We start from the raw sequence: 47875 nt of genomic DNA on the forward strand, positions 1-47875 counted from the left end.
CGGAGGCGGAGGCTGTTGGCCACCACGCTGACCGACGAGAACGCCATGGCGGCGCCGGCGAGGACCGGGCTCAGGAAGCCCAGGGCGGCGAGGGGGATCGCCGCGGTGTTGTAGCCGAACGCCCAGAACAGGTTCTGGATGATCGTGCGGTGCGTGCGTCGGGCCAGGGTGATGGCCGTGGCGATGCCCTCGAGGTCGCCGCGCATCAAGGTGAGGTCGCTCGACTCGATGGCCACGTCGGTGCCGGTGCCGATGGCGATGCCGAGGTCGGCCTGCACCAGGGCGGGGGCATCGTTGACGCCGTCGCCGACCATGGCCACCACCGTCCCCTCGGCCTGGAGGCGGGCGACCTCCGACTGCTTGTCCTCGGGGAGCACCTCGGCCAGCACCCGGTCGATCCCGACAGCGGCAGCGATGGCCTCAGCGGTGCGGGCGTTGTCGCCGGTGATCATGGCAACCGTCAGGCCGAGGCCGTGCAGGCGGGCCACGGCGTCGGCGGCGCCGTCCTTGAGGGTGTCGGCCACCGCCACCATCCCCCGCACCTCACCGTCCCAGCCGGCGAAGACCGCCGTGCGCCCCTGGCCCTCGAGGGCGACCGCGACGTCGTCCAGCGTGCCGGGGAGCACGAGGCCGTGGTCGGCCATGAGGCTGCGTCGGCCCACCCACGTGGTCGACCCCTCGACCTCGGCGCGGATGCCGTGGCCGGCGAGCGCCTCCACGCCGGTGGCCGGCGGCAGGTCGTGGCCGGCGGCCCGGGCCCCGGCCACCACGGCCTGGCCGATGGGGTGCTCGCTGTCGGCCTCGACCGCGCCGACCCGGCGCAACAGGTCGTCGCCGTCGACGCCCGGGGCGGGGACCACGTCGGTCAGGGACATCTCGCCGCGAGTGAGGGTGCCGGTCTTGTCGAGCAGCACGGTGTCGATCCCGCGGGTGCGCTCGAGGACCTCGACCGACTTGATGAGGATCCCGAGCTGGGCCCCCCTGCCGGTGCCGACCATGATCGCCATGGGGGTGGCGAGGCCGAGGGCGCACGGGCAGGCGATGATCAGGACGGCGACGGCGGCGAGGACCCCGGCGGTCACGTCGCCGCCAACCACGCCCCAACCGAGGAACGTGACCAGGGCGATGACCATCACCGCCGGGACGAAGACCGACGAGACCCGGTCGGCCAGGCGCTGGGCGCCCGACTTGCCGGTCTGGGCCTCCTCGACCATCCGCACGATCTGGGCCAGGGCGGTCTCGGCGCCCACCGCGGTGGCGGAGACGGTGAGGACGCCCGAGGTGTTGACGGTGGCACCGGTGACCCGGTCGCCCGCCGCCTTCTCCACCGGCAGCGACTCGCCGGTCAGCATCGACTCGTCGACCGCCGACGCCCCCTCGACCACCGTGGCGTCCACCGGGACCTTCTCCCCCGGGCGCACGCGCACCACATCGCCGACCACGACCTGGTCGACGGGCACCATGACCTCGGTCCCGTCACGGATCACCCGGGCCTCCTTGGCACCGAGCTCGAGCAGCGAGCGGATGGCCCGCCCGGCCCGGCCTTTGGCCCGCGCCTCGAGGTACCGGCCGAGCACGATGAAGGCGATGATGAGGACGGCGGCCTCGTAGTAGAGCTCGTGGCCGTCGATGGCCAGCTGGTAGGTGCTGTAGCCGTAGGCCGACGACGTCCCCATGGCGATGAGGGTGTCCATGTTGGCGGTGAGGTGGCGGGCCCGGCGGGCGGCCTCGGCGAGGAACGGCAGCCCGATCCAGAGCTGCACCGGTGTGGCCACCAGGAACATGGCCCAGCGCAGCGTGGTGCTGTGCATGGCGGTGTCGTGGTACGCCATCGTCGAGAGCATGAACAGCGCCGCCGGGGCCACCGCCACGAGGCGCCAGCGCCACATCCGCTGGGCAGCCTCCTCGGCGTCGTCGGCCGCCTGCGCCCGCCCCGCGGCGTCGCCGCCGGCGCGCCCGGCCGTCCCCTCGGTGGCCGGGACCTCCAGGCGATAGCCGATCTTGTCCACCGCCGCCTGGAGGGCAGCCACGTCGACGGTGCCGTCGGTGGCGATGTGGGCCTTGCCCGTCCCGTAGTTGACCGCCGCCTCCACAACCCCGGGCTGGCGGCCGAGTACCCGCTGCACCCGGGCCGCGCACGACCCGCACGTCATCCCCTCCACGGGGAGGTCGAGGGTGCGCTCCTCGGTCGGGACGGTCACGACCGCACCAGCCGCTCGATCGCCCGGCTGGCCTCGGCCACCTTCTCGGTCGCCTCCGGCCCGCCGGCGGCCACGGCCTCGCTGACGCAGTGCTGGAGGTGCTCGTCGAGCAAGCCGATGGCCACGCTCTGGAGGGCACGGGTGGCGGCCGACACCTGGGTGAGGACGTCGATGCAGTAGGTGTCCTCGTCGATCATGCGCTGCAGGCCGCGCACCTGCCCTTCGATGCGCCGGAGGCGCTTGAGGTGCTCGTCCTTGGTGCCGGAGTAGCCAGCCATGTGACGATCATACCCCGAGGGGGTATAATCGCCACCCATGGAGACCACCACCATCAACGCACCGGAGATCCACTGCGGGCACTGCAAGAGCTCGATCGAAGGGGCGGTCGGCCCCCTCGACGGCGTGACGTCGGCCGAGGTCGACATCGACGCCCGCTCCGTCACCGTCACCTTCGACCCCGCGGTGGTGACCAGGGACGCCATCGTGGCCACCATCGAGGAGCAGGGCTTCGAGGTCGCACCCGGCTGACCGCCAAACGCTCAGATCGGCATCCGGTCGTCGCGGGGTAGGCCCAGCGCGCGCACCAGAAAGCTGCGGAGCATCGCCGCGGTGGCGCCCCACACCGTGTCGCCGTGCAGCTCGAAGAAGTGGATCGGGCGCTCGTGCTCGTCTCCCCACCGCCACAGCTCCTCCCGATAGACGCCGTCGAGGAGCAGCTCGGCAAAGGGCACGACCAGGACCCGGTCGACCTCGGCCGGGTCGGGCTCGAGGCGGGCGGGGGGCGCCGGCAGGGCACCCACGAACGGCACGATGAACGCCCGACTGGTGACGGTGGACAGGTGGTCGAGCTCGCCCACCGGCTCCACGGCCCTGGGGTCGAGCGACACCTCCTCCCACGCCTCGCGCAGCGCCGTCGCCCACAGCGACTCGTCGCCCTCCCGGCCGCCCCCGGGGAACGCCACCTCGCCGCGGTGCGACCGCAGGTGCCGGGCCCGGCGGGTCAGCACGACCGACGCCCCGTCGCCCTCGTCGAAGCAGGCGGCGAGCACCGCCGAGGCACGCGCCCCGGCCGCCTCCGCCGGTGATCGCACCGGGGGCGGGCCGGTGGCGAAGGCCTCCCGGATCCGCTCGACGTCGATAGACCGCTCGGCCGGCGACAGCCCGGCCCACGGGGCGGGACGGCCCGGTCGGGCGCCCGGGGGCGTGGGGATGATCTGGTCGCCGCCCCGGGCGGTCACCGCCTGCGCGCTCACGCCTCGGCCGGGCCCTCGGCCGCCGCTGCCTCCTGCGCCTGGGCGAGGGAGGACAGCAGCTCCTTCATGCCCCCGGTCTTGAGGTTGGCCATCACCCGGCCCGGCGTCTCGTCGCCCTTCTCCCACTCCATCCACTGGTCGAGCAGCTTGACGGGGTCGGGGAGGGGCCGAGGATCCATGCTCCGAGGCTACCGGCACACGCGGGCGAGCCCGCCCCGGAGGGACGGGCTCGCAGCACTCGTACAGGGTGGTGACGGGTCCCGCTAGAACCCCATGCCGCCCATGCCACCCATGCCGCCCATGCCGCCGCCGCCGGGCATGGCGGGCGCAGCGCCCTCCTCTTCCGGCTTGTCGGTGATGAGGGCCTCGGTGGTGAGGAGCAGTCCGGCGATCGACGCCGCGTTCTGCAGGGCCGCACGGGTGACCTTGGCGGGGTCGATGACCCCTGCCTTGAGCAGGTCCTCGTACTGGCCGGTGGCGGCGTTGAGACCGATGGTTCCGGTCTCACGCTCGATCTCCTGGACGGCGATCGAGCCCTCGATGCCGGCGTTGTTGGCGATCCAGAACGCCGGAGCGACCAGGGCCTTGTGCACGGCCTTGGCGCCGGTGGCCTCGTCGCCCTCGAGCTTGAGCTTCGAGACGGCAGCGCGGGCCCGGATGAGGGCGGTGCCCCCACCGGGGACGATGCCCTCCTCGATGGCGGCCCGGGTGGCGGAGAGGGCGTCCTCGATGCGGTGCTTCTTCTCCTTGAGCTCCACCTCGGTTGCGGCACCCACGCGCACGATGGCGACGCCACCGGCGAGCTTGGCCAGGCGCTCCTGGAGCTTCTCGCGGTCCCAGTCCGAGTCGGTGTTCTCGATCTCGGCCCGGATCTGGGCGATGCGGCCCTTGACCTCGTCCTCGGTGCCGCCACCGTCGACGATCGTGGTGTCGTCCTTGGTGATGACCACCTTGCGGGCGGTGCCGAGCAGGTCGAGCGTGGTGTTGTCGAGCTTGAGGCCGACCTCCTCGGCGATGACCTGGCCACCGGTGAGGATGGCCATGTCCTGGAGCATCGCCTTGCGACGCTCGCCGAAGCCGGGGGCCTTGACGGCCACCGAGGCGAAGGTGCCGCGGATCTTGTTGACCACGAGGGTGGCGAGGGCCTCGCCCTCGACGTCCTCGGCGACGATCAGCATCTGCTTGCCGGACTGCATGACCTTCTCGAGGACGGGCACGAGGTCGTGCACCGACGAGATCTTGCCGTTCACCAGCAGGATGTACGGCTGGTCGAGGACCGCCTCCTGGCGCTCGGGGTCGGTCACGAAGTAGGGCGAGAGGTAGCCCTTGTCGAACTGCATGCCCTCGGTGAAGTCGAGCTCCATGCCGAAGGTCTGCGACTCCTCGACGGTGACGACGCCGTCCTTGCCGACCTTGTCGATGGCGTCGGCGAGCACCTTGCCGATGGTGGCGTCGTTGTTGGCCGAGATGGTGGCGACCTGGGCGATCTCGGTCGGGTCCTCGATGTCGCGGGCCTGCTTGGCGATGGACTTGACGGCGGCCTCGACGGCCTTGTCGATGCCCTTCTTGAGCCCCATGGGGCTGGCGCCTGCGGCGACGTTGCGGAGGCCCTCGTGCACCAGGGCCTGGGCCAGCACGGTGGCGGTGGTGGTGCCGTCACCAGCGATGTCGTTGGTCTTGGTGGCCACCTCCTTCACCAGCTGGGCGCCCATGTTCTCGAAGGGGTCTTCGAGCTCGATCTCGCGAGCGATGGACACGCCGTCGTTGGTGATGGTGGGGGCGCCGAACTTCTTCTCGAGGACGACGTTGCGACCGCGGGGGCCGAGCGTGACCTTGACGGCGTTGGCGAGCTTGTCGACGCCGGCCTCGAGGCTGCGGCGTGCGTCCTCGTCGAACTTCAGGATCTTGGACATGTGGAGCTCCTACTTGGTGACGATGGCGAGGACGTCGCGGCTGGTGAGGATCAGGAGGTCCTCACCGTCGACGGTGATCTCGGTGCCGCCGTACTTGGAGTAGACGACGGTGTCGCCGACGCTGACGCCGAGGGGGATGATCTCGCCCGTCTGCTCCGAGTGGCGGCCGGGGCCGGCAGCGAGGACCTCGCCCTGCTGCGGCTTCTCCTTGGCGGTGTCGGGGATGACCAGGCCGGAGGCGGTGGTGGCCTCCGACTCGTTGGCACGCACGACGATGCGGTCCTCGAGGGGCTGGAGCTTCATGTTGTGGCGCCTCCATGGCGTGTGCTTGGTTCTCTGCGGTCGGGTCCACCACGAGGGCGTTAGCACTCGAAGGTGGCGAGTGCTAACGGTACGGCCCGGCGACCCGATTCGCAAGCCGGCTCACGGGTCCTGTCAATCGAGGGTGGTGGTGAGGCGGAGGTTGGGGTTGGCGCCGGCGTCGAGACCGGTGGGCCCGTCGGAGCGGAGCCGGTACCAGCCGGCCGCCGCGACCATGGCGGCGTTGTCGGTGCACATCTCCCGGCTGGGCAGGAAGGCCTGCAGGCCGTCCTCCTCGCAGACGTCGAGGATGCGCTCGCGCAGCGCGGAGTTGGCCGCCACCCCGCCGGCCAGGCTCAGCCCCTTGGCGCCCACCTGGCGCGCCGCCAGGCGGGCCTTGTGGACCAGCACGTCGACCACGGCGGCCTGGAAGCTGGCGGCCACGTCGGGGGTCGACACCTCGGGGTGCTTGCGCACGTGGTTCACCACCGCCGTCTTCAGCCCCGAGAACGAGACATCGAAGCCGCGGTCGAGCATGGGGCGCGGGAAGGCGATGGCCTCGGGGTCACCGTCCATCGCCACTCGGTCGATGGCGGGCCCGCCCGGGTAGCCGAGGCCGAGGTAGCGGGCGACCTTGTCGAACGCCTCGCCGGCGGCGTCGTCGATGGTCGATCCGAGGACGCGATAGGCCCCGTGGCCCTGGAACTCCACGAAGAGGGTGTGGCCGCCCGACACCAGCAGCACCAGCAGCGGCGGCTCGAGCGCGGGCTCCTCGAGGAACGAGGCGTAGAAGTGGGCCTCTAGGTGGTTGACCCCCACGAACGGCACGTCCCACACCAGGGCCAGCGCCTTGGCTGCGGCCACCCCAACCAGGAGCGACCCCACCAGGCCCGGCCCCACGGTGCACGCCACGGCGTCGACGTTGCCGTCGTCGAGGCCGGCCTCCACCAGCGCCTCCGCCAGCACAGGGGTCAGCAGCTCCACATGCGCCCGACTGGCGATCTCGGGCACCACGCCGCCGAAGCGGGCGTGCAGGTCGATCTGGCTGGACACGACCGACGAGAGCACGTCGCGGCCGCCCCGCACCACCGCTGCCGCCGTCTCGTCGCAGCTGGTCTCGATGCCGAGCACCAGGGCGTCGGGGCTGAGATCGACCGTCACGCCTCCCCCTCCTCGACCGTGGTGCCCGGGATCGCCGCCTCGATGCCGGCGAGCCGCTCGACGTAGGCGGGCAGGTCGACGTCGTGGGCCCACATGATCAGCGCGTCCTCATTGGTCTCGGCGTAGTAGTTCTTGCGGACGCCGGCCGGGGCGAAGCCGAACCGGCGGTAGAGCTCCTGGGCCTCGTCGTTGGCCACCCGGACCTCGAGTGTGAGGCTCGAGCAGCCGGCGGCGACACCGGCGCGGGAGATGGCGAGCATCAGCCGGGTGGCGATCCCGCGCCGGCGCCACTCGGGGTCGACGGCGACGGTGGTGATGTGGCCGTCGGAACCGGTGAGCATGAGCCCGGCGTAGCCGACGACCGCCCCGTTGACGCGGGCCACCCGATACACGCGGCTGTCACGCAGTGAGAGCTCGGACATGAACAGCCCGAGCGACCAGGGCCGGGCGTACACCTGCGTCTCGATGCGCATCACGCCGCGGAGGAAGCGACGACGCAACGGGGCCACGCGGACCTCGAGACCGGGGCGTCCCGGGCCGTCGAACACGGCGCTGTCGGCGCCGGCCCGGCGGTTCACGGCCGCTCCCGGGTCGACCAGTTGATCTCGGCATCGGCCTTCCGCAGGTAGATCGGCTCGAGGTCCCACGGGTTGACGAACTGCTCCCGCAGGGCCTGGGCGTGGGCCAGCTGCACCAGGGAGCCGGCGTTCGGGAAGGCCAGGCCAAGCTCGCCGAGCTCCACGTTGACCACGCTGCGCAGCGCCGACGCGTAGCGCAGGGCGCCGTCGCCGACGGCGAGGCAGTCCTCGCCCCGGGCGACGATCTCCGAGGTGACCTCCTCGATCGAGCCGACCCGGTGCGGCGTCAGCCGCTGTACGCCACCGGGGACCTGGCGGTAGAAGCCGTAGAAGACCTCACCCCGGCGGGCGTCGATGACCGAGGCGATGAGGCGGTTCGAGAAGCGGACGGGGAAGGCCAGCAGGTCGAGGCTCGTCACCCCGATGACGGGGACCCGCAGCGCCGAGGCGAGCGCCTTGGCCGTCGCCACGCCGACCCGCAGCCCGGTGAAGAGCCCCGGGCCGACATCGGCGGCCACCGCGCCGATCTCGCCGAGCTCGATGCGGGCCTGGGCGCAGATGAACTCGATGCCCGGGGTCAGGGTCTCGGCGTGGCGCCGGCCCTTGGCGCAGTGGAACGACGCCAGCACCCCCTCGTGGCCCCCGATCGCGCACCCGATCTGCGGCGTTGCCGTCTCGACACCGAGGATCAGCACCCGCCTCCACCTCCCGGCACCCAGGGGACGAGCGACTCGGTCAGCGCCCGGGTGCGGGCGGTCCACCGGGAACCGACCGTCACGAGCTCGAGGGTGCGGTCGTCGTCGCCGTCGCCGTAGGCGATGCGGACCTCGAGGTAGTCGGCCGGCAGCGCGGGGATGACCACGTCCCCCCACTCGATCAAGGTGACGCCGCCGTCGTCGACGATCTCGGGCAGGCCGAGGTCGACTGCCTCCTGGAGGTGGTCGAGTCGGTAGACGTCGAGGTGGTGCAGGCGCAGCCGCCCCTCGTAGCTGCGGGCCAGGGTGAAGGTGGGGCTGGTGACCTGCTCGTCGACACCGAGGGCCCGGGCGAAGCCCTGGGCGAAGGCGGTCTTGCCCGCGCCGAGGTCGCCGGTGAGGAGGATCACGTCGGCGGCGTGCACCAGGCCGGCGACGGCGGCGGCGAGGTCGCGGGTGGCCTCGACGCTGCTCGTGGCGGCGGCGATCACCACGCCTCCGGGGTGGCCGCCACGGCGAGCTTGGCCCGCACCAGGTCGGCGCGGACCTTGGCCATGGGGTCGGCGCCGCCCCGCAGCACGGCGGCCGGGTGGAACGTCGGCACCAGGGTCGACCCCCGCCACGGGTAGCTCCTCCCGCGGAGCTTGGTGATCCCCTCGGTGGTGCCGAGCAGCGCCCGGGTGGCGAAGTTGCCGAGCGTGACCACCACGCGGGGCTCGATGAGGTCGAGCTGGGTGTCGAGCCAGCCGGCGCAGGCAGCCACCTCGGCCGGCTTGGGGTCGCGGTTGCCGGGCGGACGGCACTTCACGGTGTTGGAGATGTAGACGTCGTCGCGCGCCAGGCCCATCTCCTCCGCCAGCAGCCGCTCGAGGAGCTTGCCGGAGCGACCGACGAACGGGAGGCCGCGCGCGTCCTCCTCGGCTCCCGGCGCCTCCCCCACGATCATCACGTCGGCCGCCGGGTCGCCGGACCCGAAGACGACCTGGGTGCGCTCCGCCGCCAGAGGGCAGCGGGTGCAGCCGCTCGCGTCGGCGGCGACGGTGTCGAGGGCGACCGGCACGGGTCTGATGCTACGGCCTCGCCCACCACGGCTCTACAGAACGGCCTGGCGGACGGCGGCGGCGAAGGCGACCACGGCCAGGGCGCGCACCGCGTCGACGCCCGCCTCGACCTCGCCGGTGGCGGCCGCCACCACGGCGTCGCCGTCGGCCGAGGTGTGCGGTGGGTGGACGGCGCGGGCCATCCCGTCGTGGCCGCCCTGGGCCACGGCGTGGCAGCCGGCCTTGTCGAGACGGGCGTTGGTGACGACCACGCCGACGGTCGTGTTCTGGAACGCCCATCCGCCCGAGTCGCCCCGCGGGCCGGGGACGCTTCCGATGGTGGGCTCGCCTCCTGACGGGACGACGTCGCCGAAGGCGTTCACCACCGCCAGGGCGGCCACCACCAGCTCGCCGTCGGCGATGGAGGCCACGCCGAGCCCGCCCGGGCGACGGTGCTCGGGGCCCCGCCACTTGCTTGTCGTGGCCCCGGTGCCGGCGCCCACCGCCCCGGTGGCGGTCGGCCCTCCGCCAGCAGCCACGCAGGCTCGCTCGCCCTCGGCCGGACCCGGTCGCACCGAGCCGTCGCCCACCAGGAGGTCGAAGATCGCCAGGCCGGCCACGATCGGCACCGGGCCGGCGCCGGTCGGGAAGCCCCGGCCCGCCCGCTCGCACCAGGCCATCACCCCGTCGGCGGCACCCAGCCCGAACGCCGAGCCGCCAGTGAGGAGGACGGCGTCGAGGCGGGTCACCAGGCGGCCGGGCGCCAGGGCGTCGAGCTCCCGGCTGGCGGGGGCGCCGCCCCGGACCTCGGCCGAGCCCACGGTCCCCTCGGGGAGGAGGACCACGGTGCAACCGGTGCGGGCCTCGGCGTCGGTCCAGTGGCCGACCGCCACCCCCGGTACCCCGAGGTCGACGGTGCCGCTCACCGCTGGCCCCGGTGTCGGCGGGGGACGCGGGCCGAGATGCCGCAGGTCACCTCGTAGGCGATGGTGTCGAGGCGCTCGGCCCACTCCCAGGCGTCGATCTGCTCTTCGCCCTGGGCACCCAGGAGCACCGCCTCGTCGCCGGCGGCCACCGCCGGGGCGAGGGGGTCGTCGACCGGGCCGCAGTCGACCATGAGCTGGTCCATGGTCACCGTGCCGGCCAGGGGGCACCGGCGGCCGCCGACGAGGACCTCGCCCCCGACGTCGCCGAGCCGGCGGGGCACGCCGTCGGCGTAGCCGAGGGGCAGCGTGGCGACCACCGTGTCGACGACGACGGCGCGCCGCAGTCCGTACGACACGGCGTCGCCGGCCGGCACCACCTGCACGTGGGAGACCTCGGCCCGCAGCGAGAGGGCGGGCCGCAGGGGGAGCCGGTCGGCGAGCGCGGGGCTGGGCGCCAGGCCGTAGACGGCGATGCCGCAACGGACCAGGTCGTACCGGAGGGCGGGATGGTCGATGGTGGCGGCTGAGTTGGCCGCGTGGACCAGGGGCGGGTCGATCCCGGCGGCCCGCAGGTCGGCCAGGACCGCCTCGAAGCGCAGCAGCTGGCGGTCGGTCGCCGGGTGGCCCGGCTCGTCGGCCACCGCGCAGTGGGTCCACACGCCCTCCAGCGCCAAGGTGTCACGGGCAAGGAGGGACCGGGCCCGGTCGAGGGCGGCGCCGGGCGCCACGCCGATGCGGTGCATCCCGGTGTCGACCTTGAGGTGGACGGGCAATGGCTCGGACCGGCCGGCCGCCGTGACGGCGGCGGACGCCGCCTCGATCCCCGCCTCGGTGTGCACCGTGGCCCGCAGCCCGAGGGCGACCAGGTCGGCCCACTCGGGGGCCGAGGGCTCGGACAGCACGAGGATGGGGGCGTCGATGCCGGTGTCCCGCAGCACGGCGCCCTCCGACGCCAGCGCCACCCCGAGCCAGGAGGCGCCGGCCTCGAGGGCGGCCCGGGCCACGGGCACCGCGCCGTGGCCGTAGCCGTCGGCCTTGACCACCGCGCAGAGGGCGGCGCCGTCGGCCACGTCGACCAAGGCAGCCACGTTGTGGCGCACGGCATCGAGGTCGACCTCGGCCCATGCCGGCCGACCAGAGCGTTCTGGCACCAGAAACGCGCCGACGGCCGGCGCGATCCTGGTGCCAGAACCGGGTTGGGCCGGTTCGCGCTCGGTCACCCGGTGGTGCGCCGGCCCGACATCGCCCGCAGGATGTCGCCCCTGGCGATGATGCCGACCAGGCGCCCCTCGGTGGTCACCGGCAGCCGGCTGACGTCGTGGTCGTGCATGAGGGTGGCGGCCTGGGCCAGGTCGTCGTCGGGCGCGCAGGTGACGGGCTCGTCGTTCATGACCTCGGCCACGGTGGCAGCGACGGCCCGGCGCAGGTCCTCCTCGAACTGGCGGTGCGAGGACGGCAGCTCGAGGTAGGCGCCGAAGAGGGAGATCACCGTGGGGTAGTGGAGCTTGGTCTCCTGGACGAGCAGGTCGCCGGTGCTGAGCATGCCCACCACCGCCCCCGACTCGTCGACCACCGGGCCGCCGTCGACCCCACTGGCCATGAGTCGCTCGGTGGCGTCCTGGATGCCCTCGTCGGGCCGGAACGAAACGACGTCGGTGGTCATCACCTCTCGGACGAGGGTGGCACTCGGCATGTGGTCTCCGTGTCAGCGGGGGGACCCGCCGGCGGGTGCCGGTGGGTCGAGGCGGTCGAGGCGGTCGATGGCGGCGGGGAGGAGGTCGACCAGGTCGCCGGCGACCAACCCGCGGCGCCAGCCTAGGGTCCCGGCTCGACCGTGCAGGTGGGCCGCGGCGGCAGCCGCCCGCAACGGGTCCAGGCCGGACGCGAGCAGGGCGGCGATGGCGCCCGCGAGCACGTCGCCGGTGCCGGCGGTGGCCAGGCGGGCGTCGCCCGTCGTCGTCACCAGCACCCGACCGTCGGGGGCGGCGACGACGGTGGTGGAACCCTTCAACAGGACCGTGCACCCAGCCGCTGCCGCCAGGGAGCGCGCCTCGCCCAGCCTGTCGGCCGAGGGGGCGGCGCCGGTGAGGCGGACCAGCTCCCCGTCGTGGGGGGTGAGCACGGTCCGGGCGGTGACGTAGCGGGCGACGTCGGTCCCGAGGGCGGTGAGGGCGTCGCCGTCGGCGACGACCGGCACCGTCGAGCCCGCCAGCAGGCGGCGCACCTCGGTTGCCGTGGCGTCGGCCGTGCCGAGCCCGGGCCCGGCCACGAGGGCGCCGAAGCGGTCCTGGTCGGCCAGCGCCTCGGCGGCCCACCCCTCGGCCGGGAGCTCCGTGCCCACCGCCTCGGTGGGGATCCCCTCCCCCGGCAGGCCGCCCGGCGACGACACCCGCACGTAGCCGGCCCCGGTCCGCTGGGCGCCGCCGGCGGCCAGGGCGGCGGCGCCCGCCATGCCGGGACTGCCGGCCACCACCCACACCGCGCTGCGCCACTTGTGCGACGACGGCGGCCGCTCGGGCAGCCAGGCCGCCACGTCGGCGTCGGTCACCAGGTGGGCGGTGGCCCCCGAGACGTCGAGGCCGATGTCGGCCACCGTCACCTCTCCGGCCAGCTCGGCCCCCCGGTCGAGCAGCAGACCCGGCTTCAGGGCGGCGAAGGTCACAGTCCGCCACGCCTGCAGGGGTTCGGTGCCCTCCCCCACCACCCCCGTGAGGCCGTCGACCCCGCTCGGGATGTCGACGGCCAGGACCGGTGCGCCGTCGGCATCGGGAGCCCGCCAGGCCCCCCGGAAGCCGGTGCCGTAGGCGGCGTCGACCACGAGGTCGCAGGCGGGCAGCACCGCGGGGAGGTCGCCGGCCTCCAGCACCTCCACCCGCACCCCCCGCCGACTGAGCCCGTCGGCCGCCACCCGTCCGTCGGCCCCGTTGTTGCCCGGCCCGGCGATGACCACCACCCGCCGTCCGTACGCACCGCCCAGGAGGTCGAGCGCCGCCCGCGCCACCGCCGCCCCCGCCCGGCCGACCAGCACCTCGAGCGGTTCCGGCGCAGCAGCGTCCACGGAGCCCATCTCGGCGGGCGTGAGGATCGGGATCATCGTGTCTGTGCGGTGGTTGTGGTCGCCGGAGCGACCAGGGGCACCGCCCAGACGCACCCGGGGATCACAGGGCGACCACGGTGGCGGTGGCGACGGCGGTGGTGTGCGAGAGGGTCACCAGCCAGGCGCTCACCCCGCGCTCCTCGGCGAGGGCGGCGGCCGGGCCCGACAGGCGCACGCCGGGCTGCCCGCTCTCGGCCCGCACCACCTCCACGTCTCGCAGGGCGAAGGCGCCGAGGCCCACCCCGAGCGCCTTCATGACCGCCTCCTTGGCGGCGAAGCGCGCTGCCAGTCGCTCGGCGGGGTCGGGGGCGGTCGCCGCGTAGGCCCGCTCCTCGTCGCTGAAGAGCCGGTCCGCCAGGGTGGGGGTGCGGTCGAGGGCGAGGCGGAAGCGCTCGACGTCGACCAGGTCGGTGCCGATCCCCTTCACGATGGCCTCCTCAGGTCCTGTTGCGACGCCAGCGGCCGGCCAGGACGTGGACCGGCTCCACCAGCAGGTCGATGATGTCGATCTCGCCCAGCAGCGAGTCGTCGAAGGTCGGCTCGGTCTCGGTGACGGCGTCGACCAGCGCCGAGTAGCGGCCCCGGTAGCCGGTGAGCACCTGGCGGGCGACGTCGGGCTCGAGGCGGTCGTGGAAGCGGACGTGCAGCAGCGTGATCCCGGTGACCTCGTTGTCCTTCACCTCCGGTGCCATGACGATCGTGCGGCCGTCGCGGGCCCCGCGGGCAACGGTGACCTGGCGCTCGCTCGCCACCCGGTGCTTGGTACCGCGGAGCTGGTCCTCGACGTCGGCCCGCGAGGCGAGGGACGCCGCGCTGCCACCCTTGTCGATCACGCTGATCGTGGCTCGGCGCTGGGCCACGTCGCCGGCGACCCGGTAGCGGGTGTACCCGGTGACCTCGGCCACCGCCGGGTCGACCGCCGCCAGCGTGCGCACCGAGCGGTAGCCCACCCGGTCGCGGGGGACGCCGACGCCGAGCAGCTCGCGCACGAGGGGGACGTCGAGGAAGGTGTCCTCGGCACGCGAGATGCCCACGGTGACCGTCTTGGCCTGGTGCTTGATGGCGTCGATGGGCCGGGTCAGCTCCTCGACGCCGCGGGTGAGGCCGGCCACCAGCTCCTCGACCAGCACGGCGGGCGAGCTGACGAGACCGTGCTCGAGCTCGTAGGCGTCGAGGGGCACCAGGCCGGTCGCGACGCGCAGCAAGGAGGTCACGCGCACCGCGGTGCTGGCTTCGAGGTGACCGTCATAGGCGCCCTCGCGCAGCCCGGCGAAGAACCGCCCGGCCGGATCGACCAGGGAGGGGGCGAGTCGCTCGAGGGGGTGGTCGCCCAGCCCGCCGCCGGCGAGCGCCTCCTCCACCGCCGCCCGTGCCTCTCGCAGCGGCAGGGCCTGGGCGTCGATGGCCAGGGCCGCCTCGTAGCCGAAGAGGTGGCCCACCATCGCCGACAGCACGAACGACAGCGCCGGGTGCACCGACGGGACCTCGATGACCTGCAGGGCGGCGGAGAACACACCTTCGCCCTCGGTGGCGATCACGACCGGCGCCGCCTTGTGGGCCCGGTAGATCGCCACCTCCTTGGCCACGTCGTCGGCGTTGGCCCCCCGGAGGCCGGCGGCGCACACCAGGATGAACGGCTCGGCCGAGAGGTCGATGTGCTTCTTGTCCTCGGTGGCATCGCAGGAGATCGACTTGTAGCAGAGCTCGCTGAGCTTGATCCTCACCTCCTCGGCGGCGATGCGGTCGAGGCCGTTGCCCACGATGGCCCAGTAGCGGCGCGACGGCGTGTAGCGCTGGGCCGCCTCGGCGATCTCCGGCCGCAGCGCCAGCGTGGCCTCCATGGCGTCGGGCAGGCCGCGCAGGGCGTCGAGGAGGCTGGCGTCCCGGCGTCGGTCGCCGAGGCCGGCCGCGCCGGCGATGCCGACGGCGAGGAGCACGCCGGCCGCGATCTGGGCATAGAACGCCTTGGTCGACGGGACGGCCATCTCCACGTCGCGGCCGTCGGAGGTGTAGAGGACGCCGTCGGCCCGCTCCACCAGGTCGCTGTTGCGCCGGTTGACGATGGCCAGCACGGCCGCGCCGCGGGCGCGCACGAGGTCGACGGTCCGGTTGGTGTCGGTGGTGGTCCCCGACTGGCTGATCGCGACCACGAGCGTGTCGGCCATGTCGTCGCGCAGGGCGAAGCCCGAGAGCTCGGTGGCAGGCATGGCCACGACCCGCAGGTCGGCACCGTCGAGCATCCCGGCCAGGACGGCGGCCATGCCCTGGCCGGCCACCGCAGCGGTCCCCTGCCCGGTGACGACGATCCGGCGGATGCCACCGGCCGCCAGGCGGTCCCTGATCTGCGTGGGGAGGACGTCGTCGCCGAGAGCGAGGGTGGCCGTGCCCGAGTCGTCGGTGATGCGGCCCCGCAGGGTCTTGCGGATCGACCTCGGTGCCTCGCCGATCTCCTTCAGCAGGAAGTGCGGGGCGCCGCCGCGGTCGATGTCGCGGGTGGTGATGCCGGCGGTGTGGACGTCGTCGTCGGCGAGCGGCAGCGTCGTGCCGTCGTAGGCGAGGCGTCGGATGCCGTCGAGGTCGCCGGCGAGGCTGCCGTCGAGCACGAGGATCTGACCGCGGCTCCCGTCGACTCCGCTCGGCGTCTCGCCGTCCATGCGGACGTACCGCGAGGTCTCCTCCACCAGGCCGTACGGCTCGCTCGCCACCACGTAGGCGTCCTCGGCCAGGCCGACGTAGAGGGCCTGGCCGCTGCCCCGCAGGGCCAGGTGGAGGGTGCCCGGCGCCTCGGCGGCACTGACGCCGATGGCGACCGACCCGTCGAACGAGGCGACGGTGTGGCGCACCGCCTCGTCGATGCCGTCGCCGCCCTGGCGGGCCCGGGCCACGAGGGCGGGGATCACTTTGGCATCGGTGGTGACCTCCTCGGAGATCGCCAGGCCCTCGCGCTGGCGCAGCTCGACGTGGTTGTCGACGTCACCGTTGAGCGCGGCGGTGACGTAGCTGGCGGCACCGGCGCCGGCTCCGCCCTCCTCCTCGGAGTTCAGCGGGTGGGCGTTGGCCTCGGAGATGATCCCGACGCTGGCCCACCGGGTGTGGCCGAGGAGGGTCAGTCGGGCGTCGTCGCCGGCGAGGGCCCGGCGGAGGAGCTCGTCATCGCGGATCTGGGCTCGGAGGGCGGCGGTGTTGTCGCCGAGCTCACCGATCTCGGCAGCCGCCTTGTACACGATGCTCAGGTGGCCGAGCGGCGTGCGCACCGCTGTTGAGCGGAAGAGCGGATCGTCGCGCTCGGTGAGGCGCGCCTTGACCTCGCCGTCCTCGAGGTCGAGGCCGTGGCCGTCGACGAGGACGTGGATCCCGGCAGAGTCGCGCCCGCGCACCTCGAGGCGGTCGATCGCCGAGAGGGCGAGCTGCATCGAGGTGTACCCCTCGATCGCCGCCGGCCCGGCACCGGGGCCGGCGAGGTCGGCCACCGCCGCGGCGGTGCGGAGCCGGTCGTGGCGAAGCGCCCACGCCGCGTCCTTGGCGCGCAGCAGGCCGGCGTTGACGTGCTCGAGGCGCTGGCCCTCGATGGCGTGGTCACCGGCGTCGAGGGTGACGTCGAGCTCGGCGACCGCCCGGTCGACCTGGGCCGCCAGCTCGGCGATCCGCTCGGCCCCACTGGCGTCACCGAGCAGCGCCACCACGCCCGCCGCGCCCCGCATGCTGCAGTCGACCGCCTCGAGCTCGTCGGCGGCGGCAGCCAGGGTGGTGCCGGGGTCGTCGGCGGTGAGGGCGGATTCGAGGTGCTCGAGGGCGGTGCCCAGGGTCTCGCAGAGCGACGGCAGGCCCGGGGGCTGGCGGCGGCTGGGGCGCCGGATCACCGCAACGATTCCGCACATTCGCCAGCTCCACTCTCGGTCTCGCAGGGGCCGTCCGAGTGTACGGGGGCCACGTGGCGGTCAGTGCTCGCAGGCCGCCTCCACGGCGGTGGCCAGGCGTCGGGCGCCGTCCTCGGCGGCGGCCGCGGTGGGTGCCTCCACCATCACCCGCACCACCGGCTCGGTGCCGCTCGGGCGAATGAGCACCCGGCCGGGCTCGCCGAGCGCGGCCTCCACCGCTGCGATCTCACCGGCCACCGCCTCGGCCACGTCGGGCCGCCGGCGCGCGACGGCCACGTTCACGAGCACCTGGGGCAGGCGGGTCATGGCCCCGGCGGCGAGGTCGGCGAGCGTGCGCCCCGACCGCCGGACCAGGTCGAGGATCTGGAGGCCGGTGAGGGTCCCGTCGCCGGTGGTGGCGAGGTCCCGGAAGATGACGTGGCCCGACTGCTCGCCGCCGAGCGACCAGCCGCCCTCCTCGAGCGCCTCGAGCACGTGGCGGTCGCCCACCGCCGTCTCCACCACCTCGATGCCGGCGCGGGCCATGGCGAGGCGGAACCCCAGGTTGGTCATGACGGTGACGACGACCGTGCGACCGGCGAGCCGATCGCGCGCCGCGAGGTCGACGGCGCACATGGCGATCAGGTGGTCGCCGTCGACGAGGGCGCCGGTGTGGTCGACGGCGACCACGCGGTCGGCGTCTCCATCGAAGGCGAGGCCGAGGTCGGCGCCGGCCGCCACCACGGCGGCCTGGAGCGCCTCGGGGTGGTTCGAGCCACACCCCTCGTTGATGTTGACGCCGTCGGGCTCGGCGGCGATCACCTCGACGCGCGCGCCGAGTTGGCCCACGGCCCGGGGCGCCACCGACGACGCCGCCCCGTTGGCGCAGTCGAGCACCACGTGGAGGCCGGCGAGGTCGCGCCCCTCGAGGCTGGCCACCAGCGACTCGAGGTAGCGGGCGGCCGCCGCCTCGCCCCCGTCGGTGACGGCGCCCACCTCCGCTCCCCGCCGCTCGCCGGTCGGGCCGGTCGGGCCGCCCTGGTCGAGGAAGCGGTCGAGCGCGGCCTCGAGCGCGGTCTGGGTGGCATCGTCGACCTTGCGGCCCCCGGGGACGAAGAGCTTCACGCCGTTGTCGGCGAAGGGGTTGTGCGACGCCGAGATCATCGCGCCCGCCACGCCCTCGGTGGCGGCCATCCAGGCCACGCCGGGGGTGGGCAGGACCCCGAGGCGCTCAACGTCGCAGCCCTCGGCGGTGAGCCCCGCCACCAGCGCGGCCTCGAGAAGCGGCCCCGAGCGGCGGGTGTCGCGCGCCACGAGGACGCGTCCTCCGCCCAGCACCGTGGCAGTGGCGCGGCCGAGCGCCAGGACGAGCTCAGGGGTGAGCTCGACGTTGGCGACGCCACGGATGCCGTCGGTGCCGAAGCGCAGCGTCATGCCGGTGGCACCGGGGAGCGGACTAGCGCTTGGAGTACTGCGGTGCCTTGCGGGCCTTCTTGAGCCCGTACTTCTTGGACTCCTTCTCACGGGAGTCGCGCGTGAGGAAGCCGGCTCGCTTGAGGGTGGTCCGCAGCTCGGGGTCGAGCTCGATCAGCGCTCGGGCGATGCCGAGGCGCAGGGCGCCTGCCTGGCCGGAGATGCCGCCACCGATGATCTTGCAGTCGACGTTGTACATCTCGTCGGTGGTGGTGAGGCGCAGCGGCTCGGTGATGATCATCTGGTGCGTCTCGGACGGGAAGTACTCCGCCAGCGACCGCTTGTTCACGGTGATGGTGCCCTCGCCGCCGTGGAGGCGGACTCGGGCGATGGCCTGCTTGCGGCGGCCGGTGGTCTGGGTGAGCGGCTTCAACGCTTCCTCACTTCTCCGAGAGCTGGCGACGGGCGCCGGGCAGGTCGAGGGCGACGGGGCCCTGGGCCGCGTGCGGGTGGTCGGGGCCGGCGTAGACCTTGAGCTTGCTGATCATGGCCCGGCCGAGGCGGTTCTTCGGCAGCATGCCCTTGACGGCCTTGTGCACGGCGACCTGGGGCTTCTCGGCCATCATCCGGGTGTAGCTGGTCCGGCGGAGCCCGCCCGGGTAGCCGGAGTGGTGGTAAGCGAACTTCTTCGACGCCTTGTCGGAGGAGAGCACGACCTTGTCGGCGTTGACGATGATCACGTGGTCGCCGGTGTCGACGTGGGGGGCGAAGATCGGCTTGTGCTTGCCCCGGAGGATGCGGGCGACCTCGGTGGCCAGCCGGCCGAGGACCATGCCGTCGGCATCGACGACGTGCCACGCACGGGTGATGTCGGCTGGGGTGGGGGTGAACGTGCTCACGAGACCTTCCTCACTGCACCGGTGCTGCGGCCCGACGGGGCGCGCCCGGCTGACGGGACGGTCGGTCATCCTACGGGCCGGGTCCCCGCCCCACAAACCGGGCGCGACGGGCCCTCCCGCCGACCCGGCGGAGGAGCCGCCGGTAGCCTCGCACACGACGTGATCACCTTCGAGGACCTTCGCGACGCCCACCAGCGGGTGCGGTCGGTGATCCGGCCGACACCCGTGGTGCGCGCCCACTCGCTGTCCAGGGTGGCCGGGCGCGAGCTCCTGCTCAAGCCCGAGCACCTGCAGCGAACCGGGTCCTACAAGGTGCGCGGCGCTCACAACCTGGTGTCGCGCCTCGACCCGGCCACCGTGCCCGGGGTGGTCGCTGCGTCCGCCGGCAACCACGGCCAGGGCGTGGCGCTCGCCGCGTCCGTGAGCGGGATCCCGGCCACGATCTTCATGCCCACCGGGGCCGCCCTGCCGAAGGTCGACGCCGTCCGCGGCTACGGCGCCGAGGTGCGATTCGCCGGGCACACCGTCGACGACGCCCTCGAGGCGGCGCTCGCCCACGCCTCCGAGACCGGCGCCACCCTCGTGCCCCCCTTCGACCACCCCCTGGTGATCGCCGGCCAGGGCACCGTCGGCATGGAGGTCGCCGAAGAAGCCCCCAACGCCGAGGTGGTGGTGGTCCCCGTCGGCGGGGGCGGGCTGATCTCGGGGATGGCGGTCGCCCTCGCCCACCTCCGACCGGGGGTGCGGGTGATCGGCGTGGAGGCCGTCGGCGCGGCGTCGATGCGCGCCTCGCTCGACGCCGGCCGCTGCGTCACCCTGCCCGCGGTGCGCACCATGGCCGACGGCATCGCCCTCCGTTGCCCGAGCCCGCTGACGTTTGCCCACGTGCGTGCCTACGTCGACGACGTGGTCACGGTCACCGAGGAGCAGATCAGCCAGGCGCTGGTCCTGCTGCTCGAGCGGGCCAAGGCCGTGGTGGAGCCGGCCGGCGCCGTCTCCCTCGCCGCCGTCCTCGCCGGGCTCGTTCCCGGCACCGGTCCGGTCGTGGCCGTCCTCTCGGGTGGCAACGTCGACCCGCTGCTCCTCGTGAAGCTCATCGACCACGGGCTCTCGTCGGCCGGGCGCTACCTCATGTTGCGCATCGTCCTCGGCGACCGCCCGGGCTCCCTCGCCGCCCTCACACAGCGGGTGGCCGACCTCGAGCTCAACGTGCTCTCGGTGGAGCACCACCGCACCGGGGCAGACCTCGGTGTCGACGAGGTGGAGGTCCTCCTGACCCTCGAGACCCGTGGGCCGGTCCACCGCGACGACGTGGTGGCCGCCCTCGTCGCCGACGGCCTCCGGGTCGACGTGGTCGGCTGAGCGAGGCGAGGCGGAGCGAGGCGAGGCGGAGCGGCATCCTCAACCGCTACTGACCCCCTCGCGGTCGCGCCGCTCCCTCGCCCACACCGGCCTCGACGGGAATCTGTTCGCCCCGTTCCACGTTGCACCGAACGGCCTGAGCGAGACAGGGCAGTGGATCCGCCATGTTCCACGTTGCACCGAAAGGGCTCGACCGGGCACCACGCCAGACGGCAGGTTCCCCCTTGTGCGACGATGACGAGCGGCGCACAATCCCCTGACGGGCCCGCGCGGGCCCGTCAGAGGGGGGTTTCACGTGTCCAACATCGACACCGTCCAAGCCGGCTTCAAGGAGATCGCCGACCGCGGCATGGGAGCCATGCTCGACATGCCGCACACCGACGACTTCGCTGTCCACGTGCCGACGCTCGCCATCGATGCGCAGGGCGAGGACGAGGTCCGCACCAAGTTCATCGACCTCGTCGAACAGGTCCACATGCGCTCCGAGCTGATCGACGCGCTCGCCGAGGGACCCTTCGTGACCTGCACGCTCCGGGTGGAGTCCGACCTTCGACCCGAGCCCACCACGGCCGTCCAGGTGATCCGCTTCGACGAGGAGGGCCGGGCGGCCGAGCTCTGGGCCATCAGCCCCCCGCTCCCCGCCTGAGGCCGCCCAGGACCCGTCGGCGACAACAGCGCGGTCCGCTCCGGCACCACCTTTCGGTGCAACGTGGAACGGGATGGACCCAACGCCTGATCAGCGCATCGCGGTGGACGCCACGGCTACGACCCGGGACGCCCGCGGGTCAGGTCACGGGAGGCCCCTGGGCGTCGCCCTGCAACCGGCGGGCGCCCCAGGCGGTCGCCGCCACCGCCACGACGAGGGCGGCGAGGTCGTAGACGACGGCCGCGGCCCGGGTCCCCACGCCGCCGCCGGCGGCGATGAAGAGCTCCTCGCCGACGAGGTTGGCCACCAGCCGCAGTGCCACGAGGAAGGCGAAGGCGGCGGCGATCACCGTGGCCACCGTGATCACCATCCTCGGGAGGCCATCGTCGGTGGGGTCACGCCCGGGGTCGCCGGGCGTGCACGCGAGGTGGATGGCCAGCGGCACCAGCAGCAGCAGCGGAACGGACAGGCCCCTCGTGCCGAGCTGGACACGCTCGAAGAAGCCGAACTCGAAGGGGAACCCGCCCCCGCGGACCCCGAGGACGCCACCGGCGTTGCTGGCCATGGCGAGGAGCACCGCCACCAGGGCGAGGCCCCCGGCGACCACGAGGGCGGCCGAGACCAGGTGAGCCGGCGGCGTCGCCGCCAGCCTCGAGAAGCCGCGTGGCGATGAGGCTCCTCCAGTCGGCGCGGCCGGCGCGCCCGGCGGGGGCCAGGCCCCGTGCCCGGCGACGGCGGATCCCCCGGCCGGGGAGGGAGGCCAGCCGGCGTCGGGAGGCCGACCAACACCTGGAGGCGGGCCAGCTGGGGGAGGCGACCCGGCGCCGGGAGGCGAGCCGGCGCCGGGAGGCGGGACCTGCCCGTAGCCCGGGTACTCGGACGGGTCACCCGGTGACGCGGGAGGCTGGTCGCTCATGACGAACAGCCTCGCACGCCGCTCCCGCCAGGGGAACGAACGCCTCAGATCGCCGGCCCGTCCGGGTAGGAGACGTGCCAGAGGCACAGGCCGTGCGGCGGCGCCAGCTCGCCGGCCCGACTGCGGTCCCGAGCATCGAGGATGCCGCGCACGTCGCCCGCCCGCTTCCGACCGAAACCGACCTCCACGAGGGTGCCGACCACGGCGCGGACCATCTGCTGGCAGAACGACGAGGCCGAGATCTCGAAGCGGAGGACCCCCTCGCCGAGGTCCAGCCAGCGGGCGTCGGTGACCCGGCGCACCAGCGACGGCGGCTCGACCTCGGCCCCTACCCTCGGACGCCGGCAGAACGAAGCGAAGTCGTGCTCACCGATGAGGGGATCGCAACCGAGCCGCATCGAGGCGAGGTCGAGCGGGGCGGCGACGTGCCAGGCGGTGCCGACCAGGAAGGGATCGGGCACCGGTCGGTTCACGACGGTGTACCGGTAGTGGCGCGCCGTGGCCGAGTGGCGGGCGTCGAAGCCGGCTGGAGCCACGTCCGCTTCGCGCACCACGATCCGGGGGGCGCACAGCTTGTTCACGGACCGCTGGAGGGCGACGAGGTCGAGGCCCTCGGCGGAGGCGTCGAAGGTGACGACCTGGCCCCACCCGTGGACACCGGCATCGGTGCGACCGGCGCAGGTGATGGTGACGGGGTGGCGCAGCACCCGCTCGATGGCCGCCACCAGCGTGCCGCCGACGGTGGTGACCCCGGGGTTGACGGCAAAGCCGGAGAAGCCCCGCCCGTCGTAGGCCACCAGCAGCCGGACGCGGACCGACGGGCCCGTGGGGCCCGTCGGTGCGGTTCCTTCGTCCTCGAAGAGGGTCAACGGTCGTCCGTCGGCGGGCCTCGGCCGAAGCCGGGCCGCGGCCGGGTCGATCAGACGAACTCGATGCGAGCCATCGGCGCGTTGTCGCCGTGGCGCGGGCCGAGCTTGAGGATGCGGGTGTAGCCGCCGTTGCGGTGCTCGTAGCGCGGCGCGATCTCCTCGAAGAGCTTGGTGGTCATCTCCTTGTCACCCAGGAACGAGACGACCTGGCGGTGCTGGTGCAACCCGCCCTTCTTGGCCTTGGTCACCAGCTTCTCGGCCACCGGGCGCAGCGCCTTGGCCTTGGCCTCCGTGGTGACGATGCCCTCGGCCGCGATCAACGACGCGGTGAGGTTGGCGAACATCGACCTCTGGTGGGCAGCGGAGCCGCCGAAGCGGCGGCCCTTGGTCGGGGTACCGGGCTTGCCAGCCATTGCTACTCCTTGGTGCGCAGCGACAGGCCGCGCTCGTCGAGCTTCTGGACGACCTCGTCCAGCGACTTCTGGCCGAAGTTGGTGATGGCGAGCAGGTCGTCCTCGGTCTTGTCGAGCAGCTCGCCAACGGTGTTGACCTGGGCCCGCTTGAGGCAGTTGCGGGGACGCTCCGACAGGTCGAGGTCCTCGATCGGGAGCTCGAGGTCGGGCGAGCCCGAGACGGCGGTGCCGACCTCGCCGAGCTCGAGGCCCTGGGGGTCATCGCTCATGTTGGCGACCAGCTCCACCAGCGAGGTGAGGGTGGCGCCGGCAGAGGCGAGAGCCTCGCGGGGCGTGATGGAGCCATCGGTCTCGATGTCGAGCTTGAGGCGGTCGAAGTTGGTGGCCTGCTCGACGCGGGTGGGCTCCACGTCGAAGGTGACCCGGCGGACCGGGGAGAAGATCGAGTCGATTGGGATGACGCCGATCGTCTCGCTCTTCTTGTTCCGCTCGGCCGAGGTGTAGCCCCGGCCGCGCTCGACGGTGATGTCGACCGCCAGGCGGGCCTTGTCGTTGAGCGACGCCAGGTGGAGGTCGCCGTTGAGGATCTCGACGTCGGCGGTCGTGGCGATGTCGGCGGCGGTGACCTCGGCAGGTCCCTTCACGTCGAGGCGCAGGGTCACGGGCTCGTCGCTCTCACACGTGATGACGAGGTCCTTGAGGTTCAAGATGATGTCGGTGACATCCTCGGTGACGCCGGCGATGGTGGCGAACTCGTGGAGCGAATCGTCGAAGCGGACCTGGGTCACGGCGGCGCCGGGGATCGAGGACAGCAGCGTGCGGCGGAGCGAGTTGCCCAGCGTGTGGCCGAAGCCGGGCTCGAGCGGGCTGATGGCGAACCGCTGGCGGTTCCCCTCGGCCTCGCTCAGCGGCTCGACGGTCGGGCGCTGGATGACGAGCATGTGCGGCTTCCTTCGCGGTTCTCGGCGGGTGCTGCGGTCGGGAGGGCCGAGCGCTACTTGGAGTAGAGCTCGACGATGAGCTGTTCACGCACGGGCACGTCGATGTGCTCGCGCATCGGGAGGTCACGCACCGTCACCTGGGCACCTTCGCCACCGGTCTCGAGCCACGGCGGGGTGGACCGGTCGATGGTCTCGATGTTGTGACGGATCACGATCATGGCCTTTGCCTTGTCGGCGAGCTCGATGACCTCGCCCTTGCGGACCTGGTAGCTCGGGATGGTGACCCGACGACCGTTGACCTTGATGTGACCGTGGCGGACGAGCTGACGGGCCTGCGAGCGGCTGGAGCCCCAGCCGGCGCGGTAGGCGACGTTGTCGAGGCGGAGCTCGAGCATGCGCAGCAGGTTCTCGCCGGTGACGCCCTTCTGGCGGTTCGCCTCCTGGTACAGGTTGCGGAACTGCTTCTCCATGAGGCCGTAGATGCGACGGGCCTTCTGCTTCTCACGGAGCTGGACGAGGTACTCGGAGTCCTTGCGGCGGAGCTGCGTCCGGCCGTGGTCGCCGGGCGGGTACGGGCGCCGCTCGATCGGGCACTTCATGGTGTCGCACTTGGCGCCCTTGAGGAACAGCTTCATCTTCTCCCGCCGGCAGAGACGGCAGACGGGACCGGTGTATCGCGCCATGTCAGACCCTCCGACGCTTCGGCGGGCGGCAACCGTTGTGCGGCACGGGCGTGACGTCCTTGATCCCCGAGACCTCGATGCCGGCGTTCATGATGGACCGGATGGCCGTCTCACGGCCGGAGCCGGGGCCCTTGACCAGGACGTCGACCTTGCGGACACCGTGCTCCATGGCCCGGCGGGCACACTGCTCGGCGGCCATCTGGGCAGCGAAGGGCGTCGACTTGCGCGAGCCCTTGAAGCCCACGTTGCCGGCAGAGGCCCACGCCACCACGTTGCCCTCCTGGTCGGAGATCGAGATGATCGTGTTGTTGAACGAGCTCTTGATGTGCGCCACCCCGTAGGTGACGTTCTTTCGCTCGCGACGGCGGGGGCGTCGGCCCCCGGGCTTGGGCTTCGCCATTACTTGCGGACCTTCTTCTTGCCGGCGACGGTCTTCTTGGGACCCTTGCGCGTGCGGGCGTTGGTGTGGGTGCGCTGGCCGCGCACCGGGAGGCCGCGACGGTGGCGCAGGCCCTGGTAGCAGGAGATCTCCATCTTCCGCTTGATGTCGGTGGACACCTCGCGGCGCAGGTCACCCTCGACCTTGAGGTTCTGGTCGACCCACTGGCGGATCTTGTTGACCTCCTCGTCGGTGAGGTCGCGAACGCGCGTGCCGGGGTCGATGCCGACCGCCTCGCAGATCTGGGTCGCGGTCGTCGGGCCGATGCCGAAGACATAGGTGAGCGAGACGGTGACGCGCTTCTCGCGCGGGATGTCGACGCCTGAGATTCGTGCCATTGGCTACCCCTGCCGCTGCTTGTGCCGCGGGTTGGTGCAGATGACCCGGACGCTGCCATGGCGGCGGATCACCTTGCACTTCTCGCAGATCTTCTTGACGCTGGGACGAACTTTCATGGTTCCTCGGAACGGTTCTACTTGTACCGGTAGGTGATGCGCCCACGGGTGAGGTCGTACGGCGTGAGCTCCACCTGGACGCGGTCTCCGGGCAGGATCCGGATGTAGTGCATCCGCATCTTCCCCGAGATGTGAGCGAGCACTTCGTGACCGTTGTCGAGCTCGACTCGGAACATCGCGTTGGGGAGCGGCTCGGTGACCTTGCCCTCCAGCACGATCGCGTCTTCCTTGGGCTTTGCCAGTGTTCAGACCTTCCTCGAGGAACGAAGGCGCACGGCGGACCTGCGCACACGCGCTGGAGCCCCCGGGCCGAAGAGCAATGCTAGCGGCCCATCCCCCCACCACCAAAATGCCTGTGCTAGAGGGCCCCGCTCACCGCCGCTGCTCGCGGTGGCGGTCGATGGAGCGGATCAGGCGGGCGGTGACCTCGTCAGGGTCGCCCATCCCATCGACCTCGTTGAGCAGGTCACGCTCCTCGAACCACGCCACCAGGGGGGCGGTCTCTCGCTCGTAGAGGTCGAGGCGGCGGCGGATGGCGTCCTCGGTGTCGTCGCCCCGCTGCACCACGTCGCCTCCGCAGATGTCGCAGGTCCAGGGGTACTTGGGCGGCTGGTCGACGGAGTAGTTGGCGCCGCAGTCGGTGCACACCCGCCGGGCGGCGAGGCGGGCCAGCACGACATCGGTGGGGACCTCGAGGTTCACCGCCAGGTCGATGCCTCGCGGCTGGGTGATCGACAGGAGCGACTCTGCCTGGCTCACGGTGCGGGGGAAGCCGTCGAGGATGAAGCCTCGGGTGCGGGTGTCGTCCTTTTCGAGGCGCTCGTCGATGATCCCCACGATGACGTCGTCGGGGAGCAGGTCGCCGGCGTCCATGAACTCCGTGGCCCGGCGGCCGAGCTCGGTGTCCTCCCGGACGGCGGAGCGGAGCATGTCGCCCGTGGAGATGTGGGGCACCACGTAGTGGCGGGACAGCCGCACGCACTGCGTCCCCTTGCCGGCCCCCTGGCGTCCGAGGACGATCAGGCGGGCGCCGGGGATCATGGCCGGGCCGCCGCGCGCTCGAGCGGGGGCATCAGGAACGTCCGCACTACTTCAGGAAGCTCTCGTAGTTCCGCATCATCAGCTGGCTGTCGATCTGCTTCATCGTCTCGAGGGCCACACCCACCGCGATGAGGAGCGAGATGCCACCGAAGCCGTTGAACGCCTCGATGCCGAACACCGCCAGGGCGATGGACGGGATGAGGGCGATCGAGGCGATGAAGAGGGCACCCGGCAGGGTGATGCGGGACAGGATCTTGGCCAGGTGCCGCTCGGTCTGGGGCCCGGGGCGGATGCCGGGGATGAACCCGCCTTGCTTGCGGATGGTGTCGGCCTGCTTGACGGGGTCGAAGGTGATGGCGGTGTAGAAGTAGGCGAAGAAGATGATCATCAGGCCGAAGATCACGATGTAGGCGATGGCGTCCTGGCGGAGCAGGTTGTTCTCGATCCAGGCGCGCACGCCGTCCCAGCCGCTGCCCGCCGGGAGGATGTTGGTCATCAGCACCGGCAGGTACAGCACCGAGCTGGCGAAGATGATGGGGATCACGCCCGACTGGTTGACCTTGAGCGGGATGTAGCTGCTCTGGCCCCCGTACTGGCGACGGCCCACCACCCGCTTGGCGAACTGGACGGGGATGCGCCGCTGGCCCTCGTTGACGAAGACGATGGAGGCGAGGATGGCGAGCACGACGGCCATGCAGATCGACAGCACGATGGCGCCGTTGACCTGGAAGATCCGGGTGGCCTCGCTGGGCAGGATCGACACCACCGAGGCGAAGATCAGCAGCGACATGCCGTTGCCGATGCCCCGCTGGGTGATGAGCTCGCCCATCCACATGAGCAGGGCGGTGCCGGCGGTCAGCGAGAGGATCACCAGGCTGAGGGTCCCGATGTCGCGGTCGGGGATGAGCACGATCGGGCTGTCTCCGAGGAGGCCGCCGGCGCCGGGGGTGGAGAAGAGGAAGGCGAGGCCGGTGGACTGGAGGATCGCCAGCGCCACGGTGAGGTAGCGGGTCCACTGGGTGATCTTCTTCTGGCCCACCGCGCCCTGCTCGCGCCACTGCTCGAGCTTGGGGATCACCACGGCGAGCACCTGCATGATGATCGACGCCGTGATGTACGGCATGATCCCGAGCCCGAACACGGCGAACCGGGTGAGCGCTCCGCCGGAGAACAGCTGCAGGAATCCCAGCGCGCCGCCCTGGGCCGCCGCTGCCTCGAGGTCCTGCACCGCCTGGAAGTCGATCCCCGGCGTCGGGACGAAGGCCCCGAAGCGATAGAGGCCGATGATGAGCAGGACGAAGAGGATCTTGTTCCGCAGGTCCGGGACCTTGAACATGTTCCGCAGGCTGGAAAGCACCACGCCTCCTGGGCTGTGACTCGGTCGGTGCGGGTCGTGCGACCCCGCGGGGCGTGCGCTACCGGTTGGTGAGGGCGTTGCCCTTCGCCGGCGGCCGACCGTTCCCGAACGGGGGCGGCAGGACCTCTACCGTACCGCCTGCGGCGGTGATGGCTGCCTCGGCCGACGCCGAGAAGGCGTGGGCCTTCACGTTGACGGCACGGGTCAGCTCCCCACGCCCGAGGACCTTGACCATGCCGCGCTTGGGGACGACGCCCTTGGCGCGGAGGGTCTCGGGGGTGATGTCGCTGCCCTCGAACGTCTCGAGGCCGTCGAGGTTCACCACGACGTACTCGACGCGGAACGGGTTGTTGAAGCCCTTGAGCTTCGGGACCCGGCGCTGCAGCGGCATCTGACCGCCCTCGAAGCCCGGGCGGACGGTGTTGCGGGCGCGCTGGCCCTTGGTGCCACGGCCGGCGGTCTTGCCGCCCCTGCCGGCGATGCCGCGCGCCATGCGCTTGCGGCGGGTCTTGGCGCCCTCGGCGGGCTGGAGATCATGGACCTTCACGACTGGTCCTCCTCGACGTTGATCAGGTGGGGGACGCGGGCGATCATGCCGCGGATCTCGGGACGGTCGGGCAGGACGTTGCTCTTGCCGATCCGACCGAGACCGAGAGCACGCAGCGTGCCGCGGTGCTTCGGCTTCGTGCCGATGGCGGAGCGGACCTGGGTCACCTTGATGGCCATCAGGCCACCTCGGTGGGCACGTGGGCACCCCGGTTGGTCTCGTTGTAGGCGTCGAGCAAGCCCTTCGGGGTGACCTCCTCGGGCGTCTTGCCGCGCATGCGGGCGATCACGTCGGGGCGCTTGAGCGACTGCAGGCCCTGGATGGTGGCCCGCGCCACGTTGATGTGGTTGGACGAGCCGAGCGACTTGCAGAGCACGTCGTGGATCCCGGCCTCCTCGAGGATGACACGGGCGGCACCGCCGGCGATCACCCCGGTGCCGGGGGCGGCGGGCTTCATGAGCACGCGGGCGGCACCGAACTCGCCGAGCACGGGGTGGATGATCGTGGAGCCGGCGAGCGCCACCTCGAAGAGGTTCTTCTTGGCGTCCTCGGTGCCCTTCTGGATGGCGAGCGGCACCTCACGGGCCTTGCCGTAGCCGAGGCCGACCCGGCCGGCACCGTCGCCGATCACCACGAGGGCGGCGAACTGGAAGCGGCGTCCGCCCTTGACCACCTTGGCCACGCGCCGGGGGCGGGTGATCAGGCGGCTGTCGCGCAGCTGCGCTTCGTTGAAGGGGGCCATGGCTCAGAACTCCAGTCCGGCGTCGCGGGCGGCGTCTGCCACCGCTGCGATACGTCCGTGATAGATGTAACCACCGCGGTCGAAGACGACCTTGGTGATGCCGGCGTCCTTGGCCCGCTGGGCCACGAGGGCACCGACCTTGGTTGCGGCTTCGATGCCGCCGGTGGCGTCACCCTTGAGGTCGGCCTCGAGGGTGGAGGCGGCGGCGAGGGTGCGGCCGGCGCGGTCGTCGATGACCTGCACGGCGATGTGGCGGTTCGAACGGAACACCGCCAGGCGCGGCCGTTCGGCAGTGCCTTGGACCTTCTTGCGCACCCGCCGGTGACGGCGGAGGCGACCGATGTGCCTGCTCTTGTTGGCGCTCATGCTCTACTTCGCTGCCTTCCCGGCCTTGCGCAGCACGCGCTCGCCGGCGTAGCGGACGCCCTTGCCCTTGTAGGGCTCGGGCTTGCGGATCTTGCGGATGTTGGCGGCGACCTGGCCGACGGCCTCCTTGTCGATGCCGGCGACCACGATGCGGGTCGGCTGCGGCACCTCGAAGGTGATGCCCTCGGGGGCATCGACCGACACGGGGTGGCTGAAGCCGAGGGCGAGGTTGATCTTGGAGGGGCCGGCGGGGGTGGCGCGGTAGCCCACGCCCACGATCTCGAGCTCCTTGGAGTAGCCCTCGGTCACCCCGGTGACCATGTTGGCGACGAGGGAGCGGACCAGGCCGTGGAGGGCCCGGCTGGCGCGCTCGTCGTTGGGGCGCTCGATGAGGACCTCATCACCCTCCTGGCGGAGGGTGATGGGCTCGGGCACGTCGCGCTCGAGCATCCCCTTGGGGCCCTTCACCGTGATGTGGCGTCCCGCGATGGTGATGTCGACGCCCGACGGGATGGTGATCGGCGCCTTTCCGACTCTGCTCACTGGCTTGCCTCCGGCAAGGTACTCATGACAGCTCCCTCACCACACGTAGCAGAGGACTTCGCCGCCCATGTGGCGCTTGCGCGCCTCACGGTCGGTCATGAGCCCCTGACTGGTCGAGAGCACCGCGACACCGAGACCTCCGAGGACGCGGGGCATGTCGTCGGCCTTGCGGTAGACCCGCAGGCCGGGCTTCGACACCCGCTTCATCCCGGAGATGGTGCGCACGCGCTCGGGCGTGTACTTCATGTGGACGATGAGCTCCTGACCCGGACGGGTCGGGTGGTCAGCGACGTCGTAGCCCTCGATGTAGCCCTCACGCTGGAGGATCTCGGCGAGGGCTTGCTTGAGCTTGGACGAGGGCATGCGCACGTCGTCGTGGAACGCCACGTTGCCGTTGCGGATCCGCGTGAGCATGTCGGCGATGGGATCGGTCATGGACATGTCGGCCTCCCCTACCAGCTCGCCTTGGTGACGCCGGGAACCTCGCCGGCGTGGACCATCTCGCGCAGGCAGATGCGGCACAGCCCGAACTTCCGGAACACGGCGCGCGGACGGCCGCAACGCCGGCAGCGCGTGTAGCCGCGCACCTTGTACTTCGGTGTGCGCTTCTGCTTCTCGATGAGTGCCTTCTTGGCCATATGAGCCTGGTCTCCTACTGCTGCTGGCCGTCGCGACGGAATGGGAAGCCGAAGGCATCGAGCAGAGCCCGCCCCTCGGCGTCGGTCTTGGCGGTGGTCACGATCGTGATGTCCATGCCCTGGGTCGAGGTGACCTTGTCGTAGTCGATCTCAGGGAAGATGAGCTGCTCGGTGACGCCGAACGTGTAGTTGCCGTTCCCGTCGAAGCTGTTCGGGGGCAGGCCCCGGAAGTCGCGGATGCGGGGGATGGCGAGGGCGACGAGCCGGTCGAAGAACTCCCACATGCGGTCGCCCCGCAGGGTGACCTTGGTGCCGATGGCGTTGCCCTCGCGGAGCTTGAAGCCGGCGAGCGACTTGCGGGCCCGGGTGACGACGGCCCGCTGGCCGGCGATCCGGGTCAGGTCCTCGACAGCTCCCTCGAGCAGCGAGGGCTGGCCGACGGCGTCGCCGACGCCCATGTTGACGACGATCTTCGACAAGCGGGGCACCTGCATGACGTTGCCCAGGCCGAGCTGCTCCTGCAGCTGGGCCCGGATCTCGTCGTTGTAGCGGCGAAGCAGGCGGGGACGCTGGGCGGCGGGGGCGGTGGTGATGTCGGCCATCAGAGCTCGGCTCCCGTGCGCTTGCAGATGCGGACCTTGTTGCCGTTGTCGTCGAAGCGGTAGCCCACGCGGGTGGGCTTCCCGTCCTTCGGGCTGATGACGGCGACGTTCGACACGTCGATCGGCATGTCCTTGTCGATGATCCCGCCCTGCATGGTCATGCGGGTGGGCCGCTGGTGCTTCTTGGCGGTGTTGACGCCCTCGACGATGACCTTGCCGTCGGCCGGCAGGGCGCGCATGACCACGCCCTCCTTGCCGCGGTCCTTGCCCGACAGGACGCGGACGCGGTCACCCTTGACGATCTTGAGCTTGTTGGTCGACATCAGAGGACCTCAGGGGCGAGTGAGACGATGCGCATGAACTTCTTGTCGCGCAGCTCGCGACCGACGGGGCCGAAGATGCGCGTGCCGCGCGGCTGCTGCTGGTCGTTGATGAGCACGGCGGCGTTCTCGTCGAAGCGGATGTAGGAGCCGTCGGGACGACGCTTCTCCTTCTTCACGCGCACGACCACGCACTTCACGACATCGCCCTTCTTCACGGCGGCACCGGGGATGGCGTCCTTGACGGTCGCCACGATGGTGTCACCGATCGAGGCGTACCGGCGCCTGGATCCGCCCAGCACCTTGATGCAGAGGATCTCCTTGGCGCCGGAGTTGTCGGCCACGCGAAGACGCGACTCCTGCTGAATCATCGTGCACGCTCCAGGACCTCGAGGAGGCGCCAGCGCTTCAGCTTGGACAGCGGGCGCGTCTCCTGGACGCGGACGCGGTCGCCGGGGCGGGCGTCGTTGGCCTCGTCGTGGACGTAGAGCGCCTTGGTGCGCTGGACCGTCTTGGCGTAGCGCCGGTGGCGCACGCGGTCGACGACCTTGACCACGACGGTCTTGTCCATCTTGACGGAGTCGACGATCCCCTCGCGCACCTTGCGTGCGTTGGGGCGGGACTCCGCGTCGTTCTCGGTGGTGGCGTCAGCCATTCGTGGCCTCCAGGGCCTCCGCGGCAGCGATCTCTCGCTGGCGCAGCACGGTGTTGATGCGGGCGATGTCCTTGCGGACCGAGCCGAGACGGGTGCTGTTGTCGAGCTGGCCGGTCACGTGCTGGAACCGGAGGTTGAACAGCTCCTGCTTGGAGTCGGCCAGGCGGGTGATCAGCTCGTCGTCGCCCAGGTCACGCAGCTCGTCGGCGGGGGATGCCATCAGACCTCCTCAGCCATGGCTCGGGTGACGAAACGGGCACGGATCGGGAGCTTCTGGATGGCGCGCTCCATGGCGCCCCGTGCCAGCTCCTCGTTGACGCCGGCCAGCTCGAACATGATGCGGCCGGGCTTGACCACGGCCACCCAGCGCTCCGGGTTGCCCTTGCCCGAGCCCATGCGGGTCTCGGCGGGCTTCTCGGTGACGGGCTTGTCGGGGAAGACGTTGATCCAGACCTTGCCGCCGCGCTTGACGTGGCGGGTCATGGCGATGCGGGCGGCCTCGATCTGGCGGGCGGTGATCCACCCGGGCTCGAGGGCCTGGATCCCGTACTCGCCGAACGTGACGGTCGTGGCTCCCTTGGCGGCACCGGTCATGCGCCCGCGGTGGTGCTTGCGGTGCTTGACCTTCTTGGGCATCAGCATCAGTCGGCCTCCCCGGGACGGAAGTGCGGCGCCTCGTGGTGCTCGGACGCCTTGGTGAGGCGCTCGATCTCCTCCTCCTCGGCGAGGAGGCGCTCCAGCTCGGGATCGGCCTCCTTGATGATGGGGTCGTCCTCGCCTTGGGCGCCGGTGGCACCGGGGGTGCCGGTGGCAGGGGTGACGCCACCCTCGGCAGCGTCGCCGAGGCGGCGGCCGCCGCCGGCGGAGACGACCTTGCGGGGACGCTCGGGCCCACCGGCGGTCTCGCCGACGGCCATCTGAGCCTCGCGGGTGGCCTTGTCGTCACCGGAGGTCTTGTAGGGGAGGATGTCGCCCTTGTAGATCCAGACCTTGACGCCGATGCGGCCGTAGGTGGTGCGCGCCTCGCGGAAGCCGTAGTCGATGTCGGCGCGCAGCGTGTGCAGCGGCACCCGACCTTCGCGGTACCACTCAGTGCGGCTCATCTCGGCGCCGTTCAGGCGGCCGGAGCACTGGACCCGGATGCCGAGGACCCCTGCCTTCTGGGCGTTCTGCACGGCGCGCTTCATGGCCCGGCGGAAGTTCACGCGGCCGGCGAGCTGGTCGGCGACACCCTGGGCGATGAGGGCGGCGTCGAGCTCGGGCTGCTTGATCTCCTGGATGTTGAGCTGGACCTTGGCGTTGCCGGTGATCTTGGTGAGCCCGGCGCGGAGGCGGTCGGCCTCGCTGCCACGGCGGCCGATGACGATGCCGGGGCGGGCGGTGTGCACGTCGACCCGGAGGCGGTCGCGGGTGCGCTCGATCTCCACGCGGCTGATGGCGGCGTGGGGCAGCTGCGTCATCAGGTAGTCGCGGATGTGCCAGTCCTCGATGAGGTAGTCGGTGTACTCCTTCTCGGAGAACCAGCGCGACTTCCACTCGGTGGTGACGCCGAGCCGGAACCCGTAGGGGTTGACCTTCTGACCCATTACTTGTCCTCTTCCTTGCTGGCGTCCTCTTCCGTGCTGACGTCTTCCGTACTGGTGTCCTCGGCGTCCTCGACGTCGACGTCGGCGACGGCGACGTCGGCGACGTCGGCGTCGGTGGGCTCGGCGTCGGTGGGCTCGGCGTCCGTGGGCTCGGTGGTGGCGGCGTCATCGGCCTGGGCGACGGCGGGCGCCTGCTGGTCGACGATGCCCTCGGCGTCCTCGACGTCGGCGACGTCGGAGGCGGTGGGCTCCTCGGTGGCCTCACCACGGCTTCTTCCGGTCCGGCGACGGCGCTCCTCGGCGGCGTCCTGGCCGGCGCGACGAGCGGCACGGCTGCCGGGGCGGGAAGCGTCCCGGGTGCGCCGGCGCTCAAGCTCGTCTTCGGAGAGGCGGGCCACGATCACGGTGATGTGGCAGGAGCGCTTGCGGATGCGGGTGGCACGGCCGCGGGCCCGGGGACGGAAGCGGCGCATGGTCCGGCCCTCGTCGGCGAAGCAGGAGGCCACGAAGAGGTCGTCGCCGATCTGCTCGTCGTTGTGCTCGGCGTTGGCGATGGCCGAGGCCAGCACCTTGCGGACCGCGATGGCGGCGTCGCGCTCGGAGAACTGGAGGATCTCATCCGCGGTGCGGACGTCCTTGCCCCGGATGAGGTCGAGGACGGCCCGGGCCTTGCTGGCCGACATGCGGACGTGGCGGGCCTGGGCGCGGGTGCCCGGGCGCTCGTTGGTCTTGGTGGCGGTCATCGGCGACCACCTCGCTCTGCATCACTGGGTCGCTCGGAGGTCGCCGACCGCAGGCTCACGTCGGACCGCATCATCGGCGACCACCTCGCTCCTGGCCGGCGTGGAACCGGAAGGTGCGCGTCGGAGCGAACTCGCCCAGCTTGTGGCCGACCATCGACTCGGTGATGTAGACGGGCACGTGCTTGCGGCCGTCGTGGACGGCCACCGTGTGACCGACCATCTCCGGGATGATGGTGGAGCGGCGGGACCAGGTCTTGATGACCTTCTTCTCGTTGGCCTCGTTGAGGGCGTCCACCTTCTTGAGGAGGTGGTCGTCGACGAACGGGCCCTTCTTCAGGCTGCGCGGCATGGCTGTCTCCTGCCCCTACCGCCGCGAGCCGCGTGTGCGGCGACGGCGGACGATGAGCTTGTCGGACTCCTTGTTCTTCGACCGGGTACGACCCTCGGGCTTGCCCCAGGGGGACACGGGGTGGCGACCACCGGAGGTCTTGCCCTCGCCACCACCGAGCGGGTGGTCGACGGGGTTCATGGCCACACCGCGGGTCTGCGGGCGCTTGCCCTTCCAGCGGTTCCGGCCGGCCTTGCCGATCTTGATCAGGTCGGCCTCGGCGTTGCCGACCTCGCCGACGGTGGCGCGGCAGTCGATGGGCACACGGCGCATCTCGGTGCTCGGGAGGCGCAGGGTGGCGTAGTCGCCCTCCTTGGCCACGAGCTGGACGCTCGAGCCGGCGCTGCGGGCCATCTTGCCCCCGCCGCCGGGCTTGAGCTCCACGTTGTGGACCGTGGTGCCGACCGGGATGTAGCGCATCGGCAGGCAGTTGCCGGGGCGGATCTCGGAGCCCTGGCCGTTCTGCAGGACGTCGCCGACCTTCACCCGGTTGGGGGCGAGGACGTAGCGCTTCTCGCCGTCGTAGTAGTTCAGCAGGAGGATCCGGCAGTTCCGGTTGGGGTCGTACTCCACGGCGGCGACCTTGGCCGGCACGCCGTCCTTGACCCGCTTGAAGTCGATGATGCGGTAGGCGCGCTTGTGGCCGCCTCCACGGTGGCGCGAGGTCTTGCGCCCGTAGCTGTTGCGCCCGCCGGTGTTCGACTTGGGCGCGAGGAGGGCCTTCTCGGGGCGGTCCTTGGTGATCTCGGAGAAGTCCGAGACGGTCTGGAACCGGCGTCCGGGGCTGGTGGGCTTGCGGCTGCGGATGGGCATGGCTGGCCTAGCTCTCGAAGAGGTCGATGACGTCGCCCTCGACCAGGGTCACGATGGCGCGCTTGGTGTCCGGGCGCTTGCCGAACGTGGACGTCCGGCGGTTGCGCTTGCGCTTGCCCTTGCGGTTGATGGTGTTCACCTTGGACACGGTGACGTCGAAGATCGACTCGACGGCCTGCCGGATCTCGACCTTGTTGGCGTCGGGGTGGACCCGGAAGGTGTAGGCGCCGGTGTCGAGGAGCGCGTAGGACTTCTCGCTCACGATCGGCTCGATGATGACGTCGCGGGGGTCCATCAGGCCTCCTCCCCTTCGGTGGCGGCAGCCACGGTCACCGGAGTGCCCTCGGCGGCAGCCTCGGCCTCGACCGCGGTGCCGCCCATGGGCAGGGTCTCGCGGGTGAAGACGACCACGTCGCTGCAGAGCACGTCGTAGGCGTTCAGCTCGCTCTCGAGGAGGCAGTGGACCTCGGGGAGGTTGCGGAAGCTCTTGTAGGCGACCTCGTCGCCGCGGTCGAGGACCACCAGGACCCGTCCGGTGGCGCCGATGGCGGCCAGGGAGGCCTTGGCCTCCCTGGTGCTCGGGGTGGCGAAGTCCCAGGACGAGACCACGGCGACCTTGCCGTCGGCGGCCCGGTCGGACAGCGCCGACCACAGGGCGGCACGCACCATCTTCTTGGGCGTGCGCTGCTTGTAGGAGCGGGGCTTGGGACCGAGGGCCACACCACCGCCGCGCCACTGCGGCGAGCGGATGGAGCCCTGGCGGGCACGGCCGGTGCCCTTCTGGCGCCACGGCTTGGCGCCACCACCCCGGGCCTCGGCCCGGGTGAGGGTCGACTGGGTGCCCGAGCGGGCCGCAGCCAGCTGGGCCACCACGACCTGGTGCATGAGGGGGATGTTCGGCGTGCGACCGAAGGCCGACTCGTCGAGCTCGACGGTGCCGGCGTCGGCCCCGGTGCGGTCCCTGACGGTGACGGATGCCATCACTTCCCGCCCTTCACGGCGTCGCGGATGAGGACGAGGCCGCCGCGGGGGCCGGGCACGGAGCCCCGGACCAGCACGACGTTGCGCTCGGCGTCGGCCGAGACCACCTCGAGGTTGAGGGTGGTGACCTTCTCGGCGCCCATGCGCCCGGCCATCCGGGTGCCCTTGAAGACACGACCCGGGGTGGAGGCACCACCGATGGAGCCCGGAGCGCGGTGCACGCGGTGGGCACCGTGGGAGGCTCGCTGGCCGGAGAAGTTGTGGCGCTTCATCGCACCGGCGAAGCCCTTGCCCTTGCTGACGGCGGTGACGTCGACGAGGTCGCCGGCGCTGAGGATGTCGGCGGCGAGCTCCTGGCCGACCTCGTAGTCACTCGTGTCGTCGAGGCGGAGCTCGACGAGGCGGACGCCGGGCTCGACGCCGCCCTTGTCGAAGTGACCGGCCTCGGGCTTGGTGAGCGACTTGACCTTCTTGGTCCCATAGGTGACCTGCAGGGCGCTGTACCCGTCGGTGTCGGGGCGCTTGATCTGCACCACGCGAGCCGGGGTGACCTGCAACATGGTGACAGGCACGATGCGGTTCTGGTCGTCCCAGACCTGCGTCATGCCCACCTTGGTGCCCACGATCGCTTTGTTCGCCATGAGGCTCGTGTCTTTCTCGTTCACGCGAGCGCTCCGCTCGGGCGAGCCCGGCGGAGCGCTGGTCAGGTTGTGCCGTGCGGTATCCCGGAGGACCGGCCCGGACGTCAGTTCGTGCGGCGTGCCCGGGGTCCACCCCGGGCACGGGTTGCGATGATAGAGGGGCAAGAGCCCGCCCACCAAGTCCGGCGACGGGCCCCGGAAGCCCCTAGGCCTGGAGGATCTTGATCTCGATGTCGACGCCCGCCGGAAGCTCGAGGCGCTGGAGGGAGTCGACCGTCTTCGGCGTCGACTCGACGATGTCGAGCAGGCGCTTGTGGATCCGCATCTCGAAGTGCTCGCGGGAGTCCTTGTCCTTGTGGGGCGAGCGGATCACCGTGTAGCGGTGCTTCTCGGTGGGCAGCGGCACCGGACCCCGGACCGTGGCCTGCGTGCGGACCACCGTCTCGACGATCTTCTTCGTCGACTGGTCGATGATCTCGTGGTCGTAGGCCTTGAGCCGGATGCGGATCTTCTGGGCCATTACTTGAGGATCTTCGTGACGCGGCCGGCACCGACGGTGCGGCCGCCCTCGCGGATGGCGAAGCGCAGGCCCTCGTCCATGGCGATGGGGTTGATGAGCTCCACCTTCATGGTGGTGTTGTCGCCCGGCATGATCATCTCGGTGCCCTCGGGCAGGGAGATGTGGCCGGTGATGTCGGTGGTCCGGAAGTAGAACTGCGGCCGGTAGTTGTTGAAGAACGGCTTGTGCCGGCCACCCTCGGCCTGGGTCAGGATGTACACCTGGCCCTCGAACTCGGTGTGGGGCGTGATCGAGCCGGGCTTGCACAGCACCTGGCCGCGCTCGACGTCCTCCTTCTTGGTGCCGCGGAGCAGGGCGCCGATGTTGTCGCCAGCCTGGCCCTGGTCGAGCAGCTTGCGGAACATCTCGACGCCGGTGCAGATGGTCTTGGTCGTGGGGCGGATGCCCACGATCTCGACCTCGTCGCCGGTGTTGAGGATGCCCTGCTCCACCTTGCCGGTGACCACGGTGCCGCGGCCGGTGATGGTGAAGACGTCCTCGATGGGCATGAGGAACGGCTTTTCGAAGTCGCGGTCGGGCTCGGGGATGTAGGTGTCGACGGCCTCCATGAGCTCGAGGATGTTGCCCTTCCAGGCGTCGTCGCCCTCGAGGGCCTTGAGGGCGGAGACCCGCACGATGGGGGTGTCGTCACCGGGGAACTCGTACTCGTTGAGGAGCTCGCGCACCTCGAGCTCCACGAGGTCGAGCAGCTCCTCGTCGTCGACCATGTCGGCCGTGTTGAGGGCCACGACGATGTAGGGCACGCCGACCTGGCGGGCGAGCAGCACGTGCTCGCGCGTCTGGGGCATGGGACCGTCGGCGGCGGAGACCACGAGGATGGCGCCGTCGACCTGGGCCGCACCGGTGATCATGTTCTTGATGTAGTCGGCGTGACCGGGCATGTCGACGTGGGCGTAGTGGCGGTTGTCGGTCTCGTACTCCACATGGGAGATCGAGATCGTGATGCCGCGCTGCTTCTCCTCGGGGGCCTTGTCGATCTCGTCGAAGGCCATCACCTGGATGTTGGGGTTGGCCTCGGCCAGCACCGTGGTGATGGCGGCGGTGAGAGTGGTCTTGCCGTGGTCGATGTGGCCCATCGTCCCGACGTTGAGGTGCGGCTTATTCCGCTCGAACTTCGCCTTTGCCATGGTGGCTCCTACATTCCTTTTCTGAGAGGGTGGATCGGTCGTGCGACCGGGAGGGTCACTCGCCCCGGACGCGGGCGACGATCTCTTCTGCGATCGCCTTGGGCACTTGCTGGTACGAGTGGAACTGCATGGTGTACGTAGCGCGGCCCTGCGTGCGCGAACGCAGGTCGGTAGCGTATCCGAACATGTCGGAGAGGGGGACCTGCGCCCTGATCACCATGGAGTTCCCGCGCTGCTCGCTCGCCTCGACCTTGCCGCGGCGGGCGTTGAGGTCGCCGAACACCTCGCCCATGTAGTCCTCGGGCGTGACGACCTCGACGGCCATGATCGGCTCGAGGAGGGCGGGCGCCGCCTTGCGGGCCGCCTCCTTGAACACCATCGAGCCGGCGATCTTGAACGCCATCTCCGAGGAGTCGACGTCGTGGGCGGAGCCGTCGGTGAGGATGGCCCGGACGTCGACGACCGGGTAGCCGGCGAGCACACCGGCGGCCAGCGACTGCTGGATGCCCTGGTCGACCGAGGGGATGAACTCCTTCGGGATGCGACCACCGGTGATCTGGTCGACGAACTCGTAGCCGCCGCCGGGACCGGTGGGCTCCAGGGTGATCACCACGTGGGCGAACTGGCCCGAGCCACCGGTCTGCTTGACGTGGCGGTACACGACCTTCACGGCCGGCGCGGTGATCGTCTCGCGGTAGGCGACCTGGGGCTTGCCCACCGTGGCGTCGACCTTGAACTCGCGGAACATGCGGTCGACCAGCACCTCGAGGTGCAGCTCGCCCTGGCCGGAGATCACGGTCTGGCCGGTCTCGTCGTCGGTGCGGACCTGGAAGGTGGGGTCCTCCTCCGCCAGCGCCATGAGCGCCTTGGACAGCTTGTCCTGGTCGGACTTGGTCTTGGGCTCCACGGCCACGTGGATGACCGGCTCGGGGAAGTCGATGGCCTCGAGGACGATCGGGTTGTCGGGGTCGCAGAGCGTGTCGCCGGTGGAGGTGCGCTTGAGGCCGATGCCGGCGACGATGTCGCCGGAGAAGATGGCGTCGACGTCCTCCCGGGCGTTGGCGTGCATCCGCAGGATGCGGCCCACCCGCTCCTTGTTGTCCTTGGTCGAGTTGTAGAGGTACGAGCCGGTCTCGAGCGTGCCCGAGTAGACCCGGAAGTACGTCAGCTTGCCCACGTGGGGGTCGCTCATGACCTTGAAGGCGAGGGCGGCGAAGGGGGCGTCGTCGTCGGCGGGACGCTCCAGCTCCTCGAGACCCTTCGGGTCCATCCCCTTGATGGCCTCGAGGTCGGTCGGGGCGGGGAGGAAGTCGACGACGGCGTCGAGCATGGGCTGGACGCCCTTGTTCTTGAACGCCGAGCCGCAGAGGACGGGCACGCACTCGCTGGCGATGGTGCCGCGGCGGAGAGCGGAGCGGAGGTCATCGGTGGTGATCTCCTCTTCGCCGACGTACTTCTCCATGATGTTCTCATCGAACTCGGAGAGGACGTCGAGGAGCTTGCCCCGCCACTCATCGGCCTGGGCCCGGAGCTCGTCGGGGATGTCGGTGACCTCCCACTCCTCGCCCTTGGCGCCCTCCTCGTCGTGAGGCCACACGAGGGCCTTCATCCCGAGGAGGTCGACCATGCCGGTGAAGTGGCCCTCCGACCCGATGGGGATCTGGACGACGGCGACCTTGGCCTGGAGGCGGTCGATGATGGAGTCGACGGCGGCGAAGAAGTCGGCACCGATCCGGTCCATCTTGTTGATGAAGCAGATGCGGGGCACGCCGTACTTGTTGGCCTGGCGCCAGACGGTCTCCGACTGCGGCTCGACGCCGGACACGGCGTCGAAGACGGCGACGGCGCCGTCGAGCACGCGCAACGAGCGCTCCACCTCCACGGTGAAGTCGACGTGACCGGGGGTGTCGATGATGTTGATGGTGTGGTCGTTCCAGGCGCACGTGGTGGCGGCGGAGGTGATGGTGATCCCCCGCTCCTGCTCCTGGACCATCCAGTCCATGATGGCGGCACCCTCGTGGACCTCGCCGAGCTTGTAGCTCTTGCCGGTGTAGTAGAGGATCCGCTCGGTGGTGGTGGTCTTGCCGGCGTCGATGTGGGCCATGATCCCGATGTTGCGGGTCCGGCTCAGGGGGATCGCTCGCTTCATGTCAGCCATTGGTGGCCCTCTTGGTCGCGTGTGGTCATCGGTGGTGCGGGGATCATGCGACGACCGGGCGCCCCGTGGCTGGGGGACCCGGTCGTTGGGGATGCGAGGCGGGGTCCCGGCTACCAGCGGTAGTGGGCGAAGGCCTTGTTCGACTCCGCCATCTTCTGCAGGTCGTCCTTGCGCTTGATGCTGGCGCCGATGCCGTTGGAGGCATCGAGCAGCTCGTTGGCCAAGCGCTCGGCCATGGACTTCTCGCGGCGCTGGCGGGCATAGCCCACCACCCAGCGGATCGAGAGCGTGTTGGCCCGGCGGGGGCGCACCTCGACCGGCACCTGGTAGGTGGCGCCACCGACGCGACGGCTGCGCACCTCGAGGGCGGGCTTGATGTTCTCGATGGCCCGCTTGAGGGTGGCGATCGGCTCGGCGCCGGTCTTCTCCTCGATGGAGGAGAGGGCGTCGTAGACGATCTTCTCGGCCGTGGAGCGCTTGCCGCGCTGCATGACCTTGTTGACGACCTGGGTGACCAGCACCGACCGGTAGATCGGGTCGGGCATGAGGTCTCGGCGGGGGGCGGGGCCCTTGCGCGGCATGGTCCTAGCCCTCCTTCTTGGCGCCGTAGCGGCTACGGGCCTGCTTGCGGTCGCGCACCCCGGCGGCGTCGAGCGCCCCGCGGATGATCTTGTAGCGGACACCGGGGAGGTCCTTCACCCGGCCGCCACGCACGAGCACGATCGAGTGCTCCTGGAGGTTGTGGCCCTCACCGGGGATGTAGGCGGTGATCTCCATGCCGCTGGTGAGGCGCACACGGGCGACCTTGCGCAGGGCGGAGTTCGGCTTCTTGGGGGTGTTGGTGTAGACGCGGGTGCACACCCCGCGGCGCTGGGGGGCGCCCTTCAGGGCGGCGGTCTTGGCCTTGGCGGGCCTCGACTCTCGGCCCTTGCGGACCAGCTGTTGGATGGTGGGCACAGGCGTCCTCTACTCGGTGCTGCTACGGGGTGTGGCTGGCTCGGCGCACGGCGGCGCATCGGAGTGCGTCACCGGCGCGGGCGCAAGCATCACGCCCCAGGCCGACTTGCCATGCTACGGGTGCCACCCCCGCACGGCAAACCGCGGAAGGGCGGGGCCGGGGCCGCCCCGAGCGGGTAGGCCCGGGGGTCGATGCTAGGCGGCGGCGATGAGGACCACACCGAGGAGGCCCAGGCAGATCCCGCCCAGCTGGCGGCCGGTGAGCAGCTCGGCCAGCACCACTCGCGCCAGGAGCATCGTGGGCAGCGGGGACAGGGCGGCGAGCACCGCCACCAGCGAGAGGAGCCCCTCCCGCATGGCGAGCACCACCGCCAGGCCTCCCACCACCTGGAGCACGCCCGCGGCCACCACCGGTCGGAGGTGTCCTCGCACCAGCCGGAGGTCGGCGCCGCGCACCAGCGCGACCACGCCGACCACCACCGTGGTGGCAGTGGCGGCGGCGAGGAGCGGCCAGGTGGCACTCGCCGTACCGGTCCGTTCGATGAAGACGAAGAACCCGCCGAAGCCGATCCCGGCGAGCACCCCCTCGACGAGCCCGGGCTGACCGAGCGCGGGGACGGTCCCGCCCGCACCGATCCCCGGCGGCGCCGGCCCCGGGGCCGCCTCCCCCGAGGAGAGGAGGGTGATGGCCACGATCGCCACCCCGATGCCCGCCACGGCGACCCCCGCCGGCCGCTCCCCGCCGAGCGTCAGACCCACGACGACCGGGACCACCGCCGACCACACCGCCGCCATGGTCGAGACCAGGCCCATGCGGCCGACCGCGAGGCCCCGGTAGTAGGCCAGGAAGGCCAGCCCGGCGGCGGCCCCGGCGGCGGTCCCCCAGCCCAGCGCGGCTGCCGTCCAGGTCCCCGGCACCAGCACCACGCTCACCGCCAGCAGCACCACGGCCACGATCTGCGAGACCAGCACCACGGGGAGCACGGGCACGCGGCGGGAGGCCAGCCCTCCGAGGAAGTCGGCCGCACCGAAGGCCAGCGCCGTCAGCAGCGCCCACGCGATCGCCAGTCCCGTCACGACCGCAGCCTGCCAGGGCCCGGGGCCGCCACCCGACTCAGGATCGGGACCGGCGCGCGACGAGGGGCGCCCCGGAGGGCGCCCCGTCGGGGGTTCGGTGGTGACGGGGTTAGGCCCCGGTGCCCTCTGCCTGAGGGTTGAGCTCGACGACGTTGTCGTCGGCGGCCGGGGCCTCGGGACCCTGGGTGGCGAGCCACGCCGCCAGGTCGCCGTCGGTCTCGTCGTCCTCCGAGGTCCAGAACTGCATGGGCTCGTAGTCGGGAGCGTCGACGGTGAACTGCCGGTAGCGGTCCATGCCCGTCCCGGCGGGGATGAGCTTGCCGATGATGATGTTCTCCTTGAGCCCGACGAGCGAGTCCGACTTCGACTCGATCGCCGCCTCGGTGAGGACCCGGGTGGTCTCCTGGAACGACGCGGCCGACAGCCACGACTCGGTGGCCAGCGAGGCCTTGGTGATGCCCATGAGCTCGGGACGGCCCTCGGCCGCCACCTTTCCCTCCTGGACCAGGAGGCGGTTGGTCTCGGCGTAGACCTTGGCGTCGACCCGCTCGCCGGGCAGGAAGTCGGCGTCGCCGGGCTCCTGCACCGCCACGCGGCGGGTCATCTGCCGCACGATCAGCTCGATGTGCTTGTCGTGGATCGACACGCCCTGGTCGCGGTAGACCCGCTGGACCTGGTCGACCAGGTAGATCTGCGTCTCGCGCACGCCCTTGATCTCCAGCAGCTCCTTGGGGTCGCGGGGACCCTCGACGATCGAGTCGCCGGCGGCGACCTCGTCGCCGTCCTTCACCTCGAGGCGGCTCGGTGCCGGGACGGTGTAGCTGTCCTCCTCGCCGTCTTCGCCGACCACCGTGATGGTGCGGCCGCGGCCCTCGTCCTCGGCGATCCGGATGACACCGGACGTGCGGGCGAGGGTGGCCTTGCCCTTGGGCGACCGGGCCTCGAACAGCTCGACCACGCGAGGCAGACCGCCGGCGATGTCGCCGGTGCCCGACGAGACACCACCGGTGTGGAAGGTCCGCATCGTCAGCTGGGTGCCGGGCTCACCGATCGACTGGGCGGCGATGACACCGACCGCCTCGCCGAGCTCGATGTGGCCGCCGGTGGCGAGCGAGCGGCCGTAGCACGCCGCGCAGACGCCCTGCTCGGCGTCGCAGGTGAGCACCGAGCGGGCCCGGATCCGAGTGACGGCCTCGTCGTCGCGCAGGGCGATGAGGTCCTCGGGGCTGAGCATGTGCCCGGACTCGAAGACGGTGCCGTCGGACAGCGTGGTGTCGTCGACCAGCACCCGACCGTCGAGCTTGGTCTCGAGGTAGGAGCGGCGGCCGGCGGCGTCGGGCACGACATCCTCCACCCAGATCCCGCGCCGGGTCTCGCAGTCGTCCTCGCGGATGATCAGCTCCTGGGCCACGTCGACGAGTCGACGGGTCAGGTAGCCCGAGTCGGCCGTTCGCAGCGCGGTGTCGACGAGGCCCTTCCGGGCGCCCGGCGTGGCGATGAAGTACTCGAGCATCGCCAGGCCCTCACGGAAGTTGCTCTTGATGGGGCGGGGGATGAAGTCGCCTCGGGGGTTGGTCACCAGGCCGCGCATGCCGGCGATCTGGCGGATCTGCAACACGTTGCCTCGGGCACCCGATCGCACCATCATCTCGATGGGGTTGAAGGTGTCGGACTCCATGCCCTCGCGCATGGCGGTCTGGACCTCGTCGGTGGCGTTGGTCCAGATCTCGACCTCCTTCTGGCGACGCTCACCGTCGGTGATGATGCCCCGCTTGAACTGGGTCTCGACCTTCTCGGCACTCTTCTCGTAGCGGTCGAGGATGTCCTGCTTCGAGGGCGGCGTGGAGATGTCGTCGATGGAGAACGTCAGGCCCGACTGCGTGGCGTAGCGGAACGCCAGGTTCTTGATCTGGTCGACCGCCTCGGCCACCACAGCCTTGGGGTAGCCGTTGGAGAGGTCCTCCACGATGGTGCCCACGTCGTGACGGCCCTTGCCCACCACGTCGTTGACGTAGGGGAAGCCGTCGGGCATGGCCCGGTTGAAGAACACCCGGCCGGCAGTGGTCGGGAAGTAGGCCGAGACGCCGTTGCTGTTGGCCTCGTCGCGCAGGACGTCGGTGCGGAGCTCGATCTCCTCGTGGAGCGTGATGTGGCCCAGCTCGTAGGCCTGGCGGACCTCGAACTCCTGACGGAAGCGACGCCGGTCCTCGGGCGCCACCGGGGTGGACACCGTGAGGTAGTAGGCGCCGAAGACCATGTCCTTGGCGGGCGTGATGATCGGGCGGCCGTTGGCGGGCGAGAGGATGTTGTTGCTCGAGAGCATCAGCACTCGGGCCTCGGCCTGGGCCTCGGTGGACAGCGGCAGGTGGACGGCCATCTGGTCGCCGTCGAAGTCGGCGTTGAAGGCGGTGCAGACCAGCGGGTGGATCTGGATGGCCTTGCCCTCGACCAGCACCGGCTCGAAGGCCTGGATGCCCAGGCGGTGCAGCGTCGGTGCACGGTTCAACAGCACCGGGTGCTCGCGGATGACCTCCTCGAGCACGTCCCACACCTGCGGTCGGCGACGCTCGACCATGCGCTTGGCCGACTTGATGTTCTGGGCCAGCTCGGTGTCGACGAGGCGCTTCATGACGAAGGGCTTGAACAGCTCGAGCGCCATCAGCTTGGGCAGGCCGCACTGGTGGAGCTTGAGGGTGGGTCCGACCACGATGACCGAGCGGCCCGAGTAGTCGACGCGCTTGCCCAGCAGGTTCTGGCGGAACCGGCCCTGCTTGCCCTTGAGCATGTCGGAGAGCGACTTGAGCGGGCGGTTGCCCGGTCCGGTGACCGGCCGGCCACGGCGGCCGTTGTCGAACAGGGCGTCGACGGCCTCCTGCAGCATGCGCTTCTCGTTGTTCACGATGATCTCGGGCGCACCGAGGTCGAGGAGGCGCTTCAGGCGGTTGTTCCGGTTGATGACCCGGCGGTACAGGTCGTTGAGGTCCGACGTGGCGAAGCGGCCACCGTCGAGCTGCACCATGGGGCGCAGGTCGGGGGGGATCACCGGCACGACGTCGAGGATCATGGCGCGGGGGTCGTTGACCCGACGGCCGTGCTCGTCGCGGCGGTTGAACGCCGAGACGATCTTCAGTCGCTTGATGGCCTTCTGCTTGCGCTGGGCCGACAGGCCCTTCTCGCCCTCGCCGGGGTCGATGGCGCCGCGGAGCTTGACCTCTTCCTCGTCGAGGTCGATGCGCTCGATGAGGCGAGCGATGACCTCGGCGCCCATGCCGCCCTCGAAGAACTCGCCGTAGCGGTCGCGCAGCTCGCGCCACAGCAGCTCGTCCTCGATGATCTTGCGGCCGTGCAGGTCCTTGAACTCGTCGAAGGCGCGCTGCACCAGATCGAGCTCGGCATCGGCCCGCTCACGGGTGTTGGCGATGTCCTTCTCCGCCAGCTTCTGGCGGGCCTTGAGGTCGGCGTCCTTGGCGCCCTCGCCCTCGAGCTCGGCGATCTCCTCCTCGAGCACCTTGTACTTCCGGTCGATCTCGAGGTCGCGCTGCTTGGCGATCTCGGTCAGCTCCTCGGCCAGCTCGGCCTCGAGGTTGGCCAGCTCGTCGTGGCGCTTCTCCTCGTCGACCCAGACCACCAGGTTGGCGGCGAAGTAGATGACCTTCTCGAGCTGCTTGGCCTTCAGCTCCTCCTTGGGCGCGATGCCCGCCAGGAGGTACGCCAGCCACGACCGGGTGCCGCGGAGGTACCAGATGTGCACCGCCGGAGCCGCCAGCTCGACGTGGCCCATGCGCTCACGCCGGACCTTGGAGCGGGTGACCTCCACGCCGCAGCGCTCGCAGATGATGCCCTTGAACCGGACGCGCTTGTACTTGCCGCAGTAGCACTCCCAGTCCTTGGTCGGCCCGAAGATCTTCTCGCAGAAGAGGCCGTCCTTCTCGGGCTTGAGCGTGCGGTAGTTGATG

At 71.3% G+C, this 47875-nt stretch carries 59 protein-coding genes and 2 pseudogenes; 3 read left to right on the top strand and 58 right to left on the bottom strand.

What is annotated here, in order from left to right; translation table 11 throughout:
* Positions 1-2201, bottom strand: a 2201-nt coding sequence (locus VMN58_00695) for a heavy metal translocating P-type ATPase (protein ID HUF31708.1), incomplete at its 3' end; no start/stop codon positions are given.
* The gene (locus VMN58_00700) at positions 2198-2479 is read right to left on the bottom strand and encodes a metal-sensitive transcriptional regulator (protein ID HUF31709.1); all 282 of its coding nucleotides are present in this window, start codon (positions 2477-2479) and stop codon (positions 2198-2200) included. The genes VMN58_00700 and VMN58_00695, both read right to left, overlap by 4 nt.
* Positions 2480-2516: 37 nt before the next feature.
* Between VMN58_00700 and VMN58_00705 the strand changes: the two genes are divergently transcribed.
* Positions 2517-2729 carry a cation transporter gene (locus VMN58_00705; protein HUF31710.1) on the top strand — a complete coding sequence of 71 codons (213 nt, stop codon included), beginning with the start codon at positions 2517-2519 and terminating at the stop codon, positions 2727-2729.
* Between the two features lie 11 nt (positions 2730-2740).
* Here VMN58_00705 and VMN58_00710 read toward each other — a convergent pair whose 3' ends face one another.
* From VMN58_00710 to rplM, 18 genes are all read right to left on the bottom strand, one after another.
* Positions 2741-3454: a CoA pyrophosphatase gene (locus VMN58_00710; GenBank protein ID HUF31711.1), complete on the bottom strand. Its 714-nt coding sequence runs from the start codon at positions 3452-3454 to the stop codon at positions 2741-2743.
* Positions 3451-3633, bottom strand: coding sequence for a hypothetical protein (locus tag VMN58_00715; GenBank protein HUF31712.1), 183 nt, complete (start codon positions 3631-3633; stop codon positions 3451-3453). Before VMN58_00715 ends, VMN58_00710 begins: the two co-directional genes overlap by 4 nt.
* 84 nt (positions 3634-3717) lie before the next feature.
* Complete coding sequence (groL, locus tag VMN58_00720; protein HUF31713.1) at positions 3718-5367, bottom strand: chaperonin GroEL; 1650 nt, start codon at positions 5365-5367, stop codon at positions 3718-3720.
* 9 nt (positions 5368-5376) lie between these two features.
* On the bottom strand, positions 5377-5670 hold the full coding sequence (gene groES / locus VMN58_00725) for a co-chaperone GroES (protein ID HUF31714.1): 294 nt from the start codon (positions 5668-5670) through the stop codon (positions 5377-5379).
* A gap of 132 nt (positions 5671-5802) precedes the next feature.
* Positions 5803-6828, bottom strand: a complete 1026-nt coding sequence (tsaD, locus tag VMN58_00730; protein HUF31715.1) for a tRNA (adenosine(37)-N6)-threonylcarbamoyltransferase complex transferase subunit TsaD — start codon at positions 6826-6828, stop codon at positions 5803-5805.
* Complete coding sequence (rimI, locus tag VMN58_00735) at positions 6825-7406, bottom strand: ribosomal protein S18-alanine N-acetyltransferase (GenBank protein HUF31716.1); 582 nt, start codon at positions 7404-7406, stop codon at positions 6825-6827. The genes tsaD and rimI overlap by 4 nt, the downstream gene beginning before the upstream one ends.
* Entirely contained in the window at positions 7403-8101 is a 699-nt protein-coding gene (tsaB, locus tag VMN58_00740; protein HUF31717.1) for a tRNA (adenosine(37)-N6)-threonylcarbamoyltransferase complex dimerization subunit type 1 TsaB, read from the bottom strand. The genes rimI and tsaB overlap by 4 nt, the downstream gene beginning before the upstream one ends.
* A complete protein-coding gene (tsaE, locus tag VMN58_00745) occupies positions 8095-8595 on the bottom strand; it encodes a tRNA (adenosine(37)-N6)-threonylcarbamoyltransferase complex ATPase subunit type 1 TsaE (GenBank protein HUF31718.1) in 501 nt (166 codons plus the stop codon). The genes tsaB and tsaE overlap by 7 nt, the downstream gene beginning before the upstream one ends.
* The gene (locus VMN58_00750; protein HUF31719.1) at positions 8589-9161 is read right to left on the bottom strand and encodes a uracil-DNA glycosylase; all 573 of its coding nucleotides are present in this window, start codon (positions 9159-9161) and stop codon (positions 8589-8591) included. The genes tsaE and VMN58_00750 overlap by 7 nt, the downstream gene beginning before the upstream one ends.
* Positions 9162-9194: 33 nt before the next feature.
* The gene (locus VMN58_00755; protein HUF31720.1) at positions 9195-10067 is read right to left on the bottom strand and encodes a P1 family peptidase; all 873 of its coding nucleotides are present in this window, start codon (positions 10065-10067) and stop codon (positions 9195-9197) included.
* Complete coding sequence (gene alr, locus VMN58_00760) at positions 10064-11218, bottom strand: alanine racemase (GenBank protein ID HUF31721.1); 1155 nt, start codon at positions 11216-11218, stop codon at positions 10064-10066. The genes VMN58_00755 and alr overlap by 4 nt, the downstream gene beginning before the upstream one ends.
* 65 nt (positions 11219-11283) lie before the next feature.
* Positions 11284-11760, bottom strand: a complete 477-nt coding sequence (locus VMN58_00765) for a CBS domain-containing protein (protein ID HUF31722.1) — start codon at positions 11758-11760, stop codon at positions 11284-11286.
* A 12-nt stretch (positions 11761-11772) separates the two neighbouring features.
* On the bottom strand, positions 11773-13161 hold the full coding sequence (locus tag VMN58_00770) for an NAD(P)H-hydrate dehydratase (protein ID HUF31723.1): 1389 nt from the start codon (positions 13159-13161) through the stop codon (positions 11773-11775).
* Positions 13162-13225: 64 nt separating this feature from the next.
* On the bottom strand, positions 13226-13591 hold the full coding sequence (locus VMN58_00775) for a holo-ACP synthase (protein HUF31724.1): 366 nt from the start codon (positions 13589-13591) through the stop codon (positions 13226-13228).
* A gap of 10 nt (positions 13592-13601) precedes the next feature.
* Entirely contained in the window at positions 13602-17024 is a 3423-nt protein-coding gene (locus tag VMN58_00780; GenBank protein HUF31725.1) for an SIS domain-containing protein, read from the bottom strand.
* A 78-nt stretch (positions 17025-17102) separates the two neighbouring features.
* Positions 17103-18455, bottom strand: a complete 1353-nt coding sequence (glmM, locus tag VMN58_00785; GenBank protein ID HUF31726.1) for a phosphoglucosamine mutase — start codon at positions 18453-18455, stop codon at positions 17103-17105.
* Positions 18456-18477: 22 nt separating this feature from the next.
* Positions 18478-18867 carry a 30S ribosomal protein S9 gene (rpsI, locus tag VMN58_00790; protein ID HUF31727.1) on the bottom strand — a complete coding sequence of 130 codons (390 nt, stop codon included), beginning with the start codon at positions 18865-18867 and terminating at the stop codon, positions 18478-18480.
* Between the two features lie 7 nt (positions 18868-18874).
* Positions 18875-19333 (bottom strand): 50S ribosomal protein L13, encoded by a 459-nt coding sequence (gene rplM, locus VMN58_00795; GenBank protein ID HUF31728.1) that lies wholly within the window; start codon positions 19331-19333, stop codon positions 18875-18877.
* 159 nt (positions 19334-19492) lie between these two features.
* Between rplM and ilvA the strand changes: the two genes are divergently transcribed.
* On the top strand, positions 19493-20695 hold the full coding sequence (gene ilvA / locus VMN58_00800) for a threonine ammonia-lyase (protein HUF31729.1): 1203 nt from the start codon (positions 19493-19495) through the stop codon (positions 20693-20695).
* A 295-nt stretch (positions 20696-20990) separates the two neighbouring features.
* Positions 20991-21341 carry a hypothetical protein gene (locus tag VMN58_00805; GenBank protein HUF31730.1) on the top strand — a complete coding sequence of 117 codons (351 nt, stop codon included), beginning with the start codon at positions 20991-20993 and terminating at the stop codon, positions 21339-21341.
* Between the two features lie 139 nt (positions 21342-21480).
* Here VMN58_00805 and VMN58_00810 read toward each other — a convergent pair whose 3' ends face one another.
* From VMN58_00810 to VMN58_00995, 38 genes and pseudogenes are all read right to left on the bottom strand, one after another.
* Complete coding sequence (locus VMN58_00810) at positions 21481-21948, bottom strand: hypothetical protein (protein ID HUF31731.1); 468 nt, start codon at positions 21946-21948, stop codon at positions 21481-21483.
* A gap of 353 nt (positions 21949-22301) precedes the next feature.
* Positions 22302-23126, bottom strand: a complete 825-nt coding sequence (gene truA / locus VMN58_00815; GenBank protein ID HUF31732.1) for a tRNA pseudouridine(38-40) synthase TruA — start codon at positions 23124-23126, stop codon at positions 22302-22304.
* 50 nt (positions 23127-23176) lie between these two features.
* Positions 23177-23539 carry a 50S ribosomal protein L17 gene (rplQ, locus tag VMN58_00820; protein HUF31733.1) on the bottom strand — a complete coding sequence of 121 codons (363 nt, stop codon included), beginning with the start codon at positions 23537-23539 and terminating at the stop codon, positions 23177-23179.
* Positions 23540-23541: 2 nt separating this feature from the next.
* Complete coding sequence (locus VMN58_00825) at positions 23542-24480, bottom strand: DNA-directed RNA polymerase subunit alpha (GenBank protein ID HUF31734.1); 939 nt, start codon at positions 24478-24480, stop codon at positions 23542-23544.
* Positions 24481-24533: 53 nt separating this feature from the next.
* On the bottom strand, positions 24534-25163 hold the full coding sequence (gene rpsD / locus VMN58_00830; GenBank protein HUF31735.1) for a 30S ribosomal protein S4: 630 nt from the start codon (positions 25161-25163) through the stop codon (positions 24534-24536).
* 1 nt (position 25164) lies between these two features.
* Complete coding sequence (gene rpsK, locus VMN58_00835) at positions 25165-25563, bottom strand: 30S ribosomal protein S11 (protein HUF31736.1); 399 nt, start codon at positions 25561-25563, stop codon at positions 25165-25167.
* Positions 25563-25940 carry a 30S ribosomal protein S13 gene (gene rpsM, locus VMN58_00840; GenBank protein ID HUF31737.1) on the bottom strand — a complete coding sequence of 126 codons (378 nt, stop codon included), beginning with the start codon at positions 25938-25940 and terminating at the stop codon, positions 25563-25565. The genes rpsK and rpsM overlap by 1 nt, the downstream gene beginning before the upstream one ends.
* Positions 25941-25943: 3 nt before the next feature.
* Positions 25944-26057, bottom strand: coding sequence for a 50S ribosomal protein L36 (gene rpmJ / locus VMN58_00845; GenBank protein HUF31738.1), 114 nt, complete (start codon positions 26055-26057; stop codon positions 25944-25946).
* 17 nt (positions 26058-26074) lie between these two features.
* Positions 26075-26299, bottom strand: coding sequence for a translation initiation factor IF-1 (gene infA / locus VMN58_00850; protein HUF31739.1), 225 nt, complete (start codon positions 26297-26299; stop codon positions 26075-26077).
* 130 nt (positions 26300-26429) lie between these two features.
* Positions 26430-27098 carry an adenylate kinase gene (locus VMN58_00855; GenBank protein HUF31740.1) on the bottom strand — a complete coding sequence of 223 codons (669 nt, stop codon included), beginning with the start codon at positions 27096-27098 and terminating at the stop codon, positions 26430-26432.
* A 46-nt stretch (positions 27099-27144) separates the two neighbouring features.
* A complete protein-coding gene (gene secY / locus VMN58_00860; GenBank protein ID HUF31741.1) occupies positions 27145-28434 on the bottom strand; it encodes a preprotein translocase subunit SecY in 1290 nt (429 codons plus the stop codon).
* A gap of 79 nt (positions 28435-28513) precedes the next feature.
* Positions 28514-29002 carry a 50S ribosomal protein L15 gene (gene rplO / locus VMN58_00865; protein HUF31742.1) on the bottom strand — a complete coding sequence of 163 codons (489 nt, stop codon included), beginning with the start codon at positions 29000-29002 and terminating at the stop codon, positions 28514-28516.
* A complete protein-coding gene (rpmD, locus tag VMN58_00870) occupies positions 28999-29181 on the bottom strand; it encodes a 50S ribosomal protein L30 (GenBank protein HUF31743.1) in 183 nt (60 codons plus the stop codon). The genes rplO and rpmD overlap by 4 nt, the downstream gene beginning before the upstream one ends.
* On the bottom strand, positions 29181-29744 hold the full coding sequence (rpsE, locus tag VMN58_00875) for a 30S ribosomal protein S5 (protein HUF31744.1): 564 nt from the start codon (positions 29742-29744) through the stop codon (positions 29181-29183). Before rpsE ends, rpmD begins: the two co-directional genes overlap by 1 nt.
* A 3-nt stretch (positions 29745-29747) precedes the next feature.
* Positions 29748-30110: a 50S ribosomal protein L18 gene (gene rplR, locus VMN58_00880; GenBank protein HUF31745.1), complete on the bottom strand. Its 363-nt coding sequence runs from the start codon at positions 30108-30110 to the stop codon at positions 29748-29750.
* A 3-nt stretch (positions 30111-30113) separates the two neighbouring features.
* Positions 30114-30653, bottom strand: coding sequence for a 50S ribosomal protein L6 (gene rplF / locus VMN58_00885; protein HUF31746.1), 540 nt, complete (start codon positions 30651-30653; stop codon positions 30114-30116).
* A gap of 36 nt (positions 30654-30689) precedes the next feature.
* Positions 30690-31094, bottom strand: coding sequence for a 30S ribosomal protein S8 (rpsH, locus tag VMN58_00890; protein HUF31747.1), 405 nt, complete (start codon positions 31092-31094; stop codon positions 30690-30692).
* An 11-nt stretch (positions 31095-31105) separates the two neighbouring features.
* Entirely contained in the window at positions 31106-31291 is a 186-nt protein-coding gene (locus VMN58_00895) for a type Z 30S ribosomal protein S14 (protein HUF31748.1), read from the bottom strand.
* 14 nt (positions 31292-31305) lie between these two features.
* Entirely contained in the window at positions 31306-31893 is a 588-nt protein-coding gene (gene rplE, locus VMN58_00900) for a 50S ribosomal protein L5 (GenBank protein HUF31749.1), read from the bottom strand.
* Complete coding sequence (gene rplX / locus VMN58_00905; protein HUF31750.1) at positions 31893-32216, bottom strand: 50S ribosomal protein L24; 324 nt, start codon at positions 32214-32216, stop codon at positions 31893-31895. Before rplX ends, rplE begins: the two co-directional genes overlap by 1 nt.
* The gene (gene rplN, locus VMN58_00910) at positions 32216-32584 is read right to left on the bottom strand and encodes a 50S ribosomal protein L14 (GenBank protein HUF31751.1); all 369 of its coding nucleotides are present in this window, start codon (positions 32582-32584) and stop codon (positions 32216-32218) included. Before rplN ends, rplX begins: the two co-directional genes overlap by 1 nt.
* Positions 32581-32868, bottom strand: coding sequence for a 30S ribosomal protein S17 (rpsQ, locus tag VMN58_00915; GenBank protein HUF31752.1), 288 nt, complete (start codon positions 32866-32868; stop codon positions 32581-32583). Before rpsQ ends, rplN begins: the two co-directional genes overlap by 4 nt.
* Entirely contained in the window at positions 32861-33088 is a 228-nt protein-coding gene (rpmC, locus tag VMN58_00920) for a 50S ribosomal protein L29 (GenBank protein ID HUF31753.1), read from the bottom strand. The genes rpsQ and rpmC overlap by 8 nt, the downstream gene beginning before the upstream one ends.
* Positions 33088-33510, bottom strand: coding sequence for a 50S ribosomal protein L16 (gene rplP / locus VMN58_00925; protein ID HUF31754.1), 423 nt, complete (start codon positions 33508-33510; stop codon positions 33088-33090). Before rplP ends, rpmC begins: the two co-directional genes overlap by 1 nt.
* Before the next feature lie 311 nt (positions 33511-33821).
* Positions 33822-34454: pseudogene (rpsC, locus tag VMN58_00930) on the bottom strand (30S ribosomal protein S3).
* 392 nt (positions 34455-34846) lie between these two features.
* A pseudogene (gene rplV, locus VMN58_00935) lies at positions 34847-35197 on the bottom strand (50S ribosomal protein L22).
* Between the two features lie 70 nt (positions 35198-35267).
* The gene (gene rpsS / locus VMN58_00940) at positions 35268-35546 is read right to left on the bottom strand and encodes a 30S ribosomal protein S19 (GenBank protein ID HUF31755.1); all 279 of its coding nucleotides are present in this window, start codon (positions 35544-35546) and stop codon (positions 35268-35270) included.
* 15 nt (positions 35547-35561) lie between these two features.
* The gene (gene rplB, locus VMN58_00945) at positions 35562-36398 is read right to left on the bottom strand and encodes a 50S ribosomal protein L2 (protein ID HUF31756.1); all 837 of its coding nucleotides are present in this window, start codon (positions 36396-36398) and stop codon (positions 35562-35564) included.
* Between the two features lie 7 nt (positions 36399-36405).
* On the bottom strand, positions 36406-36693 hold the full coding sequence (rplW, locus tag VMN58_00950; GenBank protein HUF31757.1) for a 50S ribosomal protein L23: 288 nt from the start codon (positions 36691-36693) through the stop codon (positions 36406-36408).
* Positions 36693-37379, bottom strand: coding sequence for a 50S ribosomal protein L4 (gene rplD / locus VMN58_00955; GenBank protein ID HUF31758.1), 687 nt, complete (start codon positions 37377-37379; stop codon positions 36693-36695). The genes rplW and rplD overlap by 1 nt, the downstream gene beginning before the upstream one ends.
* Positions 37379-38020: a 50S ribosomal protein L3 gene (rplC, locus tag VMN58_00960; protein HUF31759.1), complete on the bottom strand. Its 642-nt coding sequence runs from the start codon at positions 38018-38020 to the stop codon at positions 37379-37381. The genes rplD and rplC overlap by 1 nt, the downstream gene beginning before the upstream one ends.
* A gap of 205 nt (positions 38021-38225) precedes the next feature.
* Positions 38226-38540 (bottom strand): 30S ribosomal protein S10, encoded by a 315-nt coding sequence (gene rpsJ, locus VMN58_00965; GenBank protein HUF31760.1) that lies wholly within the window; start codon positions 38538-38540, stop codon positions 38226-38228.
* A complete protein-coding gene (gene tuf, locus VMN58_00970) occupies positions 38540-39727 on the bottom strand; it encodes an elongation factor Tu (protein ID HUF31761.1) in 1188 nt (395 codons plus the stop codon). The genes rpsJ and tuf overlap by 1 nt, the downstream gene beginning before the upstream one ends.
* Positions 39728-39782: 55 nt before the next feature.
* Entirely contained in the window at positions 39783-41876 is a 2094-nt protein-coding gene (gene fusA / locus VMN58_00975) for an elongation factor G (GenBank protein ID HUF31762.1), read from the bottom strand.
* A 119-nt stretch (positions 41877-41995) separates the two neighbouring features.
* A complete protein-coding gene (rpsG, locus tag VMN58_00980) occupies positions 41996-42466 on the bottom strand; it encodes a 30S ribosomal protein S7 (GenBank protein ID HUF31763.1) in 471 nt (156 codons plus the stop codon).
* Between the two features lie 4 nt (positions 42467-42470).
* Positions 42471-42842, bottom strand: a complete 372-nt coding sequence (gene rpsL / locus VMN58_00985; GenBank protein ID HUF31764.1) for a 30S ribosomal protein S12 — start codon at positions 42840-42842, stop codon at positions 42471-42473.
* A gap of 195 nt (positions 42843-43037) precedes the next feature.
* A complete protein-coding gene (locus VMN58_00990) occupies positions 43038-43919 on the bottom strand; it encodes an EamA family transporter (GenBank protein HUF31765.1) in 882 nt (293 codons plus the stop codon).
* Between the two features lie 109 nt (positions 43920-44028).
* The coding region (locus VMN58_00995; GenBank protein HUF31766.1) for a DNA-directed RNA polymerase subunit beta' at positions 44029-47875 on the bottom strand (3847 nt) is incomplete at its 5' end.

Source organism: Acidimicrobiales bacterium (assembly GCA_035512495.1).
In the GTDB taxonomy this organism is placed as follows: Bacteria; Actinomycetota; Acidimicrobiia; order Acidimicrobiales; family CADCSY01; genus DATKDW01.

Bases quoted from the DNA above. Each gene is read 5' to 3' on its own strand.
- VMN58_00700 (HUF31709.1), bottom strand. From the start codon at position 2,479: ATGGCTGGCTACTCCGGCACCAAGGACGAGCACCTCAAGCGCCTCCGG.
- VMN58_00705 (HUF31710.1), top strand. From the start codon at position 2,517: ATGGAGACCACCACCATCAACGCACCGGAGATCCACTGCGGGCACTGC.
- VMN58_00715 (HUF31712.1), bottom strand. From the start codon at position 3,633: ATGGATCCTCGGCCCCTCCCCGACCCCGTCAAGCTGCTCGACCAGTGG.
- groL (HUF31713.1), bottom strand. From the start codon at position 5,367: ATGTCCAAGATCCTGAAGTTCGACGAGGACGCACGCCGCAGCCTCGAG.
- groES (HUF31714.1), bottom strand. From the start codon at position 5,670: ATGAAGCTCCAGCCCCTCGAGGACCGCATCGTCGTGCGTGCCAACGAG.
- VMN58_00765 (HUF31722.1), bottom strand. From the start codon at position 11,760: ATGCCGAGTGCCACCCTCGTCCGAGAGGTGATGACCACCGACGTCGTT.
- VMN58_00770 (HUF31723.1), bottom strand. From the start codon at position 13,161: ATGATCCCGATCCTCACGCCCGCCGAGATGGGCTCCGTGGACGCTGCT.
- glmM (HUF31726.1), bottom strand. From the start codon at position 18,455: ATGACGCTGCGCTTCGGCACCGACGGCATCCGTGGCGTCGCCAACGTC.
- rplQ (HUF31733.1), bottom strand. From the start codon at position 23,539: ATGGCTGGCAAGCCCGGTACCCCGACCAAGGGCCGCCGCTTCGGCGGC.
- VMN58_00825 (HUF31734.1), bottom strand. From the start codon at position 24,480: ATGCTCGTCATCCAGCGCCCGACCGTCGAGCCGCTGAGCGAGGCCGAG.
- rpsD (HUF31735.1), bottom strand. From the start codon at position 25,163: ATGGCGCGATACACCGGTCCCGTCTGCCGTCTCTGCCGGCGGGAGAAG.
- rpsK (HUF31736.1), bottom strand. From the start codon at position 25,563: ATGGCGAAGCCCAAGCCCGGGGGCCGACGCCCCCGCCGTCGCGAGCGA.
- rpsM (HUF31737.1), bottom strand. From the start codon at position 25,940: ATGGCACGAATCTCAGGCGTCGACATCCCGCGCGAGAAGCGCGTCACC.
- rpmJ (HUF31738.1), bottom strand. From the start codon at position 26,057: ATGAAAGTTCGTCCCAGCGTCAAGAAGATCTGCGAGAAGTGCAAGGTG.
- VMN58_00855 (HUF31740.1), bottom strand. From the start codon at position 27,098: ATGATCCCCGGCGCCCGCCTGATCGTCCTCGGACGCCAGGGGGCCGGC.
- secY (HUF31741.1), bottom strand. From the start codon at position 28,434: ATGTTCAAGGTCCCGGACCTGCGGAACAAGATCCTCTTCGTCCTGCTC.
- rpmD (HUF31743.1), bottom strand. From the start codon at position 29,181: ATGGCCATCAAGGTGACCCAGGTCCGCTCCGCCATCGGCACGAAGCCG.
- rpsE (HUF31744.1), bottom strand. From the start codon at position 29,744: ATGGCCCCCTTCAACGAAGCGCAGCTGCGCGACAGCCGCCTGATCACC.
- rplR (HUF31745.1), bottom strand. From the start codon at position 30,110: ATGAGCGCCAACAAGAGCAGGCACATCGGTCGCCTCCGCCGTCACCGG.
- rpsH (HUF31747.1), bottom strand. From the start codon at position 31,094: ATGTCCATGACCGATCCCATCGCCGACATGCTCACGCGGATCCGCAAC.
- VMN58_00895 (HUF31748.1), bottom strand. From the start codon at position 31,291: ATGGCCAAGAAGGCACTCATCGAGAAGCAGAAGCGCACACCGAAGTAC.
- rplE (HUF31749.1), bottom strand. From the start codon at position 31,893: ATGGCCGACATCACCACCGCCCCCGCCGCCCAGCGTCCCCGCCTGCTT.
- rplX (HUF31750.1), bottom strand. From the start codon at position 32,216: ATGTCGACCAACAAGCTCAAGATCGTCAAGGGTGACCGCGTCCGCGTC.
- rplN (HUF31751.1), bottom strand. From the start codon at position 32,584: ATGATTCAGCAGGAGTCGCGTCTTCGCGTGGCCGACAACTCCGGCGCC.
- rpsQ (HUF31752.1), bottom strand. From the start codon at position 32,868: ATGGCTGACGCCACCACCGAGAACGACGCGGAGTCCCGCCCCAACGCA.
- rpmC (HUF31753.1), bottom strand. From the start codon at position 33,088: ATGGCATCCCCCGCCGACGAGCTGCGTGACCTGGGCGACGACGAGCTG.
- rplP (HUF31754.1), bottom strand. From the start codon at position 33,510: ATGCTGATGCCCAAGAAGGTCAAGCACCGCAAGCACCACCGCGGGCGC.
- rpsS (HUF31755.1), bottom strand. From the start codon at position 35,546: ATGCCGCGCAGCCTGAAGAAGGGCCCGTTCGTCGACGACCACCTCCTC.
- rplB (HUF31756.1), bottom strand. From the start codon at position 36,398: ATGCCCATCCGCAGCCGCAAGCCCACCAGCCCCGGACGCCGGTTCCAG.
- rplW (HUF31757.1), bottom strand. From the start codon at position 36,693: ATGGACCCCCGCGACGTCATCATCGAGCCGATCGTGAGCGAGAAGTCC.
- rplD (HUF31758.1), bottom strand. From the start codon at position 37,379: ATGGCATCCGTCACCGTCAGGGACCGCACCGGGGCCGACGCCGGCACC.
- rplC (HUF31759.1), bottom strand. From the start codon at position 38,020: ATGGCGAACAAAGCGATCGTGGGCACCAAGGTGGGCATGACGCAGGTC.
- rpsJ (HUF31760.1), bottom strand. From the start codon at position 38,540: ATGGCCCAGAAGATCCGCATCCGGCTCAAGGCCTACGACCACGAGATC.
- tuf (HUF31761.1), bottom strand. From the start codon at position 39,727: ATGGCAAAGGCGAAGTTCGAGCGGAATAAGCCGCACCTCAACGTCGGG.
- fusA (HUF31762.1), bottom strand. From the start codon at position 41,876: ATGAAGCGAGCGATCCCCCTGAGCCGGACCCGCAACATCGGGATCATG.
- rpsG (HUF31763.1), bottom strand. From the start codon at position 42,466: ATGCCGCGCAAGGGCCCCGCCCCCCGCCGAGACCTCATGCCCGACCCG.